The organism is Desulfosalsimonas sp. (assembly GCF_046483245.1).
In the GTDB taxonomy this organism is placed as follows: domain Bacteria; phylum Desulfobacterota; class Desulfobacteria; order Desulfobacterales; family Desulfosalsimonadaceae; genus Desulfosalsimonas.
Window position 1 is genome coordinate 1 of sequence record NZ_JAWODO010000041.1, and the last position, 57,671, is coordinate 57,671.

A 57,671-nucleotide genomic window follows, 5' to 3' on the forward strand; every position below is an offset into this window, starting at 1 on the left:
TCCAATGCACGGAAGAAAGGAGTTCCATGCCATAGGGGGTTTCAAAGCCGTCCACGAGATCCGCTACTTTCTCAAGGTTTTTTATAGCTGCTGAATCCTGCTGGAGGAAACGATCGGCCTCTTTATTTGCGTTTGGCAGTAATGTAATTTCCACATCCGGTTTTTGAGTGTCTCCGTATCCCTGGATATAATGACCTTCCAGAATCTCAAGCATCTTGTTAAGGTTATGGGCATAGGGGCCGTATAAGTGCTTGACATATCGTAGTTTTAAGTCAAGGCCAGACTCCTGGAGGAAATATGCAAGCTTTTGAATTTCCAGAAGCGTCAACCGATAGGCAAAGCGCGCATACTGCTGCATGAGTTTTACCAATAAAGCCCGGGCGACCGTCATGTTCGGTCTGGCAGTACCCACTGGCATATCCGCGGCCTCCGGACTGCCTTTCGGTTCAAAGAGTTTAACCTGGACCTCCGGCATTTTGGCAAACGCCTCTTCGATCATTGCTTTGACCCTGGTCCACTGTAATCCGCCAAAACCAGAGCCCAGTGGCGGAATGGCAATGGAGTGAATATCTCTTTCCTGCACTTCCTTCACCAGCGCTTTCAGACCCGATTCAATATCCTCATAACGGCTTTTGCCGCGCCAGTGACGCTTGGTGGGGAAATTGATAATAAAGCGCGGATTGAATATCTGGCCGGTTTCAAAGATGAACATGCGCCCGGGCATGACGTCTCCCCGCCGACATGCGGTCCATGTCCTCTACTGTATCTGCCCAATATGTCGCATAAACCATATCCCAGTCAATCTTTTCCAAATCATTGATATCATCGAACCACTCGGTATAAGCTGCAATGCCATGACCATCGGAAAACACAAAATCAAGACCGGCCTGGATGATTTCTTCGACTGTTGACACGGCATAGATTAAGGGCTCCTGAAAAATCGGGGGCATTTTTCGGGGTATCTCTAACATCCTAATTTTAAAAATTTTATTATTATAGCAAGTTATCTTAAATTTTCGAGTCCTTGACGCCACCAAATGTTCAAGCAGTTATGCTTTTTTCAGATAATAAAAAACCGGCCCCGGAATGGCCATTCCGGGGCCGGTTTTTTTGTTTCGGCGCTGTGTTCGGCACCCCACAGGTTCGCCGCTCCTTTATGTGATGCGCTGTGTGCGGAAAACGAAAGGAAACCACATTAATGGGATGTAAAAAGCTTTTTCTTGCCATGGCTGGCTTCCATGTTTAACACTATCAAAAACATCTGCTTGCTGATGTGTCTGTACTACACTATGATACTGGGATAGTTAAAGCAGTCTCCTGGCAATATCGGGGTGAAAAACTGGTTATTCCACAGGCCGCTCTGGATTATCACAAAACCAAACATACTGAAGCGATGAAATTAATCAGCCGTTATCTGTCTAAAGCATTTGTTGTTTTTCTGGTGGTGCACCTGGCTGCGGGGTTTGCAGAATCCGGGGCCGGAAGGATTTCAGCGAACCTGGAAAATTATTTGAGTGCCGGCACACAAGCCCGTAGATTCTGGATCGGGTGTGCGCCGATTTCGGTGCGGCAGGAAATTGCGCAGGTCTATGCCGAACGCGGATACCAGCCGGTATGGATGAATGAAAACGGTCTTTCGGATGCAGGCCGGGAATTTATAAAAGCTGCGGGCAAGGCCGGACGCCACGGACTGCTGCCGGATGACTATTATCACGGATGTCTGGCCGAGTGGCACAAAAGGCTGGCATCCCGGGAGCCCGGCCGGTTTATTGCGCGGAACCTTGCAGCCATGGACATCATGCTTTCCCATGCGTTTTTCAAATATGCAGACCACCTGGCCCACGGAAAAGTCGATCCCCTTAGCGTATATTCCAGTGAGGTGATTGAATATCCGGAGAAGAATAAAGCCCAAAAAATCCTCGGTTTTCTGGGTGAAATAAAAACACCCGGAGATGTGCGGCAGGCCTTACAGGCACTGGCCCCGGCCGGAGACGGCTACAAGGCGGCCACAGCCCAGGCCGCACGCCTTCAAAAGCGCATGGCTTCCGGTGCGCAGGTGCGCATGGCCGCCGGAGAAGTTCTTCGAAAAGACGATAAATCGCCCACGGTTTTGCAGCTGCGCCAAATCCTGGCCGCAGAAGGGGATCTTAAAAAGGTGGAGAAAAGCAGCCTGTCGCCTTTTTTTGATGCCGGGCTGAAAAAAGCCCTCATGAGATTTCAGAAGCGCCACGGCCTGGTCCCGGACGGGGTGGCGGGCAGACAAACCATAGCCACGCTCAACCGGCCCTTACACGACCGGATGCAAACAATTCGCGCCAACCTGGAGCGCCGGCGGTGGCTGCCCCGAAAGCCTGCAAGGCGGCGCATTGTCATCAATTCCGCCGGGTTTGAACTCAATGCCTGGAAAAATCAGGACCGTGTATTGAAAATGCGCGTGATCTCAGGCACAAAAACCGAGATGACTCCACTGTTGACCAAAAACATGGCCCGTCTGGCGATCAATCCCTACTGGAATGTGCCGCCCGGGGTTCTGAAAAAAAAGGTGCTTCCCAAAATCAGAAACAACCCGGACTATTTTGCCGAAAACCATTTTGAAGTCCTCAGCGGATGGCAGGCCAATGACACCCGTGTGAGCCCGGAGGCCATCAACTGGTCAAACGTTTATATCCGCAATTTCCCGGGGCGGCTGCGCCAGAAGCCCGGCCCCTGGAATGCACTGGGGCGGATCAAGTTCATCTTTCCCAACAGGTTTAGCATCTATCTGCACGACACTCCGGAACAGCACCTTTTTCAGCGGCGGGTGCGCGCGTTTAGCAGTGGCTGCATCCGGGTGGAAAAACCCGTTGAACTGGCGCTTTTTATTCTGAGAAACAACCCGTTATGGGACCGAAAGCGCATAGAGGAAACCATTGAAAGGGGGGAAACCACAGCTGTGCGCGTCCATGACCGGATTGCGGTTCATCTGGTCTACCGGACTTTCTGGGTCAGCCCAAGGGGCGTTGTCAATTACCGGGATGATGTTTACGAACTCGACAAGGCGCTGCAAAAAGCCCTGGATGCACAGTAAGACGGCCGGTGTGAAACACAGGATACTACAAAGGCTTGAACCGGTTTTCTACCAGAAACGCACTGGCCCCACATCCACGTGCACAAATTCGGAATAGGCTCCGGCTCCGCCGGCCTTTATTTCCCTGGCGGCTTTGTACAAACGCCGGTTATCAACGCCGCTGATATGAATGTCTGCGGCCATGGCCTTTAAGTGATAGCTGTTTTTGACCACTCCGCTGCCCTTCGAACGCAGAAGCCGGTTATACTCCGGGGACCGGTAGCCGGAAATCAGCCGGATGGGCCGGCGGCCGGCGCCAAGGCGGGTGTGTATCCGGTCGATCAAAAGATACAAAGACGGCTCAATGGGTTTAACCGTACCGTTGTAATGACAGCGAAACACCCGGTCCAGTTTCTCCCGGGCGCCGGCAATCCAGTTGCCCTGACCGTCGAGATACCGGATGCGCACCGATTCTCCGGTATGTATATTGCGCACGCAAAGAACGCCTGAAATTCCGCGGCTGCGGATTCCGGCTCCGGCGGGCCGGGCTGCAAGCCATGGAAGCATGCATGCGAAAGTGCCGACGGTCGCCTGTTTTAAAAAGGATCTTCGGGATATGTGCATTTTCTTCGGCTGGTTTTAAGTTGAAAGTTGGAAGGTTCGGCAAAAAAATTCAGTTTGATGACAAATAACAGAATTTGAAAGAAACGTCAACACGGTTGGCAAGGCTGCCGGTTTCAGGAGGGTTGACACTGGATTTTTCGGATCAGATTATGCTTGACAGGTAGCGAAAAAACGGGTTTAATGACGGGATTTATATGTGATTGATTCTTTCCTTGCTCTGATTCGGAAAAGATCCGATTCCGACAAATCAGGGCTTTATCAGCCAAAAGGAGGACAAATGAACCATTACGAAAACATTGTGATCATTGACGCCGATGTCGGGCAAGACGACAAGAAGGCGTTGATGGAGCGCCTGGAAGAGCAGATGAACCGGCGAAACGGCGTTTTGATCGAACTCGATGACTGGGGTACTCGCAAGCTGGCCTATGAAATCGGGAAAAAACGGCAGGGCCAGTATGTGCGCATTGATTTCTGCGGCAACGGCGAGGTTGTCAGCGCCATGGAGCGCACGCTGGTACACGACCAGCGGGTGCTGCGTTTTATGACCATCCGGCTGGAAGAAAACGTGGATGCAGAAAGCCTGAAAGCGGCCAAAGAACCGCAGCAGGCCGCTGCTGAAAGCCCGGCCGAAACCGATACGTCCGAAGCCGAAGCCACCCAAACCCCCCAGGCGGCGGCCGCACCTGAAGCGCAGGCCGAGCCGGCAGCAGAAGAAAAGGAGTAGATCCAATGGCTGTAATGAACAAAAGACGTTTTTTCCATCGCCGCAAAGTCTGCCGCTTCTGTGCCGACAGCAAGCTGGCAATCGATTATAAAGATCCGGGCATGCTCAAATATTTTATCACCGAGCGGGGCAAAATCATCCCCCGCCGGATTTCCGGAACATGCGCCAAGCATCAACGGCATTTGGCCACTGCCATCAAGCGGGCCCGTAAAATCGCCCTGCTTCCTTACGTGGGCACATCGGACCTGTAACCGGCACTCCGCAGCCGCCCATATTCGCAAAAATCACGGAAGGGGCCAAACAGCCCCCGGATCCATGATGACGACATATAATCCACGCGATATTCTGGCGGGCACCGGCATTCTGGCCTTGTTCGGGGCTGTGGCGCTGTATTTTCCCATCCTGGGATTTGCCTGTTTTCTGCTTTTGCCCCTGCCCATGCTTTTGTACCGGCTCAAGCTGGGCCGCAAAAGTGCCGGGATCATGGCAATACTTGCCGTGGTTGTCATTCAGGTGTCCGGGCCCGGTCATGTGGTGGACCTGTGGCTGATTTTGTGCATGATCGGCCTGGGATTTGCCATGGCCGAGGCCCTGTTGCAGAATTTAAGCGTTGAAAAAACCATCGGCTACCCAGGCGCCCTGATATGGACCGCAGGGCTGGCTGCGCTGCTGTTTATCGGCAGTTTTTCTGCATCCGGACCCCTGGAAATGATTTCGGAATATGTCCGCAGGAACCTGGAGCTGACAGCCGCGACATACGAGACAATGGAGATGCCCGAATCCAGCATTCGGGTGCTCACCGAGTCCATGGACCGGATTCATTATGTGATCATGGGCATTCTGCCGGCCTTGACAGCCTCGGGCCTGATTTTTGCCGGCTGGGCAAATCTGCTGATCGCCAGGGCCGCACTCAGGGCCAGACAATTGCCCGAACCGGCCTTTGGCCGGCTCAATCTGTGGAAAGCCCCGGATGCACTGGTTTGGGCGGTGATTGCATCGGCACTGCTGCTCTGGGTGGCAAGCGGCCCCCTGGCCTTTATGGGTGCCAATGCATTGATTCTACTGATGCTCATTTACCTGTTTCAGGGCATTGCCGTGATCTCATGGTATTTTGAGCAAAAACAGATGCCCCTGTTTCTGCGGGTGCTGATATACGTGTTAATCGCCATCCAGCAGGCACTGGCCCTGGTGGTGATCGGCCTGGGATTTTTCGACACGTGGGCTGATTTTCGAAAAATAAACGCAGCTCCCGGTGATCATCCGGATCCGTCATAAATAAACGGATCCCACGAGCTAAAAAATATGCAACTTACGTGCACCATCGGAGGACAAAAGATGAAAGTCATATTAAAAGAAACCATCGAATCTCTGGGCATTATCGGCTCAGAGGCGGATGTGAAGGCCGGTTATGCCCGCAACTATCTGATTCCCCAGGGCAAGGCCGTGCAGGCCACCAAAGAAAACCGCAAAAAAATGGAGCAGGAGCGGGCCAAGATCGAGCTTCAGCTTGCCAAGGAAGGCAAGCTTGCTGAGGAAATGGCCGCCCGGCTCGAAGGCATCACCGTGCAGATTCCGGCCAAGGTGGCGGATGAAGACCGCCTTTACGGATCGGTTGCCGTGCGCGACATTGCAGAAGCCCTGGAGCAAAAGGGAATTGAGGTGGAAAAACGCGCCATCCTCCTGGCCGACCCCATCAAGACCCTGGGCACCTACCAGGTCCCGGTGCGCGTCTACCGGGATGTTGAACCGGAAATCACCGTGGAAGTCGTGCCCGAATCCTGAGAATCGGGTCGTTTCATACGTGTTTGAAGCGGATCTGCCCTGCCGGGGCGGATCCGCCTTAAAAAAACAAACCGCAGCGCTTTTCAGCGGTTTGTTTTTTGATTCACACCTGCCGGGGCCGGCTTGATGTCCCGGCTGTATATCCCGGGCCGTGCCATGAGCAGCAAAGATCCGTCGCTTCAAAAGCTTCCGCCCCAGAGCCTCGAGGCCGAGGAATCCATTATCAGCGCTGCCCTGCTGGATAACAATATCCTGCTCGACATCCTTGATATCCTCACGCCCGAAGCCTTTTACAAAAGCGCGCACCAAAAAATTTTCTCCGCCATCACCGAACTGTTTGCCGAAGACCAGCCCGTGGACCTGGTTACCCTGGCTGAACATCTAAGGCGCTCCAACCAACTCGAATCCATCGGCGGAGCAGCCTACCTGGCCAAAATCGTGGACACCGCGCCTGTGCCGGCCAATGCCAAGCACTACGCCCAGATTATCCAGGACCGCGCAGTACTGCGTCATTTGATCCGCACGGCAAGTGATATCGTGGAAAAGTGCTACAGCGAGTCGGGCAGCACCGACGATGTCATTGATTACGCCGAAGGGGCCCTGTTTGATATTGCGGATAAAAAGCAGAAGCAAAACTTTTATCCCATCAGCAAAATCATTGAATCCAACATTGATGCCCTGGAAGCCCGACAGGGCAACAAGTCGCTGATCAGCGGGGTGCCCACGGGATTTCAAAAACTCGACCAGATGACATCGGGTTTCCAGGCCTCGGACCTGATCATCATGGCCGCCCGCCCGGGTATGGGCAAAACCGCCCTGGCCCTGAACATGGCCCGGTATGCGGCCGTGGAGGCCGATACTCCGGTTGCCATGTTCTCTTTGGAAATGTCAAAGGAACAGCTTTCCATGCGGCTTTTGTGCGCCGAGGCCCGCATTGACTCCTCCCGGGTGCGGGACGGGTTTTTCAATGATGACGACTGGTACAGCCTGACCAACGCCGCAGGCGTGCTATCTTCTGCGCCCATCTATATCGATGATTCGCCGGACCTGACCTCCCTTGACATCAAGACCAAGACCCGCCGTCTGAAACGGGAAAAGGGTGTGGGCATGATCATCATCGATTACCTGCAGCTCATGCGGCCGCGGAAAAACTTCGAACGCCGGGAACTGGAAATTTCGGAAATGTCGAGAACTCTCAAAGGTCTGGCCAAGGAATTAAACATTCCCATTCTTGCCCTGTCCCAGCTCAACCGCCGCCTGGAGGATCGCAGCGACAAGCGTCCCCAGCTTTCCGATCTTCGCGAGTCCGGGGCCCTTGAACAAGACGCGGATCTGGTTATATTTATATACAGGGATGACGTCTATAACCCGGACGAAAACAATCCCAACAAAAACATTGCCGAAATTCACCTGGCCAAGCAGAGAAACGGGGCCACTGGAATGTGCCCGCTGGTGTTCAAGGGCGAATACACCCGGTTTGAAAATCTGGCCTACGGGCAATACGCACCAGAATTGGAAGGGACGTAAGCCGGCAATGCAAGCTTTAAATAAAAGGGAGCGGCAACTGTTAAGCGAATGAAAAACATTTCAGGCAATACCGGCGGACTCAAGGCCGGCGCAGTCCGGCGGATTGAAAATTTGTACCACCACCGAATTCCGCCGGAATCTGTCATTTCTCCCGACCTGGCCGGGGAAATCTGCAACATCAGCGCTGAAACCCGCCGCCAGATCGGACTTCTGGTGGAGCGTTCCGGAAAGATCGCCCGGGTGATCGTGGGCGACAACCAGAAAATCCTGCTGCCCGACACCAGCGAATACCGAACCCCCCCGGGCCGGCTCAAGGGGCTGCGCTGCATCCACACCCACTTAAACGATGAGACACTGACCCGCGACGACCTCACGGACCTGACACTTCTGCGCCTGGACATGATGACGGCAATCACCGCAACGCGTGAGGGAAAGCCGGAGCGGATGCATATCGCCCATATTCTTCCGTCTTCTGCAGCCAGCCAGCCCCACCAGATCCTGGATCCGGTCGATCCCATGGATCCACAGGTGGACTGTGCGGGCCTGATCCGCGCAATCGAGGACGAACTGTCCCAGCACCAAGCTACCCGAGAGGTCACGGAAGGAAAGGAACGGGCGGTTCTGGTCAGTGTCACCACCGCCTCCCGGGCCCGGGCACAGGCGTCTTTGACAGAACTGCGCGAGCTTGCCCGCTCCAGCGGAATCGAGGTGTTAGACACCATTGTCCAGCACCGCAAAAAGATCAATCCCAGGTTTCTGATGGGAACCGGAAAGCTAGAGGAGCTGACCATCCATGCCATGCAGACCGGGGCCACCTTGATTGTTTTCGACCAGGAGTTAAATCCGTCCCAGATGCGATCGATCACCGACCAGGTCGAATTCCGGGTCCTGGACCGCACACAGCTCATCCTGGACATTTTCGCCCAGCGGGCCCAGTCCAGGGAAGGAAAGATCCAGGTGGAACTGGCCCAGCTCAAATACCTGCTGCCGAGACTGGTATTTAAAAACACGGCCATGAGCCGGCTGACCGGCGGCATCGGCGGCCGGGGCCCGGGTGAAACCAAGCTGGAAATCAACCGCCGCCGGGTCCGGGACCGGATCACTCGCCTGGAAAAGGCTTTGGGAAACGTCAAAAAACAGCGCAAGCAGCAAAAAGCCCGGCGTTCCAAGCGGGGCCTGCCGGTGATTTCCATTATCGGTTATACCAACGCTGGCAAATCCACCCTGCTAAACACCCTGACCCACAGCCAGGTGCTGGCTGAAAGCCGGCTTTTTGCCACCCTGGATCCGTCGAGCCGGCGGCTGAAATTTCCCAAAGACACCGAGGTGATCATTACGGATACAGTGGGCTTTATCCAGGATTTGCCAAAAGAGTTACGCGTGGCCTTCCGGGCTACACTGGAGGAACTGGAAAACGCGGATCTGCTGCTGCATGTCATTGATGCGGCCAATGCCGACTGCCTCCGGCAAATGCAATCCGTGCACGGCATTCTCCGAGACCTGGGGCTGGACCGGATCCCGGTACTCAATGTCTTAAACAAGCAGGACCGGGTGGATGCCGGCACCATGGAAGTGCTTGCAGCCAAAACCAACGGCATCGCCATTACCGCAACAAAGGCCCAAACCCTGCATCCGCTTATTGAAAAAATGGAGCAGGTCATTGCCGGAGAGGCGACAGGACCGAATTTTTTGTGGCCGTCGGATGATGCGGCCATGGAAATAAATCCCCTGTTGACGGATACCGGCCGGGTGCTTTAATATAGATTACTTATGGATTTGAACCTGATCAAAAATACGGCAGTGGGGGCGGCCTACAAAAGCGGCGAAATCCTCCGCAGCCACTTGGGCAATTTCGGAGAGGTCAGCAAGAAAGGTCCCAAGGATCTGGTCACGGCCGCAGACATTGCATCTGAAAAACAGATCATAGAAACCATCCAAAGCCGTTTTGCTGATCACAAAATCCTGGCCGAGGAAAGCAATGCCGAAGATACCGACACTGACGGCTGCACCTGGATCATTGATCCTTTGGACGGCACCACCAATTTTGCCCACCAGGTGCCGGTTTTCTCTGTTTCCATTGCATTTGCCGAAAACGGGCAGCTCAGGGTCGGGGTGGTGCTAAACCCCATAACCGGGGAGTTGTTTACGGCCGTGCAGGGACAGGGCGCGCAGTTAAACGGCCGGTCCATAAGCGTTTCAGACTGCCGGCAGATTTCTGAGAGCCTTTTGGTGACGGGTTTTCCCTATGACATCAAGGAAAATCCCGAACCGTACATGGATAAATTTGCCAGATGCCTTTCCGCCGCCATTGGCGTGCGACGGCTTGGCTCTGCGGCCCTGGATCTGTGCTTTGTGGCCTGCGGAAGGTTTGAGGGCTTTTGGGAGCAGGGATTAAAGCCCTGGGACACGGCCGCGGGAACCCTGATCGCCCGGGAAGCCGGTGCACGGGTCACGGACTTTTCCGGCAGCAACTATGATATTTACAATAAGGCACTTCTGGCCACAAACGGCCATATTCACGAAGATTTGCGTTCATTGTTAACGTAAACCAGATAAAGAAGAGATACCATGAAGGAGTTTTACTTGAGCGACGAATACGAAGACACAGTGGAATGCTACGGCAGGTTTGACATCCAGGCCCGCATTTGCCGCAAATACTGCGCCCTGCGCCTGCGCTGCGCGGTGGAGCAGTCCCAGCAGATGCGCATTGAACAACTCGAGGATCTGATGAATTCCTACGAGGCCACCACCAACATCCAGTAACGCTTAAAGCCGCATCTTGCCGGGGTTTAAAATCCCGGCAGGATCAAATGCGGCCTTGATCCGCTGCATCAGGCCAAGAGCGGCATCTGAAATTTCCTTTTGCATATAGGGCGCTTTGGCCAGACCCACACCGTGCTCCCCCGAGATGGTTCCGCCCAGGGCCAGGGTGAAATCAAAGATCTCATCCACGGCCTGTCGGGCGGCCAGCAACTGGGCCGGCTCGTTTTTGTCCAGCATGATGTTGAAATGAATGTTTCCGTCACCGGCATGGCCGAAGCTGACCATGGTCAGCCCGGTTTTTTGGCCCAGTTCGCGGATTTTCTCCACCATTTCCGGCAGCCGGCTTCTGGGCACCACGATGTCTTCATTGATCTTGTGGGGCCCGTAGGTGTAAAGGGCCGGGGAAATGGCCTTGCGGGCCCGCCACAGCCCGGCGGCGGCATCCGGGTCCCGGGCGACACGGACATCAAGGCCTCCGTGGTCGGCCAGCACCTTTTCAATCTTTTCCAACGCTTCTGCGGTTTGTCCGGGGCTGCCGTCGGCTTCAATGAGCAGCATGGCCTCGCGGTTTTCGGGGACCCCGCCTTCCAGATAATTTTTCACGCAGGAAATGGCGTTTTTGTCCATGTACTCCAGGGCTCTGGGTACAATGCCGCTTTGCAGTATCGCGGCCACGGCCCGGGCGGCATCGGTCATTTTCACAAACCAGGCGGACAGGGTTTCAACGGTTTGGGGCTGCGCCCGCAGGCGCAGGGTCATCTCCGTGATCACCCCCAGGGTCCCTTCTGATCCCACGATCAGGCGGGTCAGGTCATAGCCCACCACGCCCTTGACGGTCTGCACCCCTGTTTTGATGATCTCGCCGGTGGGCAGCACCACCTCCAGGCCCAGCACGTAATCGCGGGTCACACCGTATTTCACCGCCCTTGGACCGCCGGCGCATTCCGCCAGATTGCCGCCCAGGGTGGAAAAGTCCGCACTTGAGGGATCCGGTGGATAAAACAGGCCTTGGCCGGCCACAGCCCGCTGAAACTCTCCGGTGACCACCCCGGGCTGGACAACACCGATGAAATTGTCGGCATCAATGCGGACAATCCGGTTAAAACGGGTCATGACCAGCACCAAGCCCTGTCTGGCGGCAAGGGCCCCACCGCTCATGCCCGATCCCGCCCCCCGGGGAGTGACGGCAAAGCCGTGGGCTGTGGCCAGTTTCAGGATTTCGGCCACCTGGCCGGAATTTTGCGGAAATGCCACGGCCTCGGGCACGTGCTCATTGCGGGTGGCATCATAGGCATAGCTCACCCGGTCTTCTTTTTGCCGGGAATAGTTATCCGGCCCCAGGATCTGACCGAGCTGGTCATGGACTTTGGGAGAAATGGGTTTAATCGCTTCCGGACTCCAGTTTTTTCTCGATGATCTGCACCTGTCGGAACAGCTCGCCCTTGAGCTTGAGTGCCTTTTCCACCGAGTTGATGGAATGGATCACCGTGGCATGTTTCCGGTTAAACTTTCTGCCAATGGACTGCAAAGGCTGGCTTGTATGTCTGCGGGCCAGGAAAATGGCCACCTGCCGGGTCCGCACCACGGATTTTTTCCTGGACCTGGAAATCATGTCCTTTAGCGGAACCCCGAATTCCCGGCTCACAAGCCGGGAAATGGAATCAATGGTAATGGTTTTTTTCCGGGTGACAATATTTTTGACCACCTGCTCGGCCAAATCAAGATCGATTTGATCGCCCATCAGGCAGCTGCGGGAGGCCACGCCGATCAATCCGTTTTCCAGCTGCCGCACATTGTCCACCAGTTCGCCGGCCATGTATTCAGCCACCTGCCCGGGCAATTCAATACCCCGACAGCGCGCCTTTGCCCGCAGAATCCGGAGCCGGGTTTTGAAATCCGGAGCATCGATTGCCGTCATCATGCTCTGGCCCAGCCGGGATATGAGATGATCGCTCATTCTGGGAATCTCTGATGGGCTTGCGCAGCTGGAAAATATGAGCTTCTTGCCGGACTCATACAGGTGATCCAGCACCAGGGCCAGTTCGGTCTGCGTGCGGGTGCGGCCCGAAAGGATGTGGATTTCCTCGAGCAGCAGCACGTCACAGCCGTCCCGGTACCGCTTCTTGAAGGTGTCCAATGAATTGCTCTTAATGGCGTTCACCATTTCATTGGTAAAATCCTCGGCACTCATGTAATAGACGCGCTCGCCCGGGGAAACCGACAAAATCTTGTGCCCCACGGCCTGGGACAAATGACTTTTGCCCATGCCGGTGCCGGACAGAAGAAACACGGCATTGACGTTTGCGCTTTTGCCGGATGCCAGCTCCATGGTGGCCTGGTAGGCCAGGTTGCAATTGTGGCCCACCACGAAATGATCAAAGGTATAATCTTTTCGCAGTATCCGCCCGTTCATGGGCTGGGCGGCAATACCGGGCAGGGCCAGCTGCCGGCCCCGGGTTCTTTGCCCGGCGGCGGGATTGCCGTTTTGCGCCCGGTCATTGTTGTGACCCTGTTTCTGGTTTGCGCTGTTTACCTGCAGGGAGAATGTCAGCGGCCGGCCGTTTTTGCGGTTGAGCTCATGGTTGATCAGATCCGTGTAATTGGCCATGATTCTTTTTTTGATGAAAAAATTGGGGCATGCCAGAATCATGGTGTCGCTTTGCGCCTCGACAAACTCAATGGGCTCAATCCAGAGGCGATACAGGCTCGGGGAAATCTGGTCCTTGATAGCGGTTTTAACATCGTTCCACACGGTCTTCATGAGCCATTCTCCATTAATATACAAACAGGATGAACAAAAATATACAGTCACAATCAGCAATGGATATGATATGCTTATGCAAAAGCCGAAAACATCAGAACCGTATCTTTATGGTAAATCAATACGACTGGAAGGTATCCAAACGGCCTTAAATCGCCGGGAAATATTGAATTGACGGGATCTGGCTCCCATCGAATGCCCCTGGTTATAATACAGGGCCCGAAAGCGATCAAGTCCGATGAGACTCGGTTTTCCCCATTTTCGTCTAAGGGCCGGCTGTGTTATGAACAATTCTATATATAGCGGAATCTTCTGCCAATCAGTGAATTGCCGGGCCGTTGCTGAATTCTGAAATGAAAAAATTTTGTCGCAATTCTGTAACATTTACCCGCCTCTTTTTTTAAAGGCCGGGACAACCGGCCCGGGGCGAGGCATTAAGCGATCTTTTATTTTCGTCAATTTTTGTAAAATTTCAAGGGCAAACGATATTGCCTTTCAGGATGAAATGTTATAGTTATAAATAATGATTTCAAATAGTTAAAATTCATAGACGCCGAAAATTTCGGTTTTTACCGGCTTTTGGACAAAAACCGGCGAATCTGCCCGCAGTAAAGGAAAACAACATGACGACCGTTATCACGGGCCTCAAACACCTGACCCGGACGCAGCCTTCCGGCCTGGCGGAAAAACGCCTGGGCCTGCTGTGCAACCCGGCCTCCGTGGACGACCGTTTTCGCCATGCCCACCATGTGATTTCCCGGCTCTTTCCGGGCCGGCTCTCTGCTCTATTTTCCCCTCAGCACGGTTTTTTTGCGGAAAAGCAGGACAACATGGTGGAATCGGCGGATTTTTTCGACAAGGAACTCAAAATCCCGGTATTCAGCCTCTACGGGGCCACCCGCATTCCCACTGCCGAAATGATGGACGGCATCGACGTTCTGATCGTGGACCTCCAGGACGCCGGAACCCGGGTCTACACCTTTTTTACCACCCTGTCATATTGCATGGAGGAGGCCGCAAGACTGCAAAAGGCGGTGGTGATCCTGGACCGGCCCAATCCTGTCGGCGGGCTGCAGGTGGAAGGAAACTGTCTTGAGCCCGGTTACGCCTCGTTTGTGGGGCGCTACCCCATCCCCATGCGCCACGGCCTGACCATCGGCGAATACGCCCGGCTGATTAACGAGGAATGTCACATTGGATGCGATTTGAGCGTGATTGCCATGAAGGGGTGGAAACGGCACATGTATTATTCAGACACCGGACTGACCTGGATACCGCCGTCGCCCAACCTGCCCACGCCGGCATCGGCAATGGTCTATCCCGGCCAGGTCCTGTGGGAGGGAACCAATGTGTCCGAGGGCCGCGGTACGACCCAGCCATTTGAACTCTTTGGCGCGCCGTGGATGGATACCAATATCCTGGAAAACGCCCTGGGAAAAGCCCCTTTCTCAGGCGCAGTGCTCCGGCCTGCGGTGTTTGAGCCCACCTCGGGAAAATGGGCCGGAAGATCCTGCCATGGATTTCAGATCCATGTCACCGACCGGGAACAATACCTGCCCTACCAGACCAGCCTGGTCCTGGTGGGTGCGGTCCGGAGACTTTTTGGCAGTGAATTTGCCTGGAAAATGCCGCCCTATGAATATGAATGGGAAAAACTGCCATTTGACCTGATCACCGGGGATGCAAAAATCCGTTCACAACTGGAAGCCGGTACAGATGCCGCTGAAATGGCAAGGCGCTGGCAGCCGCAGACAGAAGCGTACCAGCAGCAGATACGGCCGTATCTCCTCTATGAATAGGGAAAACCGAAAACCCGCACCATACCCAAGCAGGAAATATCATGACAAAAAATGCCGAGCCGGGCTGGCGGCGCATGCGCTTTAAAAAAAACAAGGTCTGGGTGGAAACCGACGAACAGGGCCGGCCCGCCATTGAAAACAAGCGGGTCCGAATCAAGTATCAGCTTGACCAGCCCCACGAATACCGGGTCAATCCCGAGCATCTGTCGGAACTGGAAAACGCGCCGCAGCAGACCAAATCCGGCAAAAAGCGCACAAAACCAAAACCAGCAAACCTTGATGAACAACAAGAAACCACCGCCCATTCCGAAAATGCCGTTGTCATCTATACCGACGGGGCATCGTCTGGCAATCCGGGACCGGCGGGAATCGGTGCGGTGCTTCGCTATAAGGGGAAAAAAAGGGAAATCTCGCAATATATCGGCCACGCCACCAACAATATCGCCGAACTCGAAGCGGTTCGCACCGCACTTGCCGCACTCAAGCGCAGGGACCTGCCTGTGCGGGTCCACACTGACAGCAGTTATGTGCACGGACTTTTGGTCAAAAACTGGAAGGCGCGGCAAAATCCGGAGCTGGTTGGCGCGCTGAGGGAGCTGGCAAGTCAGTTTTCAGACCTAAAGATCATCAAGGTCCGCGGGCACAGCGGGGTTGCAGACAATGAACAGGCCGATCATCTGGCCACATCAGCCATTGACAAAAAAGGTGGAGGCAATTGAGCCATATCCGAAAACAAGCCCCCGGCCGGTGGTTTAAAAAATAAAACCCCGCAAACGCCTGGCGCAGCGGGGCCTGGGACCGGAAACAGCCCTGGACAGTTACAGAAGACGGCTATTTTTCCGCTTTTAACTCTTCGAGTTGCTTTTTGAGCTCTTCATTTTCCTTGCGGTATTTTTCCGCTTCGCTTTCGCTCTGGCCAGAGCCGCCGGGCTCCACGCCCGTGTCTTTCTGCCAGGTATCTTTCAACTCGTCAAAGCCCAGATACAAAGCCAGGCAACCGCCGAGGAGCAGCATCACCGGAATGGCACCCGCCAGAAGCTGCAGAAATGCATCAAACCAGATTGCCAGACCGATTACGCCGATTACAGCTGCGACTGCACCGCCAATTAAAGTTTTCATAACGCCACGTCCTCCTTTGTTTAATATTTATGATCGGATCACAATATTGATTGTTTCGATCAGGTGGGGCCCACCTCCCGTGCTTTTGAGAATAACAAATTTTCATCTAACACAGGCGGATTTGTAAAGCAAGCAAAAACCCTGGGGGCGGATGCCACATCCCGGGGCCGCCCGGAGCACTGATATCCGCACCAAAGGCACGGACAGTTTGCCGCTTGAAAAGCCTTGGCCAACTTGGTATGGTTCCATAAAAACTCTTTACCAAAAAGGCGGCAGCCATGGCTTATAATCGACACCCGCTGCAGGGAAAAACCGCAGCTGACACAACCCCGCAAGATGACATGAATTCCGCGGACAGCGAAATAGCCCCGTTTTTCTGCTATCTTCCGGCCCGCAGGGGGTTGCTGGCGCGGTTGATCAGCGTCCTTTTGTTTAACCGGCCGAAAATCGATGCCGAGCTCCAGCAGACGGTCCGGGAACTTGGCCAGTCAGGTATTGTCGTTTATGTCAACAAGTACCGCAGCAAATTTGAGTATTTTTTTTATCACTGCAGGTACCGCAAGGAAGGTCTACCCTATCCAACTCTTGGTTTTGATTATTCCACCTATTTCTGGCAGCCTTTAAAACGGGTCTTTGACGGCTTTGTTTTCAACGTCGGATATTTGTTCAAACATTTTTCCTGGCCGGATCCTTACCAGCAGCACTTTTACCGCAACCGTCTTCTGGCCGGGGATGCGGCAATGGTTTCGCTGATCGAGGAAAAGCAGAGTTACCGGCAGCTTGCCAGATCCGGCACCGACCCCATGGACTACCTCATCGAGATCCAAAAAACCATAGATACGCCAATTTACCTGGTTCCCCAGCTCATTCTCTATGACCGGGACCCGCAGACCACCTGGCTGACGCTCACGGATGTCATCTTCGGCACCCGGGAAAAGCCCGGGCGGCTGCGCAGGCTCTGGATGATGCTCAAGCGGCCCGGCAAAATCTGGATTGAAGGCGCTGAAATTGTCAATCTCAAAGATTTTCTCCAGACCCGGGAAGCCACCAGTCTCAATCAGAAAAGCCAGGCCATTTATTTGCGCCGGTTTCTCATCGACCGGATCAACCGGCACCGGCAGTCCATTACCGGCCCGGTTCTCAAATCCCGCACGGAAATCATGCACGGGGTGCTAACCCATCCGGAAACCCAGCGCATCATTTCCGAATATGCGGCCGAACACAAGGTTCCCATTTACAAGGCCCAGAAGGAGGCGGCGGATTTTCTCGATGAAATTGCCGCCAACTACAACCTCAAGGTTATCAAGATCTTTGATATCTTCCTGCGCTGGATTTTCCGGGCCATGTTTGACGGCATGGTGGTGGACCAGGAGGGATTGGACCGGATCCGGCAGGCCTCCAAGACCGGGCCACTGGTGCTGGTGCCCTGCCACAAAAGCCATCTGGATTATCTGATCCTTTCTTTTGTATTTTTTCACAACAACCTGCCCTGCCCGCATATTGCCGCAGGCAAGAACCTTTCGTTCTGGCCCATCGGGCCGCTGTTTCGGGGCGGCGGGGCATTTTTTCTCAGGCGGACATTTAAGGGCGAGCCCCTGTATCCAAAGATCTTTTCGGCTTATATCAACAAGCTGCTCACTGAAGGCTTTCACATGGAGTTTTTCATCGAGGGCGGCCGCAGCCGCACCGGAAAACTCCTGCCGCCCAAAATCGGATTTTTGTCTTTGCTTGTGGATGCCTACATGAAAAACAACTGGGATGATATGCTCTTTGTTCCCATATTTATCGGCTATGACCGGGTCCTGGAGGAAAAGGCCTATATCCACGAAATGGAAGGGGGCAAAAAAAGCCCGGAGAACCTGATCAATATCGTGAAGGCCAGAAAATTTCTCAAAAAGAAATACGGCAAAATTTATATCAATTTCCATGAGCCCTTTTCCTTAAAGCAACATTTTGCTCAAAGCCGCACCCCGTTTTTCAAGCTGGATCGCGAAACCCGGCGACAGAAGCTGCACACATTCGGGGAAAAAATCATCAGCGCCATTAACAGCCAGGCCGTGATCACCCCCCATGCCGTGGTGGCGGCCACCCTGCTCAACTGCTCCCAGAAGCGCATTTATTATCGCCAGCTGCTGGAACATGCTGAAACTTACATGAAGTACCTGTCCATGCGGGGAGTCAAGCTCACCGACACCCTTTACATTGACAACCAGGGGGCCTTTGACACGGTGTTAGACACCTTTATCTCAAACAAATACATTGACCGATCCGCATCCACCAACCCGGCCGGCACACCGCCGAATCCCATTTTCAAGATCCATGAAAACAAGCGGCCGAACCTGGAATATTACAAGAACAACGGGGTGATCTTTTTTGCGCCCCCAGCCTTTACCGCACTTTCCATTCTGGCCCTGGACGCGTTCCAGTTCACAGCAGAGGACCTGTATCCCCATTACGCGTTTTTAAAGAATTTCTTCGCTATGGAATTTATTTTTGACCCTGAAGAGGACGTGGAAGCCTCGGTGCGCAAAAACATCAAGGCGTTTATCGACGATGCCGTGCTCACCCCGCATCCGGCCCTGCCGGAAACCTATAATGTGACATCCGCGGGATTTCGAAAGCTCAACCTGTTTGCGGGATTTCTCACCGCCTATTTTGAATCCTACTGGGTGGTGCTCAATTTCTACATGCGCTATACCCGGGGGCCGATTCTTGAACGCAGAAATTACACCAAAAAAATTCAGGCCCTGGGCAGCCGCATGTACAGGAGAAACGAAATTCTGCGCAAGGAAGCCCTTTTTAAAATCAATTACAAAAACGCAGTGGCCTTTTTTACCCGCCAGGGCTTAAACAATCCGGAAAATCAGGAAGATCAGGAAGTGCTGGACTTTTACACGCAAAAAGTCCAGTTCTACCGGCGCTGCCTTCCCAATTAGGATCTGTGGTTTTTCAAATGCCGGATAACGCCTTTAATGCACTGATTCTTGCCGCAGGGCTGGGCACGCGCCTGCGCCCCCACAGCCTGAAAGTGCCCAAACCCCTGTTTGCCGTGGCCGGCCGGCCGGTTATTGACATCATCATTTCCCGGCTGGTCGATGCCGGGGTCAGCACCATTGCCGTCAATGTTTTTCATCTTCCTGATCAGATCACCGGATATATCGCATCCCGCAATTACCCGGTGCCGGTGATCTGCCGCCGGGAGCCGTACCTGCTGGGCACGGGGGGGGCCATCGGCCATTTTTCAGACATGCTGGGCCACCGGCCTTTTGTGATGATCAACAGCGACATCTTAACCGATATTTCCATTGCCGACGTGGTCCGGCAGCATAGCGCCAGGGGCCCGGCAGCCACACTGGTGATGCACGACCACCCGGATTTCAACAAGGTGGTGGTGGATCCGGAGGGCAGCATCGCCGCCTTTACCCCCCCGGCCGGCCAAAATCAGAGCCTTATGGCATTTACCGGCCTGCAGGTGATCGACCCGGTGATTTATTCGTATATTGAACCCAAACAAGTGGTCAGCAGCATTGACCTGTTTTCCGCCATGATTGCAGACGGCCGGAGAATCGAAGCATACCGGGTCTCGGGCCATTACTGGATGGACCTGGGCACGCCCCATTGCTTCCGTCAGGCGGTAATCGACACCATGGCCCCGGAAATATTTCAAGGCCTCACAGGACAAAAGCCCCGCGCAGATGATCTTTACTGCCGGGCCCTGATCGGCGACGGCTCGGACCGGCAGTGGTTGCGAATTTCGTTTACCGGCCAAAGCCTAATCGTGGCAGACCACGGCATCAACACGGACAAGGCGGTCACGGAGTTTGATGCCTTTGTGGCCATTGGCCGTCATCTTTTTGACAAGGGCGTTTGTGTGCCCAAGATCCACGCCCATGACCGATTTTCCGGGCTGGTGTTTGTGGCCGACCTGGGAGACACCCTGTTGCAGCAAGCCGTTGGCAGCGCACCCGGCCCGGACCTTGTTGAAAAATATTACAAAAGCATCATTGACGGGTTAATGGATATGCACAGCCGGGGATCTGAGGGCTTTGACCCGGACTGGGCGTATCAGGGCGCGGTCTATGACCGGCAGATGATCCTGGAAAAAGAAGGGCGCTACTTTGTGGCGGCATTTTTGCAAAATTATCTGGAAATGCCAGGGATTGAAACAAAGGCCCTTGAATCCGAGTTCTGCACCATGGCGGATGTGATTTCCGGGGCCTGCCGCTACGGGTTCATGCACCGGGATTTTCAGTCCAGAAACATCATGGTCACCCCAAAAGGCTTTTTTTTCATTGATTTTCAGGCCGGGCGCATCGGGCCTCTGGAATATGACCTGGCATCGCTTTTAACAGATCCCTATGTGGCCCTTGCACCGGAACTCCAGAACCGGCTTGCGGATTATGCAATGCACCAATTGGGCATCAGGGCCGGAAGCGGGGAAAAAAACTTTCAAAAAGGATACCGCTGCTGTGCAATATCGAGAAACCTCCAAGCCCTGGGCGCCTATGGCCGCCTGGTCCGGGAAAAGGGCAAAACAGATTTTGCCCGCTACATGCCCGCAGCCCTGGCCAACCTGAAAAGACTCACCGCCGGAACCGCAGACCCGCCCCTTCCTGTTTTGGCAAAGACCGTGGCCCATGCCCGCAGGCTTCTGGACCGGCGGGAACAAAACAGCCCGGCACCGGGCATTGCCCCTTGACGCAGACGGCTGTTTTGCTTACAACCATACCATTTTCCAACACATTCTTTTTTGTCACCAATTTTTGAAAGGAAATTTTGTATGCAGCCCATTTCCCTGATGATAAACGGCCTGCCCGGAAACGTGGCCGCCATGCTTGCGGACAAGGCCGCCAAAGACAGCCGGTTTCAGCTCATTGACGCCTCTTTGACCGGTGCTGAAATCACGGAAACCACGCATGCGGTCAACGGTCGCAGCATAGCGCTGATTCCGCCCAAAGACCGGCAGGAGGCCATTGCCGAAATCAGACAAGCCCACAAGGACTTGATTGCCATTGATTTCACCCATCCCTCTGCAGTCAATGACAATGCCCGGTTTTACTGTGAAAACCAGATTCCTTTTGTCATGGGCACCACCGGCGGCGACCGGCAGGAGCTGGTGACCACGGTTGAAAACTCGGATATCTGCGCGGTGATCGCCCCGAACATGGCCAAGCAGATCGTGGGTTTCCAGGCCATGATGGCCTATGCGGCTGAAAACTTTCCCAACCTGTTTGCCGGATATGAACTGACCATCGAGGAAAGCCACCAGCAGACCAAGGCCGACACCTCAGGCACGGCCAAGGCCATGGCGAATTATTTCAACAAGCTGGGCGCAGCCTTTTCCCAGAGCGATATCATCCAAATCCGCGATCCCCAAGAGCAGAAAGACCGGCTGGGCGTGCCCGAACAATACCTGTCCGGCCACGGCTGGCACACCTACACCCTGGTTTCACCGGATAAGACCGTGACCTTCCGGTTTACCCACAATGTCAACGGCCGGGACATCTATGCCCAGGGAAGCTTTGACGCGGTTTTGTTTCTGGCCGAAAAAATCGATCAAGGGCAAAAAGGCCGGGTCTTTTCCATGATTGACGTGCTCAAGCAGGGTTAAGAGCGACAAATGGGAAACAAGACCCTGATTTTCCGCTTTTTTGCGGCAGCCGCGGCGGCACTTTTCTGGATCCTGGCCACGGTGCCGTGTCCGGCGCAAACCTTTCCGGAACCCGGGTGGCAGGACCGGCCGGATCCCGTGGCATCGCCAAAGGCCCAACAGGGCGGGGAAATCTGCGTGTTCGGGGGCCAGTACCCCAAAAGCATGAATTATTACACGGACAACAATGTTTTGTCCTCTCAGCTGTTTTCCCTGATGTATGACAGCCTTTTGTCCCTGCATCCCACCGGCCTGGAATATGAACCCGGGCTTGCGGAACAATGGGAGATATCACAAGATAAAAAAACCTTCACCTTTCACATAGACCCGGATGCGCGCTGGAGCGACGGCCGGCCCGTGACCGCAGGGGATGTAGCCTGGACCTATGCGGCGATCATGGACCCGGCCCACATGACCGGATCTCACAAGGTCAGCCTGGAGCGGTTCAAGCCCCCTGAGATCGTCGATAAGCGCACCATCCGGTTTACCGCAAAATCGGTCCACTGGAAAAATCTGCTGGCCCTGGGCGGGCTCAACATACTTCCCGAACACGCTTTTTCAGGAAAGGATTTCAACAAAATCAACTTTTCCTTTCCTGTTGTTTCAGGCCCGTACATGCCCGGGCAAATCCGGGAAGGCACGTCTCTGGAAATGGAGAAAAGAGACAACTGGTGGCAGGCCGATTTTGCCCGAAACCAGGGAAAATACAATTTCGGCACCCTGAAATTCCGGTTTTACGCCGAGCGGCAAAATGCCTTTGAAGCCTTTAAAAAGGGTAGAATTGACCTGTTTCCGGTCTACACCTCCAGGATCTGGATCCAGGAAACAACCGGGGATTCTTTCCTGCGCAACCATATCCTGAAACAAAAAATCCACAACCACAAACCCGTAGGCTTCCAGGGGTTTGCCATGAACATGCGCAAGCCGCCCTTTGACGATGTCCGGGTACGAAAGGCCATGGCCCTTTTGCTGAACCGGAAAAAAATGAACCAGACCCTGATGTACAGCCAGTATTTTCTGCACCGCTCCTATTACGAGGATCTTTATTCCGATGCCAATCCGTGCCCCAACCCGCTGATAAAACTCGACCAAAAGCAGGCGCGCCGGCTGCTTGACCAAGCCGGCTGGCAGGTCAACCCCGAAACCGGGTGGCGGGAAAAACAGAGCAGGAAAATGACCATCCGGTTTTTATCCCGGGATGCGGCGTCTGAAAAATTTCTGTCCATTTACGCCGAGGACTTAAAGGATGCGGGCATTGATCTGGTGATTGACAAAAAAGACTGGGCCGCCTGGGCCCGGGACATGGATGAATTTAATTTCCAGATGACCTGGGCAGCCTGGGGTGCGTCCATGTTTAAGGACCCTGAGGGCATGTGGGCATCAGATGAAGCCGACAGGCAGGGAAGCGCCAATATCACCGGTTTTTCCGATCCTGAAGTGGACCGGCTCATCAAGGCCCAGAAAACCGAATTTGACATTGAAAAACGGCACCGGATCTGCCGGGAGATCGATCAGATCGTATTTGCCGCCCATCCTTATGTTCTGCTGTGGAACATCGACTACACGCGGCTTTTGTACTGGAACAAGTTCGGCACCCCGGCCACGGTGTTGTCGAAATACGGCGATGAGATGAACGCGCTGACCTACTGGTGGCATGACCCGGATGCAGACGCCCTGCTCAAAGAGGCGGTAAAGCGCAATTTGTCCCTGCCGCCAAAAGCGCCTGCGGTCTATTTTGACGAGGTGTTTTCAGATGATTTTTCGCCAACCAGCTCATAAACCTTTTTTAAGGCCTGTTCCAAGTTTTCGGGTTTGGAGCCGCCCGCCTGGGCCATGTCCGACCGTCCCCCGCCGCCGCCGCCCACTTCTGCGGCCACGTACTTGATGATATTTCCGGCATGGAACCGGTCCGTGAGATCCTTGGTCACCACGGCGATCAAAAGCGCCTTTTGCCCCTGGACCGCGCCGAGCACCACCACGCCGGAGCCGATCTTTTCCCGGAACTGATCGGCGATGCTGCGAAGGGCTCCGGGGTTGTCGGCTTGAACGCTTTTGGCCACCACCTTGACGCCGTTGACCGAGCTGACCTCATCGCTCATCTGGTCAGCAGACGCGGATGCCAGCTTCAGCTTGAGCTGCTCCACCTGTTTTTCCAGGTTTTTCTGCCCGGCCAGCAGGCCCTCCACCCGGCCGGCCACGGCCTCGGGCCGGTCCTTTAGCAGGCGGGCAGCTTCATTGAGGCATCGGTTGATCTCCTGGATGTGGGCAAATGCGGCCCGGCCGGTCACGGCCTCGATGCGGCGAACGCCCGAGGCCACGCTGGCCTCTGAGAGAATTTTAAACACCCCGATATCCCCGGTTCTCCCGGTATGTGTGCCCCCGCACAGCTCCTGGCTGAAATCCTCAAGGTAAATCACCCGCACCCGGTCGCCGTATTTTTCCTCAAAAAGGGCCATGGCCCCGGTTTTAAAAGCCTCTTCCGCGTCCATCTCCTCCACGGACACGGCCAGGTTTTCCCGAATGCGTTCATTGACGCGAATCTCAATTTCCTCGATGGTTTCGGAATCGAGCTGGGAGAAATGGGTGAAGTCAAAACGCAGCCGGTCCGGGCCCACAAGCGAGCCGGCCTGGCGCACGTGTTCTCCGACCACCTGGCGCAGACACTTGTGCAGAATATGGGTGGCCGTGTGATTGCGCGCCGTGTCCCGCCGATTTTCCGGGTCCACGGACAGGGTGGCGGTATCGTTTTTGCGCACCTTACCCGAAACCACCCGGCCCCGGTGGATGATCAGGCCCGTAGGGTCCTTGAAGGTATCTTCCACCCGGATTTCAAAGCCGGGCCCGGTAATTGTGCCCGTATCTGCCACCTGCCCACCGGATGTGGCGTAAAAAGGCGTTTTTTCCGCCAACACCTCAATGGGCGAATCAGCTTCGGCTTCATCCACGGCTGCACCGTCAACCACCAGCAGCATGAGCGCGGACTCGCAGCTCAGCCGGTCATAGCCCACAAATTCCGGCCGCTGGTCCGTGGAGGCGGAAAAATTGCGGTAGGCCTCGCTGATGGACGAAAATGCGGCCACGCTGCGTGACTGCTCCCGGCGCTGTGCCATGGCCTTGTCAAAGCCGTCCATGTCCAAATCCAGGCCCTTGTCGCGCACAACGTCCCGGACAATGTCCACGGGAAAGCCAAAGGTGTCATAGAGCTTAAAGATCACCTCTCCGGGCACCACAGTGGAGTTTTCCCGCTGCATCTGCTCCATGGTTTCCGCCAGCAGTTTTAAGCCGTGGTCCAGGGTTTCGAGAAACCGCACTTCCTCGTTTTTCACCACATTGGTGATAAACACCCGGTCTTCGAACAGCTCCGGGTATGCCTCCTTCATGATCTCAAAAACCGGCTCCACGGTCTTGTGCAAAAACGGTTCGGTAAGGCCGATGTTTCTGCCGTAGCGGATAGCCCGGCGCATGATGCGCCGCAGCACGTATCCCCTGCCCTCGTTTGAGGGCAGCACCCCGTCTCCGATCAGAAATGCCGCGGCCCGGCTGTGATCGGCAATAACCTTGACCGCCACATCGGTTGTGTCATCAACCCCCATCTGACGGCCGGACAAGGATTCGATGACCTGAATGATGGGGGTAAACAAGTCGGTGTCAAAATTGGTGGGCACGTCCTGGATAATGGAGGCAATGCGCTCCAACCCCATTCCCGTGTCAATGCTCGGGCTGGGAAGCGGGGTCATCTGACCGTCTTCTGAGCGGTTGTACTGCATGAACACCAGATTCCAGATCTCCAGATACCGGTCGCACTCACATCCGGGCATGCAGTCTGGCGAGCCGCAGCCGGCAGCCGCGCCCCGGTCGATGAGAATCTCCGAGCAGGGGCCGCAGGGGCCGGTTTCGCCCATGGACCAGAAATTATCTTTTTCATCCAGGCGGACAATGCGCTCCGGGTCCACGCCGATGTGATCGCGCCAGATCTCAAAGGCCTCCTCGTCGTCGAGATAAATGGTGACCCACAAATCCTTTGGCGCAAGGCCCAGACCGTCGACCAGAAGCTCCCAGGCGTAGCCGATGGCCTTTTTTTTGAAATAATCGCCAAAGGAAAAATTGCCCAACATTTCAAAAAAGGTGTGGTGCCGGGCCGTATAGCCCACGTTTTCCAGGTCATTGTGCTTGCCCCCGGCCCTGAGGCACTTCTGGGAAGTGGCCGCGCGGTTGTAGGCGCGCTTTTCCTCGCCGAGAAACACCCGCTTGAACTGCACCATGCCGGCATTGGTAAACAGCAGGGTGGGATCATCCTGGGGCACCAGCGAGGAGCTGCGGACGATCTGGTGATTTTTTTCCGCAAAATAGTCGAAAAACTTCTTTCGGATCTCATTTCCCGTCATGAGCTTCCCCTATTTTTCCGCTGCTTCGGGTTCGCCGCCGGCGGGATCCTGGCCGGCTTCGGCGGTGGCCTCTTCCTTTTTGCCCGGGGTCAAGCCCAGGGCCGTCTTGACCCGGTCGCGCAGGTTGGCGTGCAGGTCCGGATTTTCATGGAAAAACTTCTTGATGTTCTCCCGGCCCTGGCCCAGGCGCTGGCCGTCATGGGAATACCAGGAACCGCTTTTTTCAATGACCCCGGCCTTGACCCCCATATCCAGCAGATCGCCTGCGGCAGAGATGCCTTCGCCGTACATCACATCAAACTCGGCTTCCTTAAACGGCGGGGCCAGCTTGTTTTTGACCACCTTGGCCTTGGTGCGGTTGCCCATCACCTCCTGGCCCTCCTTGATGGACCCGGTCCTGCGCACCTCAATGCGCACCGAAGAATAAAATTTCAGGGCGTTGCCGCCGGTGGTGGTCTCGGGATTGCCGAAAACCACCCCGATTTTCATCCGGATCTGGTTGATAAAGATCAGGGAGGTGTTGGTCTTGGAAATGGTGCCGGTGAGCTTGCGCAGGGCCTGGGACATGAGCCGGGCCTGAAGGCCCATGTGGGAATCGCCCATTTCCCCCTCGATTTCCGCCCGGGGCACCAAAGCGGCCACCGAGTCGATGACCAGAATGTCCACGGCCCCGCTTCGAACCAGCATATCAGCGATTTCAAGGGCCTGCTCCCCGGTATCCGGCTGGGAAACCAGCAATTCATCGGTATTGACCCCGAGCTTTTTGGCATAGGCAGTGTCCAGGGCGTGCTCGGCATCCACAAAGGCTGCAATGCCGCCCTGCCGCTGGGCCTCGGCCACGGCATGCAGGGCAAGAGTGGTTTTGCCCGAAGCTTCGGGTCCGTAAATCTCGGTGACCCTTCCCCGGGGAATGCCCCCGATGCCCAGAGCCAGGTCCAGGGCAATGGAACCGGTGGGGATTGCCGGAATGTCAATGATGGTGTTGCTGCCCAGCTTCATGATCGATCCCTTGCCGAACTGGCGCTCGATCTGGCCGATGGCCGTCTGTACCGCCTTTTCCTTGTCCATGGACTTGCTCATATCCGCCTCCTAGGATGTGTCATGCCCCTTGCCTGAAAACCAAGGTCCCCGGGGTTGATGCCGGTGACAATCATTTTTTGCAAGACTGCAAAATGAATTTCGTGTGTTTGTTGAAAAATATATTAAACCATGGGGTCCGCGCCCAGCCCGTGGCCGGAAATCATCCTGTAAACCGGGCCTTTCGGGGTCAGGGTGCTTTCAAACAATTGCACGGATTGTATTTCAAAAGGGCCGGCACAAAAACCGCCGAACTGTTCAATGGCATCTGCAACACCGGCCGGATCGGGTTTTGCCTTAAACCGGCCCAGGGTCAAATGCCCGGTAAATTCCCGGTTTTCCCTTTCAAATCCCAGCTGCGCCATTTTCTCTTCCACGGCCTGCTGCAAACATGCCAGCTGTTCGGTCTGTCCCCCGATTCCGGTCCACATGACCCTGGGCCGGCGAATGCCGGGAAACACCCCAAGGCCCCGGGTGTCTATACGCATTTTGGAAAAACCGGAGACCGCCTCTGCTGTGGCAGCAGAAACCGCTTTTACGGCCGAAGCCGGCACAGGGCCCAAAAATTTCAGCGTCAGGTGAATGTTTTCCGGGGCCGTGTATTTCATTTTCAGGCCGGATTTCCGGAGTCGCGCCTGCAAATCGGCCAGGGCCGCTGTCACTTCCCCGGGCAGGCTCACAGCAATAAAAGCCCGCACAAAATCGTCCGTTTGCGCTTGTGTCCGGCTCCTTTGGGTATTTTTTTCACTCATGGGCATCCCGGGGTCCTTACCCGAAGCCGGCTGGCAACATAGCCAGGACTGCTGCCAGAATCACCCGGCAGATCAGGCCTGCGGCCACGTCATCAATGACCACACCCAGACCGCCGTCAAATTGTTTTTCCAGCCACCCCACGGGAAAGGGCTTTATGATGTCAAAAATCCGAAACAGCACAAACCCGGAAACCGCCAGGGGCCAGGACAGGGGAAGCCCCACAAAAACAACTGCCATGCCCGCAATCTCATCAATTACAATGGCTCCGGGGTCTTTTTGCCCCATCACGGCCTCGGCCCGTCCCGCAGACCAGACAGCTGCTGCAATCACGGCCAATACCAGCAGCGCGGCATAGCCGGTGTGCATCTGCGCCATGACCCAGTACAGCAAAAGGCCCGGAAGCGAGCCAAACGTGCCCGGGGCAAAGGAAATTTTGCCGATATAGCCGCCCGTGGCCACGGCCACGGACAATTTGGAGATAAAATTCATTTGGTTCTATAATCTGCAGCCGTATGTGTCAAGGCATTGTTCACGGACGCTTCCGGCCCCCGTCATGGGCAAAACAGCCCAGAGCCGATTCATAAACTGTGCGCAGGGCGACATTGCCGGCCTCTGCCGCACGGCGGCAGGATTCATACTCGGGCGCGATGCGCCAGCCGCCTTCCGGGGTTTTGACCTGCTTGGCCGCAATCTCGCCGTAAGGGGTGCTTACCACAACGGCCCTGCGCTCCAGGACCCTGCGCCGGACCGGGTAATAGCGCACCCCGATGGCGCTGGTCTCACTTAAAATCCGCGACATCAGAGCCTGTTGGCAGGCGCTGTCACACAGCACCTGCAGCAGCACCCCGGGCCTGCCCTTTTTCATGTAAACCGGTATCATGTAAACATCCCGGGCGCCGTCTGCAAACAACCAGTCTGAAACATAAGCATAAATCTCGGGATTCATGTCGTCAATGCAGGTTTCCACCATGACCATGGCATCCGCCCCTACATCCGGGCTGCTGCCGGTGATGATGCGCAGGACATTGGCGCGCGCCTCCAGATCCCGGCCGCCGGCCCCATATCCGATATTTTCCACCACCATGTCGCAAACAGGGCCGAAATCCCGGGCAAGGGTGGTAATAATGGCCGCACCCGTGGGGGTGACCAGCTCAAAGGGAATTTGGGATCCGTATACCGACACCCCTTTTAGCAGGGCCGCGGTTGCCGGCGCCGGCACGGGCAGGGTGCCGTGGCTGCAGGTGACCGTGCCCGATCCCAGGGGAAGGGGCGAGGCAAACACCTTTTCAATGCCCAGGTAATCAATGCCCATGGCCGTGCCCACCATGTCCACGATGGCATCCACGCCGCCCACTTCGTGAAAATGAACCCGGGCTTTTTCGCATTCGTGGATTTTTGCCTCGGCTTCAGCCATCCGGTCAAACATGGCCAGGCTCATCTGCCTGACCGGCTCGGCCAGGCGGCTTTGGGCGATCATCTGCGAGATGGCCTGGTAATCGCGCTCCGGTCCGTTTTCCGCCTCAACGCTGACAGACGTGGCCGAAATGCCGCAGCGTTTCACACGCCGGGCCGTGAGCTGAAAATCATCCAGACCCAGCTGGTCTTTGAGATTCTGCACCAGCCAGTCCATGGGCACACCCAGTTCCGCCAGGGCACCAAGGGTCATGTCCCCGCTGATGCCGGAAAAACAATCAAAATAGGCAATCATGGGCGATAATCCCCGTGGGCGTGCAGGCCGATGATCTCGGTGAGCAGTTCAACGGTGCGGGCCATGTCATCAACGGCAATGTTTTCCCGGACCGTGTGGATTTCGCGCATGCCCGTGCCGATCACCCCGGTGATAATACCCTTGCCGAAAAAAATATTGGCATCCGCCCCGCCGCCGGTGCGGCGGCAGACCAGCTCCCGGCCCAGGCGGGCCGCGGCGGTCTTGGCCATGCGCACCACTGCATGTTCTTCCGGGATACGGGTCCTTGGAAATTCGTTTGTCAGATCAACGGTCACCCGGGACACGTCTTGTCGGCCCTGCTCCCGGGGCCAAGTGCGGGCCTGGGCATCAAAGGCCTCCAGGATTTTGCGGGTCACCGCCTCCAGCTTTGCCGGATCATGGCTTCTGACCTCCCCTTTGACCCGGGCGGTCTCGGGAACAATATTGGTGGCCCCTTCGCACTGAAACACCCCGATGTTGGCGGTGGTCTCCTCGTCAATGCGGCCGAGTTCCAGAGAGGCTATTGCCCGGCTGGCAAGCACGATGGCATTGATCCCCTTTTCAGGTTCAGCCCCGGCATGGGCGGCTTTTCCGTAAACCACCAGTTCAAAGTGATTGGCCGTGGGCGCCCGGGTGATAATGGTTTCGGTGTCCGCGGTGTCCAGGGCATAGCCGTATTTTGCCGAAATCAGGCTGAAATCCAGGTTCTTGGCGCCCTGCAGCCCAATTTCCTCGCATATGGTAAACACCAGATCCAGGGGACCGTGATCCCTGTTGTTTTCATGCAGGGACAAAACGGTTTCAATGATGATGGCGAGCGCACTTTTGTCATCTGCGCCCAGCACGGTTGTGCCGTCGCTGTAAAACACCCCGTCAACAAACCGGGGCTTGACCCCCCGGCCCGGCTCCACCGTGTCCATGTGGGCATTTAACATCAGCGGGGGCACATCCCGGGTGCCGGCAATCCGCAAGATCAGGTTGCCGGTATCGCTTCCGGTGTGGCGGCCCGCATCATCGATAAAGATCTCCGGGTTTAAGGGCTCGAGCATCTTTCGGATTTCACGCGAGACCCGCCCTTCTTCCCGGGAGACGGAATCTATGGATACAAGGGTTTTAAAGGTTTCTGCCAGTCGTTTTTTGTTGACCATTGCACAATCACCCCAAAGATGTTATTGACAAAAAATACACAATTACTATTGTCTCATTGATCCATGCGGAAGTGCGCAGCTCACTGGTGGGGCTCCCGGACTTCAAATCCGGTGTGGGGCGTTAAAACCGTCCCGGGTGGGTTCGATTCCCATGCACTTCCGCCATTTTTATTTGTTTTTTCAGTAACTTGAATTTCTCAAATCCGCTTTTTTCGTTCACGATCCTTTCAGGATTTACCATAAACTTTCACGGAAAACAAACTGTCTTTTACATTCACGAGCGAAGCAAGGCCTGAATTTTGGGTCATCCGGTAGATGCCGGGATAAACTGAAATTCCCAGATAGTTGATCGAAGTCTCAAGCACATCGGTCGGACCGGCGGCGGGCCGAGAATGGGCGCCACAAAGAGGCTCGTCGGAGGGGCGCCGCCGCAGCCGACCGGTGTGCGGTGTCTGATATTGAATAATTCGTTGCCCCGTGTTTGCGGCTGCAGCCGCAGGCATGGGGGTTTGTTTTTTAGCCCTGATTGTCTGGTTCTCTGCTCCAGCTTTGTCCCTGACAAAACACAGACACACTCATACATCGCACACTTCACACACACATCAAATCAGGGGCTATTCCGATCAAAGGGCAAAAAAAGGAAGATTGTGCTTGACTGATCCGAAAAAACGGTAATCCGGAAAAAGTGGAGACCAAAAAGCCCGGCTGCCAGCCCTTTTCTTGCGACACACAACTACACCGCAGACCGTTTTTTAAAGGCGAAAGTCACAGCGCAATACACTTTTTTTACATCCTGAATCCCTCAGTTCCTTTAAAGGAATTTGATTGTTCCGGCTGATCGGAATTGTTTTCGGTCAAAAGATTTTTCTTCCTATTGTGGTGGATTATAGGGTCCAGTGATAATTCATTCCTGCCCGGCGCGTTGCCTTCCCCACGGATAATATCTGTAAGTCCTGTATCCGGAAACCGATTGTTTGCTTGGTTTCATGCGCCGAATCCGCTGCGTGTTGGGGTGCTTGCACCTTCCGTCTTCTTCAACCGGCGAAACCTTAATGACAGAACCGTCATCAAGGGGCCACTGCCCCGAGCCGGCCTCGCCGAAGTTTTGCTGGCCGACCTTGCGCAGGGCAAGCAGGGCCTGCCGGAGGCTCATTCCCGGGCGGATGGGGCTTTGACGCCGTTTTCCGGGAGGTTGTCGGTTTTGCCGCAGTTGACAACAACTGCCTTGTCTGAAAGCATACGCCGTTCTTTTGTCTGTACTTTCACTTTTCTGCCGGTGAAATGATTGACTTTCTTTCACATATCAAAATCTGACCAGGGGCAAAACCTTATTTCCCATATAAGCATACAGACGATAAAAAATTCATTTTGTCCCAAGTATAGGTCCCATTATGTTTCTATTTTTTCCAGGGAACGGACCGTTTCAGCCGAGGCGTGATAAACCTCCGTGAAATCATAATGGCGGTCATAATACCGGTGTAATCTGCCGATAGGCCCGGAACAGGTCATTGCGGATGAATGACAGGAGGGGAAAAGAAAATCTTGGTAATGTGCAAAAAGAAATTTTTGTCGGGGGGCATGTAACTGCTATGGTGCACCCCACGGAGGCAAATAGCCGCGAGGCATGATAGCCGCTATGGTGCATTTTTTAAAAATTGGATTTTTTTATTTTTAAAATCAACAAAATATTTGACGCCCCGGTTTTTTGGAGGCATATAAAGATTCGTTTCATCGATTCATATGTGAAATGAATTCCTGCGTCTTTTTTGGTCTAATTCAAACCATGGTGTTACCAAAATGACAAAAAACCTTCCTATTCGCTATAAATTGTTATTGTATTACACGATTTTGTTTACAGTATCACTTTCATTGGGAAGTGTATTTACCTACATCCTCGTCCGGAATACAATCACCAAAAATATTGAAAGCGAACTAGAGCACACAACACAGGCCATTTTGAATATGGTGAAAACTTCTGCCGATGTATCCATCAAAAATCATCTGCGTGCCATCGCTGAGAAAAACGAAGAAATTGCGCAATACTACTACGATCAATACCAAGATGGCAAGATCTCCGAAGACAATGCCAAGCAGCTCACTACAAATCTGTTCCTGAACCAGACCATCGGTAAATCCGGTTATACCTACTGTCTCGACAGTTCCGGAGTGGTAGTGATTCATCCTGAAGAGGAACTGCTCAACACCAGTGTTGCCCAGCATGAGTTTATTCAGCGTCAAATTCAAGTGCTTGAAGGATATCTGGAATATCAGTGGAAAAACCCGAAAGAAAAACAGTTACGCCCAAAAGCGATGTATATGACTTATTTTGAACCTTGGGACTGGATAATTTCGGTCACATCCTACCGAAAAGAATTCAAGGATGTGGTGAATGTCAATGATTTCAAAGACAGTATATTAAAATTCCGGTTCGGCAAAACCGGATATTCTTTTGTAATCGATAGCACTGGAACCGCAATCATCCATCCTAAACTCGAAGGCGTAAATGTATTAAATGACGATCAATTTTCCAACCAAACCCTGGAAGCAATGGTGAAAGAGAAAAAGGGCAAATACATTTATCCCTGGAAAAATCCCGATGAACCCAGGGAAAGACAAAAGCTCGTGATTTTCAATCATATTCCTGAATACGACTGGATGGTGGCCTCTTCAAGCTACCTGGACGAATTTTATCGTCCTCTGATGACTATCCGCTCCTTCATATTGTTAATAGCAGCAATTACGATTGTCCTGATTATCGCCCTTACTTTCAAGATCAGCGCGTCCATTACTAAGCCACTTAAAAAATTGACCAATCATTTTGATCAAATAGGCAGAACAAATTTTTCCATGCGCATGGAGTGGGATTCAAAAGACGAAATCGGCCAACTTGCTTCATACTTCAATGATTTCATGGAACAATTGGAACAATACAGCAATGATTTGAACGAGGAGATCAAACAACGTCGAAAAGCTGAAGCTGCGCTTCGTATGAGCCAAGAACGCTATCAATCAGTAATGGAGGCAACCCCTGATCCTATCGTTCTTTACAATATGAAAGGTGAAGTAATCTTTTTCAATCCTGCTTTTACGCGGGTATTTGGATGGCGATTGGAAGAATGCATCGGCCGGAAGATGGACTATTTCGTACCGGATGAAAACTGGCCCGAAACCCGCAGTATGATAAAAAGAATTCGTTCGGGTGAAAGTCTGTCGTTTGTGGAATCCTGCCGGTTGAACAATCGGGGCGACATCGTTCCGGTAACAATAAGCGGGGCTACCTACAAGGACCCACAAGGCAATTTGGTTGGCAGCGTGATAATCTTGAGAGATATCACCAAAACGAAACGCCTTCGTAAACAAATTATGGATATATCTGAGAATGAACGTCAAAAATTCGGCCAATGTCTCCACGACGACCTAAGCCCACACATGATAGGAGTACAAGGTCTATGCACCGTCCTGGAAACAAACCTAAAGGAGGAATCCTCCAATCACGCTCAATTGGCAGCGAAAATAACGGTTTTGGTAAGCAATGCCATTAAAAAAATCAGGGCACTATCCAGGGGGCTTTGCCCGGTACATCTTGTCTCCCATGGTCTTTTTTCAGCATTGGAAGATCTTGCTGCCAGAACTGAAGATACTGCCGGCATTCGAGTTCTGTTCAAAGGGAATGGGACGTTTCACTTCAGTGATAATATTGTCGCAACTCATCTGTATTTTATCGCACAAGAAGCCGTGACAAACGCAATCAAACATTCCAATGCAGACGAAATCATTATTGAACTTTCAGGGGATCAGGGAAAAATGCAACTTTCGATTTCCGATAATGGAAATGGCTTTGAGAAAAATGAATCCCTCCCGGGAATTGGCTTGCAAATTATGGAATACCGGGTGAGAATAAGTGGTGCAACGATGCGAATCATTACCAAAAAAGAACACGGTACGATTATTCGTGTTTTATTAAATACGGTGCAAAACGGATAAAGTAAGCCTGCCTTATGAATAAACACCAGGAAAAAAAACGAGTCACAATCTTCATCGTGGATGATCATCCAGTATTTTGCCTTGGAATGACCGAACTAATAAACAAGGAAAAGGACCTGCAGGTCATTGGCAGTGAGGAAAACGCTCAAATTGCCATCCAAGAGATTGAGAATCAAAAACCTGATTTCGTGATTGTAGATATTTCCTTAAAAGACAGTGACGGCATCGACCTGGTCCAGGAACTCAATAGAAGTTATCAGGATCTGCCAGTGCTGGTACTTTCCATGTACGATGAGTCGCTTTATGCCGAAAGGGCAATGCTGGCAGGCGCACGTGGATACATAATGAAACAGGAAGCAATACCTGTTGTCGTCAAGGCCATTCGGCATGTTCTTGCCGGAAATATTTACGCCAGTGAAAAGATAAAAGAAAAAGTATTCCAGCGTCTGGTTACAAAAAAAAAGAAACTTGAGAATAACTTTTCACTGGACCTGCTCTCCAACCGGGAACTGGAAGTTTTCCGTCTTACCGGCAAAGGTTTTTCAACAAAGGAAATTGCCGAACAGATGAACCTTTCCCCTAAAACAATCGGAACATACCGCGAAAATATAAAGAATAAACTTGACCTTAAACATTACACTGAACTGATCAAATTTGCCGTTCACTGGTCACAGAAAATCGAGTTTTAGGTGTAATTCTCACCAAAAGCCCTGATTATATTTTTGGGCGCTGAAGTATCAATATCTACCTGCTTTCGAAAAAATCCCATCCGCGACAAGTCTCGTAGTTTACGTGTTGCAGTACCCCTGTTTTTATCCCGTCATGCACATAACTCTCTTTTACTGCATAGGCTTAAAACCTAAACAAAGCACCCGGTAAAAGCCTACCCGCTATCAGCTTTTCTGCAATTGCATTTTCGGCCATGGGCCTATTGTTTAATGATTTTGCATTGACTAATCTATACCATCAATTAGTCCAACTGCAATCCGATTGAACACAAAATACCAATTAAACAGGAGGTAGGCAATGGCAAACCGTTCAGTTTGTAAGCATCTGCTTAGTCCAGTCAATTTTCTTTATCGAAGTGCGTCGGTTTTTCCGGAAAAGACCGCGGTCATCAACGGACCAAAGCGTTATACTTACGCCCAGTTCCAGGAAAGGGTGTTTCGGTTCGCCAATGCTCTTTTGAAAAGTGGCATCCGCAAAGGGGATAAAGTAGGTTTTATTTGCCCCAACATCCCCCCGATGCTCGAGGCCCATTACGCAGTACCCATGATCGGGGCAACTCTGGTGGCTATCAACATCCGTCTTTCTTCCGGAGAAATTGAATATATCATCAACCACTCAGATGCAAAAGCCCTGTTTGTAGACAATGAGTTTGCCCCCACTGTTTTGCCGGTGATCGATAAATTGCCGCATATCGATCTGTTGGTCAACATCTGCGATGCAAGCAATGAAATGCCATTGGATGGTCCCGATTATGAGACATTTATCGGATTGAGTTCACCCGATCCGGTGGAAAATGCCATCGAGGATGAATACGATGTGGCAACGATCAACTATACTTCGGGTACCACCGGGCAGCCCAAAGGAGTCATGTACCATCACCGCGGGGCTTACCTGAATGCCATCGGCGAGCAGTTGGAATTCCACACGGATGATCAATCTGTTTACCTGTGGACTCTCCCCATGTTCCATTGCAACGGCTGGTGTTTCACCTGGGGCATTACGGCTGTTGGGGCAACCCACGTATGTCTGCGCAAAGTGGTCCCGGAAGAAATCTACAAAACAATCAAGGCCGAAGACATTACTCATCTGTGTGCCGCACCGACGGTATTGATCGGCATGTCTGCCTATGCCATCGAAAACCAGATCCGGTTAGACCATCGCCTTGAAATCATGACTGCAGGTGCCCCCCCGGCTCCTACGGTAATACAGAACATGGAAAGCGTCGGCGCCAATATAACCCAGACCTATGGCCTCACAGAAGTTTTCGGGCCCCATAGCGTATGCCAGTGGCAAACGGCATGGGATGATCTAAGCCCCGACAAAAAAGCCGTTTACAAGGCCCGCCAGGGCGTTCCCTTTATTGTCGCCGAACACATGGATGTTGTTGATCCCGACACCATGGAGTCTGTACCGCGCGATGGAAAAACCATGGGCGAAATTGTTATGCGGGGAAATAATGTCATGCTGGGCTACTACAAGGACCCCGAGGCAACCGAGGAGGCGTTCAGGGGTGGGTGGTTTCATAGCGGCGATTTGGCTGTCATGCATCCGGACAATTACGTGCAGATCATGGATCGCAAAAAGGATGTGATCATCAGCGGAGGTGAAAATATTTCAACGGTCGAGGTAGAAAACGTATTGTACAAGCACCCGGGCGTCATGGAAGTCGCGGTAGTCCCGATCCCCGACGAGAAATGGGGCGAAGTGCCGAAGGCTTTCGTCGTGCCACAACCCGGGTCGACACCGGACGCGGAATCGATCATCGCGTTCTGCAAAGAGCATCTGGCCCGGTTCAAGGCGCCAAAGGTCGTCGAGTTTGGAGAACTGCCGAAAACAGCTACCGGCAAAATCCAAAAGTATAAATTGCGTGAAAAAGAATGGCAGGGTCGTGAGCGGAAGGTCAATTAAGGCCTCTGCTTAATCAAATGAATCTTAAAAGAACAAACAAAAAGGAGATACCATGTCATTTTCGTTGTATAAGCGCAAGGAAGGCGAAGAGCAGCCTTATTGGCCTTTTGGCCCCTTTAAAATCAGGCTGCCCCTGATTCACTATCGATGGGAATGGATTGAATTCTTCCAGGCCTTGATCCTTTTTGTCGTGAGCCTGGCCATGATTCCACTACTTGAAAAATACCTGGGTCTGCCATATGAAATAGCCTTGGCTTATGTCTTCGTTTGTGGCATCGGGTTTATGCTCCCGGCATTCCTCGGGGTTCCCATGGTGCCGGGATGGATCACGCCGGCCATTCCTGTGGTCCTGCTGTATTTATCCCAGTTTGAACCCGGCCCGGAAGCGATCCAGGCGCTGGTCGCTCTCCAGCTGCTCGTGGCAGCGATTTTCCTTTTACTCGGTATCACCAAGCTGAGCAGTCGGATCGTTAGAAATGTTCCGTCGTCCATCAAGGCCGGAATCCTGCTGGGGGCCGGAGTGGCTGCTTTAATGGGCGAACTGGAGATAGGAGGCCGCATTACCAATACCCCTATTGCCCTTGGACTCGGATCATTGCTCTGTTTCTACATGCTCTTTTCCATTTCATTTTTGAAGCTGAGGCAGACAAATCAAATTGCCCGTATTTTAGGCAAATTTGGTATGGTTCCCGCCATGGTGTTTGCCATCGGAATCGGCATGTTGGTCAGAGAATACCCCCTGCCGGATATTGAATTCGGCATCACGATCCCCGCATTTAAAGAGATGTGGGGGTACCTGCCGTTTATGGTTGGATTTCCCACGGCAGATATGTTTATAAAGGCGATTCCAACCGCCATTATCGCCTATATCATTGCATTCGGAGATATCATTGTCGGTACTGTACTGGTCCATACCGCCTCTGCCGAAGCACGCCCGGATGAGAAGGTGGATACCGGCGCTGATCGTATTCACCTGGTTACCGGTCTGCGCAATGTTATCCATTCCTTATTCGCGCCTTACCCGGGACTGGCAGGACCGATCTGGACGGCAGTTACCGCAACAGTGGCTGACCGGTACCGACAGGGACGTCAAGCCATGGATTCGATCACCAGCGGAAGCGGAACCTTCTGGGTGGCCGGATTCCTTGCCCTGTTCATCCTGCCGTTGGTCAGCTTTTTTAAACCTTTTCTGCCCATCGGCCTCTCTTTGACCCTGGTGGTGACCGGCTATTTATGCATCATCACCGCTTTTAAACAGGTCGAGACGCCGGCCGAACTCGGCGTTGCCGGCACCATGGCTGTCGTCCTTGCCATGCATGGCGCTGCATGGGGATTGGGTGTCGGTATTGTTCTGCACATTATTTTGGAAAGGAGACTCTCCCTGATTCCAGACAAGCCCGATGTAGAACCAGCAAAGAATTAACAAAACAGCACAAAAGCTCTTGCCGGTCTCCACCCCTTTCCCATAATTGCCTTGGATCTGGCAAGGGCTTTACAGAATGTCATCCACCTTCAATGGTACTCCCAAATCCGGGAACAATGGGCATTCAGTTTGGTAGCCTTAAATTGTCTTCATTAATTTTTCAAGGACTATGGCACGAACAAAGGGAGGATGCATGAAAATCAAACCCGTTCAGATTAAAAAAATTCTCTATACCACAGATTTTTCGGACACATCCCTGTACGCTTATTCCTATGCGGTCAGCCTGGCCAATCTTTATAGGGCCAGTATTACCGTGTTGCATGTAATCACGGACCCTATAAACATAGAGGCACAGCTTTCCGGTCTCCTGCCGGAAGACCAGTGGGCGGCTATCAAGAACCGCCACATCGAGGAAGCCAGGGAAACACTTCTGGAGAAACGTCGCGACAACGTGATAATCCACGAAACACTGAACCAGTTCACGGAAAACGTCAAGGCTGAAAACCGCACTTCAAAAGCGGCTGCAAACGACGAAGTAGTTGTATTGTGGGGCGAGCCAGTGGATAAAATCCTGAAGGTTTCCGAGGAGGGCGGGTGCGACCTGATCATCATGGGAACGCACGGCCACGGCCTTCTCGATAGCCTGCTGGGAACGACAGCCAAAAAAGTGCTCCGCAAGTCCATGATTCCAGTATTGACGGTGCGTCTGCCCGATTAAATCATCCTGAATTCTCCGCGCTGCCGGAAATGCACAAAGAATCCGGCTGCGCAGACCAAACATGCATTACCTTGGAACGCTGTCTGTTGCGGCAGCAATTCACGGTTATTACCGATCTATTGCCTGAACGAAAACCAGCGTTTTACATGACCATCATAGTTGACACGTCACCTCTTTTCATACATACCATAATAATTACCTTGGAGTGAATTCTATCCAGGGAGGAGTATGCATGAAAGGGCCAATCCATTTAAGAAAAGATGTAACTGATCCGTGGTGGTAAGTTGTTTGGTATGATCCGAGAACCGACAAAAGAGCCAGGATTTCAAGATATATGGATCGCAGCCGCATGTATCAGACGCACCCGAACACGGAAAAAGATTTCGGGCGCAAACAGGTCGAAAAGCTCTTGGCTCAGATGCAATCCGATGTTGAGCGTGGGGTGTTCCGACTTGAACGGTACACCGGAATCCAGCGCACCGATGTCGATCAATTTTATCAGGAATGGATGGATGAAGTAATCAAGAGGAATTTGAAGCCGGGGACATACAAAGCATATCACTTAGAAATATCTGGTATAAAGCCTGCGACGATGCGGGAATACCGAGAAAGTGGGTTTATCAGTCAACCAAGCACACGAGCTGCGCGCATTTTATTGAGGACGGCGGGACTGTGGATGAACTTCAGATGTTGACTGATCATGCCAGGTGCGATTCAGTTACCGTGTATGCAGAGGTAACACTTGAGCGGAAACGGGCTTTAATGGAAAAACATGAAAACGTGGTGGATTTTGAGGAACTTTCACGGAACTTTCACGGAATCGGAAAAGGCAAAAAATAATAGAGTAAAAACGAAGGGTTATACTCAAAGGCACAAGTTCGATTCCCATGCACTTCCGCCATTTTTATTTGTTTTTTCAGCAAGTTAACTTTCCAAGCCCATCTGATTTTCCCCGGTTTCTTCTCCCAGATCTATATCAGGGTTTGCCAAACTTGGCAAGCATACCCGTGCCCGCCCGGCTCCGGCGTATCCAAAGCGCACAATTGAAAACATTACCGGTGCCGTCTTGGATGTCTATTCATGGAAAACCCGTATTCCCCCGATAAAAGGCCCTTTCTGGAAACCATAAAACCCGTTTGTTATCGAAAAAAAACAGTCGCAACCCACTATGTAACAAAAAAAACTTTTGGCCTTAATTTTTCCGCCACACGTCCGAAAAGATCCTTTTATGATTTCAGGAGGAAAAACATCTTAATTTTAAACAGAAAACATTTTGCAGAATGACCAAACTAAAAGGAGGCAAACGAAATGAAGGCCAAATCATTGCGGTTCAAACTAATCGCCGGCGGAATACTGGTGGTGTTAATTCCTTTGCTGGCGGTTGGATATTTTGCTGTTACCCGGGCATCAGAGGCTCTGCAGGGCCTTGGACGGGAACAAGTCGTCAATTTATCCAAAGATCTGTCCAGCATGACGGATTTGGTGCTCAAGGAAGAGCTGAAGCTGAGCACAGAAATTGGTTCGGATGTAAAATTGCAGGAAGCGGTATCCGCAGTGGTTGAAACAGGGAGGCAAAGTGCGGCCGCTGAAGCGGAATTATTGGACAAAAGGCTTTCAGGCATAATGACGTCCATCGGTCATGATTATGAAGCCATCTTTTTGGCCGATCCCAAAGGTGTTATTTATTCAGATGGCAACAAAGGCGCATACCGGGATGTCTCCATCGCTGACAGACCTTATTTTCAAAAAGCAAAGAGCGGAAAAACCCTGGTCGGCAATCCCATAAAATCAAAGGTCACGGGCGATGTCGTGGTGCCGGTGGCCAGCCCGGTCCAGACCCCGGAAGGCAAATTTGCCGGTGTCCTTGCATTAATTGTTAAAATTGATTTTATCGCTGATAAAATCACTTCTGTCAAAATCGGCGAAACCGGGTATCCTTTTATAGTGAATCAGAAAGGGCTGATTCTCGTCCATCCGGATGAAACCCTTATTCTGGAGACAGACATAACCCAGCTTCCTGGCATGGAAGACATTGCCCGGGCGGCAACAAACGGCCAAACAGGGGTGAAACAATATATTTACCAAGGGGATAAAAAAATTGGGGGTTTTGCGCCCGTGGACCTTACCGGATGGAGCGTTGTAACAACTCAGACAGCTGATGATTTCATGGGAACGGCCAATTCCATTCGCAATTTCATGACAATCATGACCGTTGTTTTCCTGGGCGCCACAATGCTGATTGTCATCTTTTTCGCCAACGGTATCAGCCGTCGGGTGATGAATATCGTGGATAGTTTAAACAGGAGTTCCGAGCAGGTCGCTTCAGCCTCCGGCCAGGTGGCCTCCACCAGCCAGTCCCTGGCGGAAGGATCCAGTGAACAGGCCTCAAGCCTTGAAGAAACATCTTCTTCCCTCGAGGAGATGGCGGCACAGACCCGCCAAAACTCCCAAAATGCGGATCAGGCAGACAATGCTGTCAAGGAGACTTCCAAGGTTGTTGAAAACGGGGTCTCATCCATGGAGCGAATGAACTCAGCCATCAATGAAATTAAGGAATCTTCCAACGAAACCTCGAAAATTATAAAAACCATTGATGATATTGCTTTCCAGACAAATCTTCTGGCACTTAACGCCGCAGTGGAAGCTGCACGTGCAGGCGAGGCCGGCAAGGGCTTTGCCGTTGTTGCCGAAGAGGTCAGAAACCTTGCCCAGCGAAGCGCCGAGGCCGCCCAGAACACATCCCAGCTTATTGAAAAATCTCAGGAAAACGCCAACAATGGCGTCAACGTGGCCGAGGAAGTCGCCACGCAGCTCAATTCCATCAAAGAAAGCTCGGCCAAGGTGAATACCTTGATTTCAGAAATTGCCGCCGCCTCAAAGGAGCAGACCCAGGGCATCGAACAAGTCAATGTCGCGGTTTCTGAAATGGACAAGGTTGTTCAACAAAATGCCGCGGATTCCGAGGAATCTGCCAGTGCAGCCGAAGAACTTTCCTCCCAGGCGACAGAAATGGAAAAAATGGTTGCCGAACTGGAAGCGGTGGTGGCAGGCAGCGCTGCCGGTGGAGGCCACCGGTCAGATTATTCACAGCCATCCACGGCCAGGGTTCGTCCCAAAAAACAGTCATCGCATCAGCCGGAAAACAGGCAGCAGAAACAAACCCCCAAAAAGCTTGCCGGAAAACACCGGTCAAATGACGCAGATCAGGTAATCCCATTGGACGATAATGATTTCAAAGAATTCTGATACCTGAAAAAAACAATAAATGCAAACAGGGCGGTCTGACAAGACCGCCCTTTGATAAAATAAACCGGAGGACAAATCGAGGCGGCACCATCGCTGGGCATGCAGGCAAACACCCATTTCATCCTCGGCATGGCCAAAACCGAATCCGCTGTCAAGATTCTTCTGGATATCGACAAGGTCTTATCCGCCGAAGAAATGAATGCCCTGACCCGTACCAGCGGATAAACAAAAATAACAGGCGGGTTGTCGAAACCACCCCGGATCAACCGGGTTTAGGAACGCAGCACGTGGTAGCAGACCACGGGATCCAGCTTGTTTTTCACGTGCACCTGCCCGCGGCATTCAAACGCGAAATTCTCCGTGTTGGCCAGATAGGTTTGCTCGCCGATGATGATCTCACCACCGGCGGCCATCTGCTCAAGCCTGGCCGCCACGTTGACGCAATCACCGATGACCGTGTAATCCATCCGGTTGGCCGATCCGATATTTCCGATAATGGCCGTTCCCGTGTTGATCCCGATGCCGAGTTCAAAATATTCCAATCCGGCGGCCATTCGACGCCGCCGCATGGCGTCTGTGGCCGCCTGGATTTCAATGGCCGTGCGGATGGCATTGGCCGGCGCATTGCCATCTGTGTCCACCAGGCCGAAGACGGCGATCAGCTGATCACCCACGAACTTGTCAAGCAGGCCGTTGTTTTTAAAAATAATATCCACCATGACGCTGAAATACTCGTTTAGCATGGCCACCACCTCTTCTGCGGCCATACGCTCGGCAATGGTGGTAAATGAACGGATATCGGCAAACAGCACAGTGACATTGCGCCGCTCGGTTTCCAGAAAAACCCCTTCCTTGAGGTTAATGAGCTTTTCCACGAGGTTGTTGCCCACATACCGACTCAGGCGGTTTCGCAATTGCTCTTCACGCTTGCTGCGCTGATAAGACAGGGCCAGATCCCTGGCATAGACCATCAACTGGGTGGCCTGTTGCTGGTTTTTGCGATTTAATTCTTCAACCTGCTTTTGCAGCAAATGAAAAGAACCCGCAATGTCGAATAACTCCCGGTCCGCACGCAGCTCTGTCAACTCCGCTTCTCCCCCCTGCCCGGCCCGGCCGGCGGCCAGCATGAGTTTCCGGATCTGGGATACCAGCCGGCGCAGTAAAATATAGCCGGAAACCATGCTTGCCAAAGCCAGGGGCAACGCCCAGAGAAGGTCGCCGGCTGGATCAGGGGATAGACGAAATAAGAGAAAAAGCAACAGAAGAACGGGGAAAATGGCCATCAGCACACCCGCCGCCCGAATCCGGCCAACGGTGCTCAAGTAATTTTTCCGATTCCGCCGGCTCATTCAGGGCATCCGTTTTCTTCAGGCGCCATGCGCTGAAAATCAAATCCATGGTGAAAGCAAACAGCAATGCCCTGCAAACCGGCATCGGGTTTGGCGCCGCAAGCCTCCGGGCAGTTGATGCGCACCACGCTTGCCTGGTTTCGGATGCAGGCCTGCACGTCTTCTGCAGCATCGAGCATAATGGCCACATCTATATCCTGGCCCACATGGTAGCGGTCCGGAAAACTGGACAAAAACAGTGCACCGCTGCCCGATACGTCCTGTAGGCGGGTGACTTCCTTAAAAGGGCGATTTTGGAAATCTTTTCCGGAAATCCGTACCGGGAAGGTAATCTGGTAGCGATCAAAAGAGCGCTTATCAAAACTAGTGTCCGGGTCCGGCACCTGAGGAGACAACTGTTTTGGCCGGGTTCCGGGCAGAATCCGCCGGACAAGTCCCCGTAAACGCGTTTTCAGGGAGTCAAGCAACGGATCGGCTTCCTTTTTCAAATCTCAGGGCATCAGGTGATGCACACCCGGCGCACCTCGCTCATGTCCGTGAATCCGGCAAACATCTTTGCAATGCCATCCTGAACCAGCGTGGTCATACCCTCCTGGCTTGCCTGGTTGAAAAGCTCTTCAGCACTGGCCTGCCGCTTGATCATCCGCTTGATCGCCTTGGAGCCGTCCATGAGTTCATGGATGCCCATCCGGCCCTTATAGCCGCTGCTGCACTGCTCACAGCCTTTGGGCCTGTAGATGGTCAGATCCTCGGTCCAGGTAATGCCGGTTTGCTCAAATGCCGCCTCGCCGTAGATTTCAACAATCTCATCGAATTCCTCCCGTGTGGGATGATAAGCCTCCCGGCAGTTGGGACACAGGCGGCGCACCAGGCGCTGGGCCAGCACACAGATAAACGCATCGGAAAAATTCAGGGGATTTAACCCCATGTCCAGAAGTCGGGTCACGGTTTCCGGGGCACTGTTGGTATGCAGGGTGGAAAACACCAGGTGACCGGTCAGGGAGGCCTCCACACCAATGGAAGCGGTTTCGTAATCGCGCATTTCACCGACCATGATAACATCCGGGTCAGCCCGGAGAAACGAACGCATGATACGGGCAAAATCCAGCCCGATCTTTTTGTGCACCTCCACCTGGCGCAAGCCCTGCTGGGTAATTTCCACCGGGTCTTCAGCGGTCCAGATCTTGCGCTCGGGAGTATTGATGTGATGCAGTGCTGAATGCAGGGTTGTGGTTTTACCCGAACCCGTGGGCCCGACGCACAGAATCAGCCCATAGGGCTTGGAAATGCCCCGCCGCATGACTTCAAGATTGCGCTCGGTCATGCCCATCTCGTCGATTTTCATGGCGCCGGCTGAAGCCAGAAGACGCATTACCGCATCTTCCAGGCCTCCGGCTGTGGGCAGGGTGGCCACACGGAGTTCAAACTGAGGCACGCCCCGCCGCCGGAATTTGATTTTTCCATCCTGGGGCATGCGCCGTTCAGCAATATCGAGCCCGGCCATGATCTTGATACGGGACAACAAGGCATTGGCAAAGGTATTGGGCACTTCGAGAAAATCCTGGCACACCCCGTCTATGCGAAAACGAATCTTGGTGCGCCGGGTGATGGGGGATGGTTCCACGTGAACATCCGAGGCGTTTTTCCGGAAAGCCGTGATCAGGGTTTGATCCACCAGCCGGACCACCTTGCCGGAGGCCTCGGTATAGGCTTCAAAGTCTTCTTCTTCATCCTCTTCTTCGTCGAATTCGATTTCCGGCAGATTTTCAAAGGCCTCAGTAGTGGAAAGGCTGTCCTGTTCAGACTTGGCTGATTTTTTCCCAACAAAAAAATGATTAATAATGGCTTCAATGTCTTCCTTGATGCCAACAGAGAAGACAAACTTGCTGGTGTTAAACAGGGCCTTGGCATGATCGAGCTTGCGCAGGTCCTTGGGGTCATCGAGCAAGATTTCAATGTGGTCGATTTCCCATTTCAGGGGCACCCATAAGTCCTGGAGCAAAAAGGGCTTTTTCAGGTTGGCCAGAAGTTCGTAGGGCACCTCCATTTTTGAATTATATTCCTTGAAGGGGCAGTGATAGAACGCGGATAAAGACTTTCCGATCTGCTCCTTGGGCACCTTGAACTGCTCCATGAGCACCTGTTCCACGCTCTTTTTGAGCTGTTTGGATATGCCCAGGGCCTTCTGAAGCTGATCAGTGGTGACAATCTCATTTCGCAGCAGATAATCATAGCGGGATTCATACCGCTCGCCCGGTCCTGCGGAAGCCAGCTTTTCCTTGATTTTGGGGTAGACCGGATCGATTCCCTGAACGGATTGGTAACACTCAGCAGCCAGTTCCTTATAATCGCGATGCTCAAATGCCAGGCCGAGCTCGTATTTCATGTCCGCCCGGGTTTTTTCTGAAATCTGATTTTCCTCGCCGATGGCATCGACGCGCTGGATGACCTCGGTCGGCGGAAACAAAGCAAAAAGGCACTCCAGCAAATCTGCATAAAACTGGTCCACTGGATAATCGGCTGAAAAAAGCTTTTGATATTCTTTTACCGCTTCCTTGTACAGGCCCAGTTCCTTGAAGGCCGTGGCGCTGTCATAGACCTCGGGGGCGCTTTCCCCGAGGGAAAGCCCTGACTTGATGTGAGAGACATCTTCGGTCGACAACTCCTTGGCCACGTCCTGATCCAGGTCCTCGGCCTCCTGACTCAGGGAATCGATTTTGCTTTGGATTTCCGCCCTTGTCTCTTCGGTTAAATCAGTAAATGATTCAAGCATATTCCGGTATACGGATATGGCTTCTTCGTATAATCCGTGGGCTTCGTATGCTTCTGCCACCTTTTGCCGGGAGTCGAAACCGGGTTGTTTTTCCACGGTCTCCATGTTTCCATCCTTTTTGATTCGCAAAATATTACAGGCTGCCGGATCCAAATGCAGCCGCATTTCAACAAAAACAAATTGATCAGGCTTTGCGCCTTTTAAATAGTGCCTGAACGAAAACCGTCTTTTCCGCCAATCTCTGCGTCCGGCTCAAATTTTAATCCTCAAAATACGTCGAGTATTCCTGCGGTTAAAATTTTCGCCGTCCTGGACCTTAACGAAAAATCCTGGTTTTCGTTCGGCCACTAAATATCTGGCCGAACTTGCGGCCCGGCTTGATCCGGTCCAGAGAGGGCAGAAGGATCTCGCAGTTGAGCCTTACCATTGAAACCGGGGCCAGATCATCGAGCAGCACCAGCACATAGCCCGGCTTGGCCTTTCGGACATACAAGCGCTTGCTGTCAAAGACGAATTCGGCCTCACTGATCTCGGATAATTCACTGGCAAAAGACGACCAGTCAAACCTGCCAAACCGCGACTGCTCATCACCGTATCCGGAAGAAAACTCACTGGCTACCACCTGCCCGTCTCCGGCAAAGACGATCACGCCGTGGACGCCTTCGATGGTGATAATATCCCTGAAAATATCTTTCATTGCCCTTTCCGTGCACCTGATAACGCGTTTGCGTCCCGGCGGAACCGGCTTTTTTTCAAAATTTTGAAAAACCCCTATAGCAGCAGATCAATGATCCGGTCCCGGGACACATCATGGCTCATCCGTATCACGCTCACCTGGCTGCCCGGCACAATCACCCGCTGGCCCGTGGATTTGTGATTCACATAAACCGCATTGAGCTCTCCGCTGCCGCAAAGTTTTCCAATCCGCGCGGCTTCTTGCAGAAGACCGGCATACCGCTGATCTTCATATATATCCTCCACTCCGGAAACCTTTCCGAATATGGACTCCAATTTGCTTTGGGACCGCCCTGCATCAGAAGCCCCTGCGAAATCGGGTTCTTTGCTGTCTCCTGCACCGGAACGGGAACGATCAGTGGCTAACGGTGCATCTTGTTCTTCGGACTGGGTGAAAATGGGGCTGTCGAGCAAAATCTGGTCATTTGGCGGATTTTCATGGGGCGAAAAATCCGGCCGGTTTTCATCCTTTTGGCGCATGGCGTTTAGCAGCATCGACTGAAGGCCTCCGTCGATGAGCTTTTCGGTCACCTGGCAAAAATTTTCAATTGTCAGCGACACCCCGGACCAGGAAAGAATTTCATAGGCCGCCTCATGGCCCTGCCGACCGCCCAGGCGGGCATTGATCAAATCCCCGTCCCTGAAAAACAACACCCCCAGCTGATTGCCGGTCTTGCGGCTCACACGAAGGGTGCAGGTCTGGCTTTCCATTTCAATGAGCTGCAGAAATGTTTCCAGGGAAACATTGTGCAGGCTGCCGCCTTCCGCCTGAGCTCTAAGTATCCGGTTGATGCGCTCGATCAGGTCTTCCGTGCTCAAAGGCTTGACCATGTAGTCGCTGGCCCCGCTTTTAAAAACCACCTCCCGGGTCTTGGGACGATCATAGGCGGTGACAATCATCACGGGAATATCCGGGTAGTCCCGGCTGACCCGGTTTACCAGCTCAAAACCATCGATTCCCGGCATCCGCAAATCACTGACCACGGCGCTGACGTGGTCTGCGGCCAGCATATCCAGTGCCTCCTGGCCGCTTTCCGTTGTTGCCACTGTAAAAGGCGGGGCATTTTGCTTCAGTTCCTGCTCCATGAGCTGGAGCCAAACCGCATCATCATCGACTATGAGCACTTTTGGTGTCATGATCACCTGTTATATGGATTCCGGCGGTTTTCTCCGGTGCCGGCCATTAAAAACCATCGTTGCACTACAATCTTATATCAAATGCAGCAATTTCATCAGCGAATTCCCTGCGCCAGACTTCGAGATTTTTCTGGAGCCGAACCAGCAAACCGTGGCTTTCAGCGATCTCCGTGACACATTCCGCTACTGCGGCTACCAGCTTTCCATAATCGGCGCTTCCGCTAAACTGCGCCTTGCCCTCGGAATACCTGAATTCCGCGGCAAACGGATCCAGAAATTCATATTTGTCCACATTTTCCACAAACTTGCGGTTCAGCAGGGTTTCGAAATCGCCTTTGATTTTCCGGTTAGACCGCACCAAGGATTCCAGGGCGTATAACAACCCTCCCAGCATCTCCATGACCCGGGCCGAACCGATCTTTACCTCCCGGGAACCGGAATCGGCTTTGCTGCTGTCCCTGACCCGTTCCGGAGGCGATATTTTGGCTGCCTCGGGCTCATCCAGCATCACCCGGCTGACGTTAAAATTGCCGCCATGTTTCTTGGACCGTTGAATCAGGTCCTGCCGGTACTGCTCGGAGCGGTCCAGGTTGCCGGCACCGTCAGCCGAAGAGCCTCCGATGACTTCCCCCTTGTAAATAAACAGCAGGCCGCCCTGGGCGTTTTTGACCTCCACGTCAATATAGCCGGTGAACTTTTCCGCCTCCAGTTTTCGAATCAATCCCTCAAGATTGGTAAACTCGGAGGTCAAATCCGCATACACCACCTTTGATTTCGGCAGATTGGCCCAGAAATAGAGTCGCTCCGGCAGGATTCGATAAACCGAAATGGTAAAATTGTTTCGGCCTGCGCCTTCAACAACGCGCTCAACAGCATCCGTGCCGTGAAAATGCTGCCGCCGGTGGTCCAAAAATCCGTTGACAATGCTTTGCTCGTCAAAAAAAAGCACCGCCTCGGAAACCGGAGACTGAAAATGGACCACGCCGGCACCCACCTCGCCCTGGTAATGTTCAATGAGCCTGGCAATATCAACGTAGTAGCTGTTTAAATTTTCAACAACCGGCTTTTCTCTGGGAATCAGAAACATTTCTTTTTCCACATTGTATTGTTAACGATCTTCAGTTACGGCAATGATACGGCCGCAGACAAAGCAAACAGGCAATGCGCCGGCACGGGCGGGCGCATCGCCCTCATAATTTGCCTTGCCCGAATCCCGGCCTACCTGCGCCTTCTGAGCCGCTCAATGGAAAACCGCAAACTGTCCTGCATCCGGGAGATCGCTTCAGCCAAACTGCCGATTTCATCTTTGGAGCGCACTTCGATCTCAGCTTCCAGATCCCCGACGCTGATGCGGTCTGCCGCCTCGGTCAGATAGCGAATCTTGCGGGTCAGGCGGTATCCATAAACAATAATACAAAAACCAATAATCAGGATCGAGCCGCCCAGAATCCCGAGGTTGATATTGCGGGTCTCCATTGTCATCTGCTCGGCATTTTCGCGCAGGCCCTCGGTTCTTTCCGTAAATTCGTCCATGTAGGCGGTGGCCTCCAGTTGAAACTTTTTGCCCTCGATGTTGATGGGGACGATTGCCATGTATTTTTCCCTCAGGTCACCGTCTGCGTCCTTCCACATATATGTCCCGGCGGCCTCCTTTCTGCCCCAGGAATTTTCCATGAGCTCCCACCATTCCTCAAAATACGGGCCCAATGCTTTGCGCAGGGTGTCGTCGGTATTCGGTATGCCGATCAGATTCGGATTGGGGTGCGCCCATAGAGTGAAGTCCCGGTCCGCAGTTTCCTCTTCGCTCAAACAGGTGTAACCGCTTTCACCAACGGCTTGCACGGCAATCTGATTGAAAGTGGGATCGTAGCTGAAATCCTCACGTTCAAGCTCCGGATGCGTGCGCAGATAAATTTCGCACTGCAAAGCCACATCCCGGGCTTTTTGAAGCAGCTGATCCTTACCGGCCTCGGCAACCAATTCGGTGCTCTGATCGGTAATCTCCGTGGTCAGCTTGTCGATCTGCATGTATGAGAAATAGCCCGAAACCGCCATCAGGATAACCGGTATGACCAGAAAGAGGAAAAACATCTTGCCGCGCAACCCGATCCATCCGCCGGAAGAAAAATCACCCCCTGAATAATCCGGGCCTCCGGCTGCAGTCGAAGGCTCTTCTTCGCCCGGCTGTGCCAGGGATGGTCCGGCATCTTCCGCATCCTCCGGGGGTGCGTCGGCAGTCGCATAGGAAGGTTCGGAATAGGTTTCCTCGGGCAATTCCGTGGTTTCCATCAACCTGGACAGCTGGGTCACATGGCCGCATTCCCCGCACCGGACACGTATACTTTGGCCTCTATAGCGCTCAAGCTTATCCGGATCCAGATGATAAACCTTTCCGCATTCCTCGCAAATCACCGTCATGATCTATCCTCCTCGGTCAATTGTTGGCAGCATGAAATAAAATCATTTTCCTTTATCTCCAAAGGAATTCTTTTCTTGTTCCGCAAGGGACCAATCCCGGACTATGTCTGGATTTCCCGCAGCTTTTTGACCATGGCCTGCTGAAAGGCCACTTTTCTTTCCTCGCGCAAAATCTGGCGAGCCAGCAAGTCCACTAGCTCGGCTGCCCTATGGGCAGGGAACCGGTTGGCCGTCTCCCCCATCTCCCGGATCTCATCTTCGATCACCACGTCCGCAATGGGCCCCATGGCCCGGGAAAGCTGGGAGGAGAGAAAATCAAGAAAATCCTTTCCCAGGACCGGCATGCTATCCTGGGCCGGTTCGCAGAGTTTCAGCTGATGAAGCTTCTGGACCACGCCACGAAGGTCCTTCATGCTCATCTGCAGAGACTGGGCCACCTCACTGAGCCTCTTTTTACCGTCGAGTTCCATAAGCACCTGCAACATCTGACTGTCGAGGGAAACCTCGCCCAGGTCGGCCCGCAGGCTTCGTTTCAATACCATCCCGGAAATATCACCTGAAAAAACAGCTGTCATGCAATGCCTCCGTTTCGAAGGAAGATGTGTTCATTCCCTGGGTTACGCACCGAGATTCTTGATGATTTGCTGGATGACCTGCAGTTCCGACTTGATGGTTTTCCTCAGCTCTCCAACGATATAATCCAGGGCCTCCTGATTTTCCAGCACGGCCGCAGGGCTGTTCCCGGTTTTCCCGGAAACCTTTTGACTCCCGGCTGGTTCCGGGGTAAGCACCCGCTTCTTGAATTCCTTGAATCTTTTGACATCTGCGGAAAGCAGGCGTTTTTTCTCTTTTTCCGGCATTTCCGGACGGGCCAGAACGGTTTCAAAGTTTTTGAACACGTCTGCCACAAAACCGATGGCCTCCGGGTGCGCCTTGGCCTTTTTGGCCTTGATGTATTTGCCAACGGCTTCCTGGAGCTTTAAAAACATGGAAACGATTTTGTCGTCCTGGTAGGTCTCCTGCAACCGACGAATCTCTTTTAAAAAAGCCCCCATGCTTTCGTCTGAAATCTCCCAGTCAATCCCGGCCACCAGCGCACTGAGCTCACGGACAGGGGAATTTTGCTCATCAAACCCGGCATCCTCGTCTTCGCCAAACATTTCCTCGAGCCGGCTGGAAACTTCTTCGCCCAGGCCCTCATCATCTTCCGTGCGATTCAATGATTTTCCTCCTATTGCAGTTTTTTCCGCAGGGAACTGACAGTCAGTGCGATAATTTTTTTCATGGTGGCGGCCACATTATCGCCCCGGATGGCGCTGGCCGGGAAATAAGGGGCGTTTAATCTGGAGTTCAAATCCTTCTGCAGAGTTTCCCCCGAGAGAATGGGGATGCCTTCATCGGCGAGATCCCGCTTGTTGTACTGCATCACCAGCGGAATGTTAAAAATGTTTTTATTGAAGGTCTCCAGGTTTTCCTTTAGGTTCTGCAGGGAGCGAATATTCATCTCCCGCCGCAAATCCATGGAATCAGCCACAAAAACAATGCCGTCAACGCCCCGCAGCACCAGGCGGCGGGTGGCATTGTATTTCACCTGACCGGGGACTGTGTAGAGCTGGATCTTAATGCTGTGTCCCTTGATTTCGCCGATGTCAAATGGGAGAAAGTCAAAAAACAGAGTCCGGTCACCATAAGTTTTCACCGTGACCATCTCATTTAAAATCCGTTTTTTGAATTTGCGGTTGATATATTCGAGGTTCGTGGTCTTGCCGCCGCGGCCCGGGCCGTAGTAAACGATCTTGACCTGGACCTCCCGCTTTTTCGGATTAATTAACGCCAAATCACCTTCCTCCGCAACCCTTTAGGTTTTCTCCACTGCCATTATATTTCCCGAATATGCGCGTTCATAGTCCCCGCAACGACATTAAATCAACGTCTGAATGCGCTTGATGGCCTCGGCTACTTTCAATCGCAGAAATCCCAGAGAAACATCCCGGTTGAAAATGGTCAAAAGCAGCAAATCCTCCACCACCTTGCTGAAATGGATGCTTTCTTTTTCCCCCTTGTGAAACAACAGGGAAAATTCCTGCTCCCCGATGATATTGGCCATGGCGCTGACCGCCCCGTAATTGCCCGCCGCCAGTGCAGCCAGGGAAAACACGTCGTGATTGGCATGCCCGTTGTCAAGATTGACAATTACATTGCCGGCCAGATCCATCAGGATGACACTCTGCACCCCCAGATCGATCAACTCCTGCTGCAGCACATCTTCAATGGATTCGATCTGTTCCTTGGTGAAATCGATTGTAAAATCCATTTACGGTTACCCCTTGCCTTCCAAATTGATATGCACCCTTCCCCCCAATGCCGGAATTCGCTAATGCCCGCAATTTGTCCGGCGCGCTGTTTTTTTTGCATAAACTCTTTTCTTATATAACAATGATTTACCCGAATCAATGAGAAAATGCCCATTGATTCTATGCGGTCTTTTATCCTTATCTCAGTGGATTTCTGTTTAAGAATCAATAACATATTCTCAGTTCCGAATGCAAGCAGGAAAGGAAGATCATTTGTGGCATCATGGGGCAGGCGTTGCCGCTATTGCCCCTTTACCCTGAAATAACGCTCTACCAGGGCTTCTGCCAGTCCCGTGTATTCAGACGGGTGAAGATCTTTTAAATCCCGGCGCACGGCCTCGGGAATGGACTCCAGACCGTCAACAAAACCGGCCAGATCCTCCCGGGTGATTCGCTTGCCCCGGGTCAGTGCCTTTAACTTTTCATACGGCTGGCTTTCGCCGTAAACCCGCATGGCCGACTGCACGGGTTCAGCCAGCAATTCCTGGTTGGCCTCCAGGTCTGCAGCGATCACCGGCTCATTGGCCTCAACCCGGTCAAGGCCCTTGTATGTGGAGGCCAGGGCCACCATCATGTAGCCAAACACCACCCCCAGATTGCGAAGCACCGTGCTGTCGCTCAAATCCCGCTGGAATCTGGAAATCATCAGCTTGACCGCCATGTGCTCCATCATGGAAACAGCCAGCCCGAGATTGCCCTCGCTGTTTTCAAAATCAATGGGATTGACTTTATGGGGCATGGTCGATGATCCCACTTCTCCCTCTTTGAGCTTCTGCTTGAAATAGCCCAGGGAAATATAGCCCCACATATCCCGGTCCAGATCCGTGAGAACCGCGGAAATCCGTACCATGGAATGAAGAATGGCGGCCATGTAATTGTTGGGATTGACCTGGGTGGTGTACATCACAGGCGAGATCTCCAGATGCTGCTCCATAAACCGGGTGGAGGCGGCCATCCAGTCGATTTCAGGAAACACGAAGTGATGGGCATTGTAATTGCCGCTGGCCCCGTTTAGCTTGGCCTGAATGGGCAGGTCCGAAAGGCATCGCAGTTCATGGCGCAGACGCCAGGCAAAATTGACCATCTCTTTACCGACAGTGGTGGGCGTTGCCGGCTGGCCGTGGGTTCGCGCCATCATGGGAATGCTTTTGTACTCACGGGCCAGCTCCTCGATTTTCGCCAGGATTTCCCGGAGCCGCTCGACAATCTGCCGGCGGCCGCTGCGGATCATCAGGGCATAAGAGGTGTTGTTGATATCATCGGAGGTGCAGGCAAAATGCACCCATTCCTTGATATGGACCAGGCCGGAAGCCGTGAGCTTTTCCTTGATATAGTACTCCACGGCCTTGACATCATGATTGGTTTCTTTTTCAATGGCCTTGACCGCTTCGGCGCCATCCACGTCAAAATTCTCATATATGGCATCGATTTTTTTCAGTGCCGCATCATCGGCTTCCGCCATGCCCAGATCCCTGAGCAGAAATTTGAGCCACTGCAATTCCACGTAAAGCCGGTACCGAATCAGGCCGTATTCGGAAAAAATCTCCCTGAGCGGGCCGGCATGGCGGGCATATCTGCCGTCGAGTACGGAAATGGCTTCAATTGGCCTTTGTTGGGTCATGATTCTCCTGTTTCCTTGTCAGTGCTGTTTATTCATGGACTGATTTCTCAATTGGATTCAGCTCCGTCGCCCCCGGATCCCAGGAATGCCGTGGGCCGGGTATCCCGGATATAGCGGCGGACACCCTTGACAATGCCGTCGCATAAATGCTTTTGATACTTCGAATTGGTGAGACGCTGACATTCCCGTTTATTGCTGATAAAAGAGGCTTCAACCAAAATCGAAGGCATTTGGGCGCCCAGAAGGACATAAAACGGCGCCTGCTTGACGCCCTTATCATGAATCCGGCTGTAACGGCTGTCCAGATGGCCGATCATGTTTTTGTGCACATAAGTGGCCAACCGGCTGGATTCATTGATCTTGGCATTGCGCATCAAATCATCGAGAATCGTCTGCAGCTCGCTGATATTTTTCTCGGATGTGGCATTTTCCCGGGCGGCTACGGCAATGGAGTCCTCATCGGTTGTCAGGTTTAGAAAATAAGTCTCGATGCCGTATGCATTCCGGTTTCTGGCGGCATTGGCATGAATGGATATAAACAGGTCCGCTTTTTTGGTATTGGCAATGGCAGTGCGCTCCTCAAGGGTCAGATACACATCCCTGTCCCGTGTCAGCAGCACTTCACAGCCCAGTTCCTCGCGAAGCCTGGCGGCCAATTTTTTTGAGATTTCCAGTACCACGTTTTTTTCATGCACTCCCTTTAAATAACCCGGCGCCCCGTAGTCCTTGCCCCCGTGGCCGGCATCAATGACAATCCGCCGCACCCCCAGGGCCAGCTGCCGGGCAATGGAAGCTTTCTGATCCCGGGATATTTTGGGATCAGAGGAATCTGCTTGCTTCTCTGCAGCTGCCTGGCCCCTTACATCAATGACAATTCTGAAAGGATTTTTCAAAGAAAACACATTGTAATCTTCAAAGGACTTGATATCCACAACCACACGGACTTTATCAGACCGGTACTGACCGGCGCGCACGTCCTTGAGCAGGGTGTCGTTGATGGCAATCTGCTCCTGGATATGATTGGCCAGGCGGGTGTTGTCCAGATCCACGTACAGCCGCTGATTCATCTGGTTGATGGAGGGATCTTTTTTCAACAGGTTGTGCTTGAAATCAGTGGCCTGGTTGGCATCAATGACCACCCGGGTATATTCCGGGTTGGACCAGTAGCGGATTCCGGTAACCGTAACCGCCTCCCCCGATGCGGGCGCATTGCTGCGGTCTGAATGATTCGTGGTGACTTCCCCGGACGCAGTGTCTTCTCCGGCAAGCTTCACGGGGGTATGCGCACTTGTCGCAGACGCGTCAAGCGCTTTGCGCGCACGCCGGCTGTAGGCGCTCGACGGATACTGCCCGGCCACTTTTTTAAACAGGGACCGGGCTTTTTGCTCATCAGCAGGACTGCGGGAATGGGAATACAGTTTCTGATACAGCTGTGCGGTCATAAACAACCCGGCCGCCGCCCAGGGGCCCTCCCGATCCCGTTCATGGACAGCTTCGAAGCGCTCAATGCACTTTAACCAATAGCTGCGGTATTTCTGCCGCTCCGGGTGCTGCTGGAGTTGCCGGTAGCAGGACTCGGCTTCAAAATAGGCCTGTTTTGCCGCCTTTTCATCGGCTTTGATCGCATCCCCGATGTCTCTTAAAGCTGCCCGGGCTTTTTGCCTGTAAGCGCTTTCGGGATATTTTCGGGTCACCTGTTGAAACCGGGAAGCCGCAGCCTTGAGGTCTGCAGACCGGTAGGAGTGTCTGTAAAGCTCCCGGTACAGGCTTGCGGCCTTATACAACCCGGCCGCCGCCCAGGGACCGTCCGGGTCCCGATCATGGACAGCATCGAAGCGTTCAATGCACTTTAACCAATAGCTGCGGTATTTCTGCCGCTCCGGGTGCTGCTGCAGCTGCCGGTAGCAGGACTCTGCCTCAAAATAGAGCTGATTTGGCGAGGCTCCCGTGGATACGCACGACCCTAACACGCAAATCAGGCAGATAACGAAAATATGAATAAGTCGTCTGTGTTTCATGCAACTGCTTTGTTGATTAATGGCCAAAATCTCCGGCTTACGGATTGCCTGCGTCAGAATTCCCGGACCGGCTTGCGGATTGGCCCAGAAGTTTCTGCCGCAGTTGGTACAGTAGGTTCATGGCGTCCATGGGGGTCAGGTGTTCCACCTCGGCCTGCCTAAGGCTCTCGATCACGTCCTGCTCGGGGCCCTGAAACAAGGGCAGCTGCACAAATCTTTGCTGAACCCGGGTGCGCCGCGCCGGCGCAGCTGCCTCCCTACCCAGGACATGACCCTGTTTTTCCACATTCTCCAATACTTTTTTGGCACGCTCAACAACTTTTTCCGGCATCCCCGCAAGGCGCGCCACTTCAATTCCATAGCTGCGGTTGGTGCCGCCTTCAGCCAACTGG

At 53.1% G+C, this 57,671-nt stretch carries 50 protein-coding genes and 1 tRNA gene (1 of these 51 running past the window's edge); 25 read left to right on the forward strand and 26 right to left on the reverse strand.

Features of this window, described 5'->3' with window-relative positions; genetic code table 11:
- The coding region (locus R6U41_RS04035; protein ID WP_410268553.1) for a macro domain-containing protein at positions 1-724 on the reverse strand (724 nt) is incomplete at its 3' end.
- Complete coding sequence (locus R6U41_RS04040; protein ID WP_410268554.1) at positions 699-971, reverse strand: DarT ssDNA thymidine ADP-ribosyltransferase family protein; 273 nt, start codon at positions 969-971, stop codon at positions 699-701. The genes R6U41_RS04035 and R6U41_RS04040, both read right to left, overlap by 26 nt.
- A 422-nt stretch (positions 972-1,393) precedes the next feature.
- Between R6U41_RS04040 and R6U41_RS04045 the strand changes: the two genes are divergently transcribed.
- Positions 1,394-3,067, forward strand: a complete 1,674-nt coding sequence (locus tag R6U41_RS04045) for a murein L,D-transpeptidase (RefSeq protein ID WP_410268555.1) — start codon at positions 1,394-1,396, stop codon at positions 3,065-3,067.
- Between the two features lie 48 nt (positions 3,068-3,115).
- On the opposite strand, the gene R6U41_RS04050 is transcribed toward R6U41_RS04045, so the two are convergent.
- Positions 3,116-3,541, reverse strand: a complete 426-nt coding sequence (locus tag R6U41_RS04050; RefSeq protein WP_410268556.1) for a YcbK family protein — start codon at positions 3,539-3,541, stop codon at positions 3,116-3,118.
- Between the two features lie 406 nt (positions 3,542-3,947).
- On the opposite strand from R6U41_RS04050, the gene rpsF reads away from it, so the two are divergent.
- The 8 genes from rpsF to R6U41_RS04090 all read left to right on the forward strand — a co-directional run bounded on the left by rpsF (position 3,948) and on the right by R6U41_RS04090 (position 10,466).
- Entirely contained in the window at positions 3,948-4,394 is a 447-nt protein-coding gene (gene rpsF, locus R6U41_RS04055; RefSeq protein WP_410268557.1) for a 30S ribosomal protein S6, read from the forward strand.
- A gap of 5 nt (positions 4,395-4,399) precedes the next feature.
- Positions 4,400-4,645 carry a 30S ribosomal protein S18 gene (gene rpsR, locus R6U41_RS04060; RefSeq protein ID WP_181551442.1) on the forward strand — a complete coding sequence of 82 codons (246 nt, stop codon included), beginning with the start codon at positions 4,400-4,402 and terminating at the stop codon, positions 4,643-4,645.
- A 64-nt stretch (positions 4,646-4,709) separates the two neighbouring features.
- The gene (locus R6U41_RS04065) at positions 4,710-5,669 is read left to right on the forward strand and encodes a DUF2232 domain-containing protein (protein ID WP_410268558.1); all 960 of its coding nucleotides are present in this window, start codon (positions 4,710-4,712) and stop codon (positions 5,667-5,669) included.
- A 60-nt stretch (positions 5,670-5,729) separates the two neighbouring features.
- Positions 5,730-6,176, forward strand: coding sequence for a 50S ribosomal protein L9 (gene rplI, locus R6U41_RS04070; protein ID WP_410268559.1), 447 nt, complete (start codon positions 5,730-5,732; stop codon positions 6,174-6,176).
- A 156-nt stretch (positions 6,177-6,332) separates the two neighbouring features.
- Entirely contained in the window at positions 6,333-7,703 is a 1,371-nt protein-coding gene (dnaB, locus tag R6U41_RS04075) for a replicative DNA helicase (RefSeq protein ID WP_410268560.1), read from the forward strand.
- A 48-nt stretch (positions 7,704-7,751) separates the two neighbouring features.
- On the forward strand, positions 7,752-9,461 hold the full coding sequence (gene hflX / locus R6U41_RS04080) for a GTPase HflX (RefSeq protein ID WP_410268561.1): 1,710 nt from the start codon (positions 7,752-7,754) through the stop codon (positions 9,459-9,461).
- 12 nt (positions 9,462-9,473) lie between these two features.
- Complete coding sequence (locus R6U41_RS04085; RefSeq protein WP_410268562.1) at positions 9,474-10,250, forward strand: inositol monophosphatase family protein; 777 nt, start codon at positions 9,474-9,476, stop codon at positions 10,248-10,250.
- Positions 10,251-10,271: 21 nt separating this feature from the next.
- A complete protein-coding gene (locus R6U41_RS04090; RefSeq protein WP_410268563.1) occupies positions 10,272-10,466 on the forward strand; it encodes a hypothetical protein in 195 nt (64 codons plus the stop codon).
- Positions 10,467-10,469: 3 nt separating this feature from the next.
- On the opposite strand, the gene R6U41_RS04095 is transcribed toward R6U41_RS04090, so the two are convergent.
- Complete coding sequence (locus R6U41_RS04095) at positions 10,470-11,768, reverse strand: FAD-binding oxidoreductase (protein ID WP_410268564.1); 1,299 nt, start codon at positions 11,766-11,768, stop codon at positions 10,470-10,472.
- Positions 11,769-11,847: 79 nt separating this feature from the next.
- Entirely contained in the window at positions 11,848-13,227 is a 1,380-nt protein-coding gene (dnaA, locus tag R6U41_RS04100) for a chromosomal replication initiator protein DnaA (RefSeq protein WP_410268565.1), read from the reverse strand.
- A 623-nt stretch (positions 13,228-13,850) separates the two neighbouring features.
- Between dnaA and R6U41_RS04105 the strand changes: the two genes are divergently transcribed.
- Together R6U41_RS04105 and R6U41_RS04110 are read left to right on the forward strand one after the other, a co-directional pair.
- Positions 13,851-15,026 (forward strand): exo-beta-N-acetylmuramidase NamZ domain-containing protein, encoded by a 1,176-nt coding sequence (locus R6U41_RS04105; RefSeq protein ID WP_410268566.1) that lies wholly within the window; start codon positions 13,851-13,853, stop codon positions 15,024-15,026.
- A 41-nt stretch (positions 15,027-15,067) separates the two neighbouring features.
- A complete protein-coding gene (locus tag R6U41_RS04110) occupies positions 15,068-15,745 on the forward strand; it encodes a ribonuclease HI (RefSeq protein ID WP_410268567.1) in 678 nt (225 codons plus the stop codon).
- Between the two features lie 112 nt (positions 15,746-15,857).
- Here the strand turns inward: R6U41_RS04110 and R6U41_RS04115 are convergent, their stop codons facing one another.
- A complete protein-coding gene (locus tag R6U41_RS04115; protein ID WP_181551433.1) occupies positions 15,858-16,145 on the reverse strand; it encodes a hypothetical protein in 288 nt (95 codons plus the stop codon).
- A gap of 278 nt (positions 16,146-16,423) precedes the next feature.
- Here R6U41_RS04115 and R6U41_RS04120 point away from each other — a divergent pair, with 278 nt between their 5' ends.
- The 4 genes from R6U41_RS04120 to R6U41_RS04135 all read left to right on the forward strand — a co-directional run bounded on the left by R6U41_RS04120 (position 16,424) and on the right by R6U41_RS04135 (position 23,574).
- Positions 16,424-19,081 carry a 1-acyl-sn-glycerol-3-phosphate acyltransferase gene (locus tag R6U41_RS04120; RefSeq protein ID WP_410268568.1) on the forward strand — a complete coding sequence of 886 codons (2,658 nt, stop codon included), beginning with the start codon at positions 16,424-16,426 and terminating at the stop codon, positions 19,079-19,081.
- 17 nt (positions 19,082-19,098) lie between these two features.
- Positions 19,099-20,844 carry a sugar phosphate nucleotidyltransferase gene (locus R6U41_RS04125; RefSeq protein ID WP_410268569.1) on the forward strand — a complete coding sequence of 582 codons (1,746 nt, stop codon included), beginning with the start codon at positions 19,099-19,101 and terminating at the stop codon, positions 20,842-20,844.
- Positions 20,845-20,925: 81 nt separating this feature from the next.
- Complete coding sequence (gene dapB, locus R6U41_RS04130) at positions 20,926-21,756, forward strand: dihydrodipicolinate reductase (protein WP_410268570.1); 831 nt, start codon at positions 20,926-20,928, stop codon at positions 21,754-21,756.
- 9 nt (positions 21,757-21,765) lie between these two features.
- Positions 21,766-23,574, forward strand: coding sequence for an extracellular solute-binding protein (locus R6U41_RS04135; RefSeq protein ID WP_410268571.1), 1,809 nt, complete (start codon positions 21,766-21,768; stop codon positions 23,572-23,574).
- Here the strand turns inward: R6U41_RS04135 and alaS are convergent.
- From alaS to R6U41_RS04165, 6 genes are all read right to left on the reverse strand, one after another.
- Complete coding sequence (gene alaS, locus R6U41_RS04140) at positions 23,526-26,180, reverse strand: alanine--tRNA ligase (protein ID WP_410268572.1); 2,655 nt, start codon at positions 26,178-26,180, stop codon at positions 23,526-23,528. The genes R6U41_RS04135 and alaS overlap by 49 nt on opposite strands.
- A gap of 9 nt (positions 26,181-26,189) precedes the next feature.
- Entirely contained in the window at positions 26,190-27,260 is a 1,071-nt protein-coding gene (recA, locus tag R6U41_RS04145) for a recombinase RecA (protein ID WP_410268573.1), read from the reverse strand.
- A gap of 122 nt (positions 27,261-27,382) precedes the next feature.
- Complete coding sequence (gene thpR, locus R6U41_RS04150; RefSeq protein ID WP_410268574.1) at positions 27,383-28,009, reverse strand: RNA 2',3'-cyclic phosphodiesterase; 627 nt, start codon at positions 28,007-28,009, stop codon at positions 27,383-27,385.
- Between the two features lie 16 nt (positions 28,010-28,025).
- Positions 28,026-28,499, reverse strand: a complete 474-nt coding sequence (locus R6U41_RS04155) for a phosphatidylglycerophosphatase A (RefSeq protein ID WP_410268575.1) — start codon at positions 28,497-28,499, stop codon at positions 28,026-28,028.
- Between the two features lie 40 nt (positions 28,500-28,539).
- Positions 28,540-29,718, reverse strand: coding sequence for a nickel pincer cofactor biosynthesis protein LarC (gene larC / locus R6U41_RS04160; RefSeq protein ID WP_410268576.1), 1,179 nt, complete (start codon positions 29,716-29,718; stop codon positions 28,540-28,542).
- A complete protein-coding gene (locus R6U41_RS04165) occupies positions 29,715-30,866 on the reverse strand; it encodes a M20/M25/M40 family metallo-hydrolase (protein ID WP_410268577.1) in 1,152 nt (383 codons plus the stop codon). Before R6U41_RS04165 ends, larC begins: the two co-directional genes overlap by 4 nt.
- Before the next feature lie 67 nt (positions 30,867-30,933).
- On the opposite strand from R6U41_RS04165, the gene R6U41_RS04170 reads away from it, so the two are divergent.
- From R6U41_RS04170 to R6U41_RS04215, 10 genes are all read left to right on the forward strand, one after another.
- Positions 30,934-31,031: transfer RNA gene (locus R6U41_RS04170), tRNA-Sec, on the forward strand.
- Positions 31,032-31,836: 805 nt separating this feature from the next.
- Positions 31,837-32,151: a hypothetical protein gene (locus R6U41_RS04175; protein WP_410268578.1), complete on the forward strand. Its 315-nt coding sequence runs from the start codon at positions 31,837-31,839 to the stop codon at positions 32,149-32,151.
- 512 nt (positions 32,152-32,663) lie between these two features.
- A complete protein-coding gene (locus tag R6U41_RS04180; protein WP_410268579.1) occupies positions 32,664-34,850 on the forward strand; it encodes a cache domain-containing protein in 2,187 nt (728 codons plus the stop codon).
- Between the two features lie 14 nt (positions 34,851-34,864).
- Positions 34,865-35,539, forward strand: coding sequence for a response regulator transcription factor (locus R6U41_RS04185; protein ID WP_410268580.1), 675 nt, complete (start codon positions 34,865-34,867; stop codon positions 35,537-35,539).
- Positions 35,540-35,876: 337 nt separating this feature from the next.
- Positions 35,877-37,487 (forward strand): acyl--CoA ligase family protein, encoded by a 1,611-nt coding sequence (locus R6U41_RS04190; RefSeq protein WP_410268581.1) that lies wholly within the window; start codon positions 35,877-35,879, stop codon positions 37,485-37,487.
- A gap of 52 nt (positions 37,488-37,539) precedes the next feature.
- The gene (locus R6U41_RS04195) at positions 37,540-38,910 is read left to right on the forward strand and encodes a xanthine/uracil/vitamin C permease (RefSeq protein ID WP_410268582.1); all 1,371 of its coding nucleotides are present in this window, start codon (positions 37,540-37,542) and stop codon (positions 38,908-38,910) included.
- Between the two features lie 193 nt (positions 38,911-39,103).
- Positions 39,104-39,628 carry a universal stress protein gene (locus R6U41_RS04200; protein ID WP_410268583.1) on the forward strand — a complete coding sequence of 175 codons (525 nt, stop codon included), beginning with the start codon at positions 39,104-39,106 and terminating at the stop codon, positions 39,626-39,628.
- A gap of 334 nt (positions 39,629-39,962) precedes the next feature.
- Positions 39,963-40,322, forward strand: coding sequence for a hypothetical protein (locus R6U41_RS04205; protein ID WP_410268584.1), 360 nt, complete (start codon positions 39,963-39,965; stop codon positions 40,320-40,322).
- A 614-nt stretch (positions 40,323-40,936) separates the two neighbouring features.
- Positions 40,937-42,874 carry a methyl-accepting chemotaxis protein gene (locus tag R6U41_RS04210; protein ID WP_410268585.1) on the forward strand — a complete coding sequence of 646 codons (1,938 nt, stop codon included), beginning with the start codon at positions 40,937-40,939 and terminating at the stop codon, positions 42,872-42,874.
- 99 nt (positions 42,875-42,973) lie between these two features.
- Positions 42,974-43,099 (forward strand): hypothetical protein, encoded by a 126-nt coding sequence (locus R6U41_RS04215; protein WP_410268586.1) that lies wholly within the window; start codon positions 42,974-42,976, stop codon positions 43,097-43,099.
- Positions 43,100-43,146: 47 nt separating this feature from the next.
- On the opposite strand, the gene R6U41_RS04220 is transcribed toward R6U41_RS04215, so the two are convergent.
- The 14 genes from R6U41_RS04220 to mutS all read right to left on the reverse strand — a co-directional run.
- Entirely contained in the window at positions 43,147-44,055 is a 909-nt protein-coding gene (locus tag R6U41_RS04220) for an adenylate/guanylate cyclase domain-containing protein (RefSeq protein ID WP_410268587.1), read from the reverse strand.
- Positions 44,056-44,219: 164 nt separating this feature from the next.
- Positions 44,220-44,690 carry a PilZ domain-containing protein gene (locus R6U41_RS04225; RefSeq protein WP_410268588.1) on the reverse strand — a complete coding sequence of 157 codons (471 nt, stop codon included), beginning with the start codon at positions 44,688-44,690 and terminating at the stop codon, positions 44,220-44,222.
- 32 nt (positions 44,691-44,722) lie between these two features.
- Positions 44,723-47,101: an ATPase, T2SS/T4P/T4SS family gene (locus R6U41_RS04230; RefSeq protein ID WP_410268589.1), complete on the reverse strand. Its 2,379-nt coding sequence runs from the start codon at positions 47,099-47,101 to the stop codon at positions 44,723-44,725.
- 211 nt (positions 47,102-47,312) lie between these two features.
- Positions 47,313-47,693: a hypothetical protein gene (locus R6U41_RS04235; protein ID WP_410268590.1), complete on the reverse strand. Its 381-nt coding sequence runs from the start codon at positions 47,691-47,693 to the stop codon at positions 47,313-47,315.
- A gap of 74 nt (positions 47,694-47,767) precedes the next feature.
- Positions 47,768-48,868, reverse strand: coding sequence for a response regulator (locus tag R6U41_RS04240; protein WP_410268591.1), 1,101 nt, complete (start codon positions 48,866-48,868; stop codon positions 47,768-47,770).
- 64 nt (positions 48,869-48,932) lie between these two features.
- Positions 48,933-49,955, reverse strand: coding sequence for a hypothetical protein (locus R6U41_RS04245; protein ID WP_410268592.1), 1,023 nt, complete (start codon positions 49,953-49,955; stop codon positions 48,933-48,935).
- Between the two features lie 131 nt (positions 49,956-50,086).
- Complete coding sequence (locus R6U41_RS04250) at positions 50,087-51,286, reverse strand: HAMP domain-containing protein (RefSeq protein ID WP_410268593.1); 1,200 nt, start codon at positions 51,284-51,286, stop codon at positions 50,087-50,089.
- Between the two features lie 101 nt (positions 51,287-51,387).
- Positions 51,388-51,861 (reverse strand): hypothetical protein, encoded by a 474-nt coding sequence (locus tag R6U41_RS04255; protein WP_410268594.1) that lies wholly within the window; start codon positions 51,859-51,861, stop codon positions 51,388-51,390.
- Between the two features lie 42 nt (positions 51,862-51,903).
- On the reverse strand, positions 51,904-52,506 hold the full coding sequence (locus R6U41_RS04260) for a hypothetical protein (protein WP_410268595.1): 603 nt from the start codon (positions 52,504-52,506) through the stop codon (positions 51,904-51,906).
- Positions 52,507-52,517: 11 nt separating this feature from the next.
- Entirely contained in the window at positions 52,518-53,123 is a 606-nt protein-coding gene (locus tag R6U41_RS04265) for a GTP-binding protein (RefSeq protein WP_410268596.1), read from the reverse strand.
- 84 nt (positions 53,124-53,207) lie between these two features.
- Complete coding sequence (locus tag R6U41_RS04270; protein ID WP_181551411.1) at positions 53,208-53,600, reverse strand: roadblock/LC7 domain-containing protein; 393 nt, start codon at positions 53,598-53,600, stop codon at positions 53,208-53,210.
- A gap of 281 nt (positions 53,601-53,881) precedes the next feature.
- The gene (purB, locus tag R6U41_RS04275; protein ID WP_410268597.1) at positions 53,882-55,261 is read right to left on the reverse strand and encodes an adenylosuccinate lyase; all 1,380 of its coding nucleotides are present in this window, start codon (positions 55,259-55,261) and stop codon (positions 53,882-53,884) included.
- A gap of 47 nt (positions 55,262-55,308) precedes the next feature.
- Positions 55,309-57,279 (reverse strand): N-acetylmuramoyl-L-alanine amidase, encoded by a 1,971-nt coding sequence (locus R6U41_RS04280; RefSeq protein WP_410268598.1) that lies wholly within the window; start codon positions 57,277-57,279, stop codon positions 55,309-55,311.
- A 37-nt stretch (positions 57,280-57,316) separates the two neighbouring features.
- On the reverse strand, positions 57,317-57,671 hold the end of the coding sequence (gene mutS / locus R6U41_RS04285) for a DNA mismatch repair protein MutS (protein WP_410268599.1). The gene runs 2,324 nt beyond the window's last position; only the last 355 of its 2,679 coding nucleotides appear in the window; its start codon lies off the right edge, out of view; the stop codon is at positions 57,317-57,319.

What these genes read in the sequence shown, in the direction of transcription:
- R6U41_RS04040 (WP_410268554.1), bottom strand. Translation starts at nt 971, where the DNA reads ATGTTAGAGATACCCCGAAAAATGCCCCCGATTTTTCAGGAGCCCTTA.
- R6U41_RS04045 (WP_410268555.1), top strand. Translation starts at nt 1,394, where the DNA reads ATGAAATTAATCAGCCGTTATCTGTCTAAAGCATTTGTTGTTTTTCTG.
- rpsF (WP_410268557.1), top strand. Translation starts at nt 3,948, where the DNA reads ATGAACCATTACGAAAACATTGTGATCATTGACGCCGATGTCGGGCAA.
- rpsR (WP_181551442.1), top strand. Translation starts at nt 4,400, where the DNA reads ATGGCTGTAATGAACAAAAGACGTTTTTTCCATCGCCGCAAAGTCTGC.
- R6U41_RS04065 (WP_410268558.1), top strand. Translation starts at nt 4,710, where the DNA reads ATGATGACGACATATAATCCACGCGATATTCTGGCGGGCACCGGCATT.
- rplI (WP_410268559.1), top strand. Translation starts at nt 5,730, where the DNA reads ATGAAAGTCATATTAAAAGAAACCATCGAATCTCTGGGCATTATCGGC.
- dnaB (WP_410268560.1), top strand. Translation starts at nt 6,333, where the DNA reads ATGAGCAGCAAAGATCCGTCGCTTCAAAAGCTTCCGCCCCAGAGCCTC.
- hflX (WP_410268561.1), top strand. Translation starts at nt 7,752, where the DNA reads ATGAAAAACATTTCAGGCAATACCGGCGGACTCAAGGCCGGCGCAGTC.
- R6U41_RS04085 (WP_410268562.1), top strand. Translation starts at nt 9,474, where the DNA reads ATGGATTTGAACCTGATCAAAAATACGGCAGTGGGGGCGGCCTACAAA.
- R6U41_RS04090 (WP_410268563.1), top strand. Translation starts at nt 10,272, where the DNA reads ATGAAGGAGTTTTACTTGAGCGACGAATACGAAGACACAGTGGAATGC.
- dnaA (WP_410268565.1), bottom strand. Translation starts at nt 13,227, where the DNA reads ATGAAGACCGTGTGGAACGATGTTAAAACCGCTATCAAGGACCAGATT.
- R6U41_RS04105 (WP_410268566.1), top strand. Translation starts at nt 13,851, where the DNA reads ATGACGACCGTTATCACGGGCCTCAAACACCTGACCCGGACGCAGCCT.
- R6U41_RS04110 (WP_410268567.1), top strand. Translation starts at nt 15,068, where the DNA reads ATGACAAAAAATGCCGAGCCGGGCTGGCGGCGCATGCGCTTTAAAAAA.
- R6U41_RS04115 (WP_181551433.1), bottom strand. Translation starts at nt 16,145, where the DNA reads ATGAAAACTTTAATTGGCGGTGCAGTCGCAGCTGTAATCGGCGTAATC.
- R6U41_RS04120 (WP_410268568.1), top strand. Translation starts at nt 16,424, where the DNA reads ATGGCTTATAATCGACACCCGCTGCAGGGAAAAACCGCAGCTGACACA.
- R6U41_RS04125 (WP_410268569.1), top strand. Translation starts at nt 19,099, where the DNA reads ATGCCGGATAACGCCTTTAATGCACTGATTCTTGCCGCAGGGCTGGGC.
- dapB (WP_410268570.1), top strand. Translation starts at nt 20,926, where the DNA reads ATGCAGCCCATTTCCCTGATGATAAACGGCCTGCCCGGAAACGTGGCC.
- R6U41_RS04135 (WP_410268571.1), top strand. Translation starts at nt 21,766, where the DNA reads ATGGGAAACAAGACCCTGATTTTCCGCTTTTTTGCGGCAGCCGCGGCG.
- alaS (WP_410268572.1), bottom strand. Translation starts at nt 26,180, where the DNA reads ATGACGGGAAATGAGATCCGAAAGAAGTTTTTCGACTATTTTGCGGAA.
- recA (WP_410268573.1), bottom strand. Translation starts at nt 27,260, where the DNA reads ATGAGCAAGTCCATGGACAAGGAAAAGGCGGTACAGACGGCCATCGGC.
- thpR (WP_410268574.1), bottom strand. Translation starts at nt 28,009, where the DNA reads ATGAGTGAAAAAAATACCCAAAGGAGCCGGACACAAGCGCAAACGGAC.
- R6U41_RS04155 (WP_410268575.1), bottom strand. Translation starts at nt 28,499, where the DNA reads ATGAATTTTATCTCCAAATTGTCCGTGGCCGTGGCCACGGGCGGCTAT.
- larC (WP_410268576.1), bottom strand. Translation starts at nt 29,718, where the DNA reads ATGATTGCCTATTTTGATTGTTTTTCCGGCATCAGCGGGGACATGACC.
- R6U41_RS04165 (WP_410268577.1), bottom strand. Translation starts at nt 30,866, where the DNA reads ATGGTCAACAAAAAACGACTGGCAGAAACCTTTAAAACCCTTGTATCC.
- R6U41_RS04180 (WP_410268579.1), top strand. Translation starts at nt 32,664, where the DNA reads ATGACAAAAAACCTTCCTATTCGCTATAAATTGTTATTGTATTACACG.
- R6U41_RS04185 (WP_410268580.1), top strand. Translation starts at nt 34,865, where the DNA reads ATGAATAAACACCAGGAAAAAAAACGAGTCACAATCTTCATCGTGGAT.
- R6U41_RS04190 (WP_410268581.1), top strand. Translation starts at nt 35,877, where the DNA reads ATGGCAAACCGTTCAGTTTGTAAGCATCTGCTTAGTCCAGTCAATTTT.
- R6U41_RS04195 (WP_410268582.1), top strand. Translation starts at nt 37,540, where the DNA reads ATGTCATTTTCGTTGTATAAGCGCAAGGAAGGCGAAGAGCAGCCTTAT.
- R6U41_RS04200 (WP_410268583.1), top strand. Translation starts at nt 39,104, where the DNA reads ATGAAAATCAAACCCGTTCAGATTAAAAAAATTCTCTATACCACAGAT.
- R6U41_RS04205 (WP_410268584.1), top strand. Translation starts at nt 39,963, where the DNA reads ATGGATCGCAGCCGCATGTATCAGACGCACCCGAACACGGAAAAAGAT.
- R6U41_RS04210 (WP_410268585.1), top strand. Translation starts at nt 40,937, where the DNA reads ATGAAGGCCAAATCATTGCGGTTCAAACTAATCGCCGGCGGAATACTG.
- R6U41_RS04215 (WP_410268586.1), top strand. Translation starts at nt 42,974, where the DNA reads ATGCAGGCAAACACCCATTTCATCCTCGGCATGGCCAAAACCGAATCC.
- R6U41_RS04220 (WP_410268587.1), bottom strand. Translation starts at nt 44,055, where the DNA reads ATGGTTTCCGGCTATATTTTACTGCGCCGGCTGGTATCCCAGATCCGG.
- R6U41_RS04230 (WP_410268589.1), bottom strand. Translation starts at nt 47,101, where the DNA reads ATGGAGACCGTGGAAAAACAACCCGGTTTCGACTCCCGGCAAAAGGTG.
- R6U41_RS04235 (WP_410268590.1), bottom strand. Translation starts at nt 47,693, where the DNA reads ATGAAAGATATTTTCAGGGATATTATCACCATCGAAGGCGTCCACGGC.
- R6U41_RS04240 (WP_410268591.1), bottom strand. Translation starts at nt 48,868, where the DNA reads ATGACACCAAAAGTGCTCATAGTCGATGATGATGCGGTTTGGCTCCAG.
- R6U41_RS04245 (WP_410268592.1), bottom strand. Translation starts at nt 49,955, where the DNA reads ATGTTTCTGATTCCCAGAGAAAAGCCGGTTGTTGAAAATTTAAACAGC.
- R6U41_RS04250 (WP_410268593.1), bottom strand. Translation starts at nt 51,286, where the DNA reads ATGACGGTGATTTGCGAGGAATGCGGAAAGGTTTATCATCTGGATCCG.
- R6U41_RS04255 (WP_410268594.1), bottom strand. Translation starts at nt 51,861, where the DNA reads ATGACAGCTGTTTTTTCAGGTGATATTTCCGGGATGGTATTGAAACGA.
- R6U41_RS04270 (WP_181551411.1), bottom strand. Translation starts at nt 53,600, where the DNA reads ATGGATTTTACAATCGATTTCACCAAGGAACAGATCGAATCCATTGAA.
- purB (WP_410268597.1), bottom strand. Translation starts at nt 55,261, where the DNA reads ATGACCCAACAAAGGCCAATTGAAGCCATTTCCGTACTCGACGGCAGA.
- R6U41_RS04280 (WP_410268598.1), bottom strand. Translation starts at nt 57,279, where the DNA reads ATGAAACACAGACGACTTATTCATATTTTCGTTATCTGCCTGATTTGC.